The organism is Pedococcus sp. P3_C7 (assembly GCF_056402615.1).
In genome coordinates this window covers 1-57284 of record NZ_JBFUHC010000004.1, presented here as the reverse complement: position 1 = coordinate 57284, position 57284 = coordinate 1, and the positions used below count along the sequence as shown (strand labels likewise).

Below are 57284 nucleotides of genomic sequence, written 5' to 3'. Positions count from 1 at the left end.
GCGATACCCCACAGGGCCAGGCCGGCCACGAGTCCCCCGACGACCTGCGAGCCGACGTAGGCCGGAACGTCCCGCCACGGGAAGCGCCTGGCGACGGCGATGCCGACCGTCACAGCGGGGTTGAAGTGCGCCCCCGACACGTGCCCCACGGCATACGCCATCGTGAGGACGGTGAGACCGAAGGCGAGGGCAACGCCCAGGAACCCGATGCCGACCTGGACGCCCTGACCGGACACGACGTTGGGGGCGAGGTACTTCGCCGAGAAGATGGCGCTGCCACAGCCGCCGAAGACGAGCCAGAAGGTGCCCAGTGCCTCTGCGCCGAGGCGCGAGGTCAGTGCCGGTGTGCGCATGTAGCTCCCCTTGGTGCGGCGGATGGTGCGACCGGTGGGCCCCCGTGGCCCCTTGCCGGGACCACTCTGCCGCACCGTCGCGTTTTGCACACGCGCGACACCCGGATCCGCCGACACCGCGGGCCCGCCTCCGGTCGTCCGTCCCGCCGAGGAGATCCGCCCATCAGCCAAAAGGACTAGATGACGATCAGTGGATACGTCGAATGAATGAGGTCATATCCGGACAAACAATGTCATTGAAGATTCATTTCTTTACCAAATGCTGGTGAAACTCAACCCTGTCCTTTACGTTCAGCGCATCATCAAAACGAGTCTGCGGGGCTCGGGAGCGGGGTTTCGATGGATCAGCAGGGGAACGTCAGGGACAGCGGCACGCCGCTGGTGAGTCGGCGCACGGTCGCGCTCGGGGCAGCATGGTCGGTGCCGGTGATCGTCCTGGCGACAGCCGCGCCCGCTGCGGCTGCGTCGGGGGGCGCGCCCGTGGTGGCTGCCACGGTCCTGGCGGACAAGGTGGCGGCCCACAAGTTCGACACGAAGACGGTCAACTTCACGATGACGCTGACCAACACCGGAACGGCTGCCGGGTCCGTCGAGGTCCTCTCGGTGACGTCCGACGCCACGACCGGAACCACGGTGGGTGTGCCGACGACGACCATCGTGCCGGTCGGGAGCAGCGTGCCGGTGAGCTTCTCGTACACGTACGAGGGCAACGCGGGGACCGCCACCTACACGATCAGCTACCGGACTGGTGGCGGTTCGGTCCAGATCATCACAGTCACCGCCTGAGCTCAGTCGGTCGTCATGGTGCGGTCAGGCGGCACGCGCGACACCAGTCCTCGTGACTCCAGCTCGGCCAGGAACGCGACCACGTCTGGTTCGACTTCGGCAGCAGGGATGCCGAAGTCATCCGCGACGCGGGCGACGACCTGGGCGGTCGTCGGCTGGTCGTCCAGGGCCTGCCAGATGGCGTGTGCCGAACCCTCCATGACGAAGGGCCGGGCGGTCTGGGGAGTGGTCAGGTCGAGCACGACGACCCGGCCCGGTGACTGGACCACGGCAACGTCGGGTTGGCGGCGCCACACGGCGTCAGTCAAGTTCCACCAACCCCTTGGCGGCCAGTGTCCGCAGTGCCACCTCGGTGGACTCGACGGCATCGACACCCTCGGGCGCCGGGCCGAAGGTGGCCAGCAGCACGTCGACGAGGTCCGAGGCCGGGGTCCAGTCGGGGCACGAGTCGAGCAGCGTGGTGGCCAGGGCCGACAGGCGCACCACCTCCCGTCCGACCAGCACGACGGCCTCCCCGTCCCGTTCCACCCGGTCCGCCGCCGGCAGGTACCGCGCTCTCACGCCGTCCCACCCACTGGCCCGTCCACCCCTGGTTCGTCCGCAGGCAGCCCGTCCACCAGCAGCCCGTCCACCAGCAGCCCGTCCACCAGCGGCCCGTCCACCAGCGGCCCGTCCGCCAGCAGCCCGTCCACCACCCCGGCCAAGTCGGCCGACTCCCGATAGGTGATCCGATGCACACCACCGAGCGACTCACACAGCGCCGCCAGGCGCTGCAGTGGTCGTGCCATCTCGGGCAGGTGCGACGTCTGGGGCACCAGGGCGACCAGCGCGTCGAGGGTGGGCAGCGTCTCGACGATGGGCTCGCCCTCGTGGGAAGGGTCACGCTCGAGCAGGCAGAGCGCGGCAAGCCGCACGCGCCGGGCGGGTGCCACGAGGCCGACCTCACTGGGCGGGGTCTCGTTCTTGAAGAGGCTGTCCGGGGTGCGGCGGATCGACAGCGGTTTGGGATAGGGCACGACCGTCCGGTCGTCGAGCACCACGGTCGTCTCGTCGGTGACGTACCAGCGACCCGGACCCAGGATGCTGACCAGGGTCGTCTTGCCGGTGCCGCCCGCCGCCACGAAGGCTGCGGCAGCGCCCGTCAGCGGGTCGGCGATGCAGGCGGCGTGCAGCATGAGGCACTCACCGGCGCGGGCGTCGATGGCAGACAGGGTGATCCGCTGGGTGAGCGCCTGCAACAGGTCATCGAGCTCGCGGCGGGAGACCGCGCCTCCGGCATCCGCAGCGGCCCAGGCGTCCGGGTCGCTGTCGAAGACGACGTCTGCGGTGACCTCGCCGGTCGCGCCGGGCGGAGCGGCACAGAACTCCCAGAGCCGGGGCAGCCGGTCCACGACCTCAGCGGCCCGGTCGCCGCGCACCCGCACCTCGACGTGGACACCGAAGGCGTCCACGACATGGCGGCTGGAGGTCTCCAGTTCGACTGCGGTCACAGGCCGCACAGTAGAGCAGTCCGCACCACTGCACGGGGCAACCGCACCCCTGCAGCCACGCGCGTCGACAACGCACGTCAGGAGCAGCAGTGGAACTGACCGACTACCTCAGGGTGCTCCGGGCGTACTGGCGCGGCGTTGCCGCCTTCGTGCTGCTCGGTGTCGCGGTCGCGGCCGGGGTCAGCCTGGTCCAGCCCAAGGTCTACCAGGCCGACGCGAGCGGCTTCGTCAGCGCCGGCACCACCAACTCCGCCGGTGAGGCGTCCGTCGGGGACAGCCTGGCCAAGTCGCGAGCAGCGTCCTACGTCGACCTGGCGAGGTCCCGGGCCACCGCACAGACGGTGATCAGCGACCTCGGCCTCGACGCCGCCCCCGCCAGCCTCATCGGCGCCGTGTCGGTGTCACAGCCCCTCGACACGGTGCTCATCAAGATCAGCGCCCGCGCCTCGACCCCTCGCTCGGCGCAGCAGCTGGCGGACGCGTGGGTCCAAGCGCTCAAGCAGCAGGTGGACCAGGTCGAGAACCCCTCCGGCTCCTCGACCCAGGCCCTGCGCATCGTCCCGATCGAGTCGGCTGCCCTGCCCTCCTCGCCCGTGTCGCCGAACACGACCCGCAACGTGGGCCTCGGTTTCGTCGGTGGTCTCCTCCTCGGCTTCGGGTATGCCGTGGCCCGCAGCCAGCTCGACCGCAAGCTCCGCCGGGCCGAGGACATCGAGCGCGAGTTCGGCGTCACCGTGGCGGCCGCGATCCCGGCGAGCCCCGCCATGGTCCGCAAGCGCGGCGCGCTCATCCCGCTGGTGGTCGGTCGCCCGAAGCTGAAGGACCCGGTGCACACCGCGGAGGCGTTCCTCAAGCTGCGTACGAACCTGCAGTTCATGGACATCGACAACCCGCCCCGCGTCATCGTCGTCACCAGCCCGCTGCCCGGGGACGGCAAGTCGACGATCGCGGCCAACCTCGCTGCCGCGCTGTCGATGTCGGACCGGCGGGTCGTGCTCATCGACGGTGACCTGCGCCGCCCGGTCGTCGCCGAGTCCTTCGGCCTCGTCGAGGGTGCCGGGCTCACCGACGTCCTCATCGGTCGGGTCGACTTCGCGGACGTGGCTCAGCGCGTGGCGGCCCTGCCCAACCTGACCGTCCTCGCAGCCGGCGGGATCCCGCCGAACCCGAGCGAGCTGCTCGGCTCCAAGGCGATGCGCCGGCTGCTGGACTGGCTGGCCGACAGCGGACACATGGTCATCATCGACGCACCACCGCTCCTGCCCGTCACCGACGGCGCCGTGCTCACGGCGGCGGCGGACGGTGCCCTCGTCGTCGTGACTGCCGGGAAGACCCTCGACACGCAGCTGGGGGCGGCGCTCGCCAGCCTGCACGCCGTGCAGGGCCACACCTTGGGTGTGGTGCTCAACCGGATCGAGCCCAAGGCTGCGGGCAGCGGCTACTACGGCGGCTACTACGGGACCGAGAAGTCCCACAAGGGCCTGCGCAAGGCCTCGCCGGACCGCAGGGAGGAGCTCCAACACGCACGCCAGCCCGAGGGCCGGCCCGTGCGGCTGGTCGAGGCGCTCGACCCGGTGGAGCGCGTCCAGGGAGTGCAGACCGTCCACGCGCTCGAGACCCCCCACGCGGCCGCGCCAGATCCGGCGGTCGAGGCGGCGCGGGCAGCGGCCGAGGCGGTCAAGGCAGCCCAGGCGGCGCGACCCAGCAAGCCCCCACGTGGCACGCCGCACGGCAAGCCGAGCGAGGCGGCCCCGCAGCAGCGCGCCCGGACCGCCGCAGGGGCAGGCCGCTGACGGCCGTGACCCCGGACGGACGTGGCGCCCGACGGACGGGCTGCTGATGGTCTGGCTGTGGACCGGTTGCTCAGCCGACGTCTGTCCCGCTGGACCGGACCACGAACGCGGCGAGGTCCCGGGACTGCTGGAGCCGGCTGGGTTCGTGGACGTACATCATGTGGCCGGCCTCGTAGTGACAGTGCTCGATGTTGCCGCGCAGTGACTCCGGGATCTCCAGGTGCGCCACGACGTCCTGTGCGCCGTAGTAGGGCGTGGCGCCGTCGTGGTAGCCGTAGGCGATGTGCACCTTGAGGTGGGGGTTGCCCCGCATGGCCCTCGCGAGCTGCGAGCTGACGTCGATCGGCTTGCCCTCGAACTCCTTGAACGACCACTCCGTCGACGCGAGCTCCGAGATCTGCGCGTAGGGCAAGTCGTTCTCGTAGCCGAGCTCGTCACGCACGTAGTGGTTCCACGCGGCGGCATAGGGACCGCTGATCGCGTCGTGGGACGGGTCGGCGTCCCACTTCTCGGCGTTGCCGTGCACGAGCTGCCCCGTGAACCGCGAGTCCAGCCGGCCCACCGCCAGCCCCTGGTCGCGCAGCAGCTCGGTGAAGAACCGGACGTGCTCGACCCTCAGGTTGGCGCGGTCGACGTACTCCTCGGACAGGCCGATCAACGCGGCGAGGCGACTCACGTGCTCGGCGCGCTCGGCTGCGGTGAGGCGTGACCCCCGCGACAACGCCCACGGGTAGTCGCGCGCGGCATACTCCTCCGCCTCGGCGAGGACGGTCTTGAGGGACTTCCGCCCGTGCTTGCCGTGGTGGTGGGCGGTGGCGGCGTAGGTCGGGAGGTAGTCGACGTGGGCACGGTCGTTGCGGAACTCGAAGTCGACCGTCGCGAGGTCGAGGACCGAGCTGATCAGCATGATGCCGTTGACGTAGAGGCCGTGGCGGGTCTGCAGGTGCTCGGCGAGGGCAGCGGCCCGGATGGTGCCGTAGGACTCGCCCGCGATGAACTTCGGTGACAGCCAGCGGTTGTGGCGGGTCGTCCACAGCCGGATCAGCTCGCCGACGCTCTCGATGTCGGCCTTGAAGCCGTGGTAGTCCTTGGGCTTGCCACCCTCGACGGCCCGCGAGTACCCGGTCGACACGGGGTCGATGAAGACGAGGTCCGACACCGCGAGCAGCGTCTCGGTGTTGTCCAGCAGGCCGTACGGCGGCGGCGTCGGGTTGCCCACGTCGCCGGAGTCGACCCGGCGCGGGCCGAGCAGGCCGAGGTGCAGCCACACCGAGCTGGAGCCCGGTCCGCCGTTGAACGCGAAGGTGACGGGGCGCTTGGTGCCCCGCGGCGCGTCGAGGACGTAGGAGGTGACGCTCAGCTCGGCCTTGGCCTTGTGCCCCTTGAAGACTCCGTCCTCGAAGACCTCCTCGCGCAGCACGATGCGCCCGGCTGTCGCCGTGTAGCGCAGCGTCCTGCGCCCGATCTTGAGGGTATGCCGCGTCGTCACGAGGTCGTCCGTCGGCGGCACCGGCGGTGCCTCGGCGTTGGGCTTGTCGGTCGGTGACTCGCCCCGGGCCAGGGGGGAGGACTCCGCGGATGTCGTGGGCGCGGGTGAGGTCTGGGTGGACTCGTCGGGCATGCGTCGCACCCTAGTGCGGGCCGCTGGCAGAGGTGAGGGAGAGGCTGGGTCAGCGGTCGCGGCGGGCTGCCTCGGAAGCCATCACCGTGAAGCAGTCAGGGGCGCGGAAACCCTTGGCAGCGAAGGCGTCCTCCACGGCGGACTGAACGGCGGCGGCGCGGTCGGCGGACACCAGCGTGATGGCTGAACCCCCGAACCCGCCGCCGGTCATCCGGGCGCCGAGGGCACCGGCGCCGACGGCCGACTCCACTGCCGTGTCGAGCTCCGCCACCGAGATCTCGAAGTCGTCGCGCATCGAGGCGTGCGAGGCCAGGAAGAGCTTGCCCACCGCTCGGAAGTCGTTGCTCCGCAAGGCAGCCGCGGCCTCCTCGACGCGCGCGATCTCGGTGACGACGTGACGTGCGCGTCGGCGCAGCAGGTCGGAGGACAGGGCGGACAGGCGGTCCTCGAGGTCCTCGGCCGACACCTCGCGCAGGCTTGCGACGCCGAGCTCGTGGGCGGCCGCCTCGCAGGAGGTGCGCCGCTCGGCGTACTGGCCGTCGACCAGGGCGTGCTCCGCACGGGTGTCGACCACGAGCAGGGCGAGTCCGTGGGCAGACAGGTCGAACGGCACCTGCTCCGTGTGCCCGTCCCTGCAGTCGAGCAACAGGGCGTGACCGGCCCGGGCGAGCAGCGCGGCGGACTGGTCCATGCCGCCGGTCGGTGCCAGTGCGATGGTGTTCTCGGCCTCGACGCAGGCCGCTGCCAGCGCAGTCCGGCCGCCGTCCCCGGAGAGCAGACCCAGCTCGAACAGGTCGGAGGCCGCAGCCCCCACCGCGCACTCCAGGGCCGCCGAGCTGGACAGCCCCGCCCCCAACGGCACGCGGCCGTCCACGGCCACGTCGAGGCCGGACACGGCATACCCCGCCTTGCGCAGGGCCCACGGCACCCCGGCGACGTATGCCGCCCACCCGCCCGGCACGCCGGGTGCCACGTCGGCCAGGGTCACCTCCACCAGGTCGTCGGCCTGCGCCGACACGATGCGCACCAGGTCGTCGTCGCGTCGGCGGACAGCCGCGAACGTGCGGTGCGGCAGTGCGATCGGCAGGCAGAGCCCGCCGTTGTAGTCGGTGTGCTCGCCGATCAGGTTGACCCGGCCGGGGGCGGACCACACGCCCGACGGGGGGGAGCCGAAGGTGGAGCGGAACAGCTCTGCTGCGGTATCGGCCCTCACAGGCCGACCTCGCGTGGCGCCACGTCGCGGAGCCGCGCCGCGATCTGCTCGGGAGGCACGTCGTTCACCCAGCCGCCGACGCCTGACTCCGAGCCGGCGAGGTACTTGAGCTTCTTGGGGGAGCGAAGCACCGACATCACCTGGAGGTGAAGGCGGGAGACGTCGCGCCCCTTACGGGTGGGGGCCTGGTGCCAACCAGCGATGTAGGGCAACCGGATCGGGCTGCCGTCCTTGGCGACGTAGTAGCGGTCCAGGCGCTGCAGGAGGTCGAGGTAGACCTGGGCGAGGTCGTCGCGTTCGACATCGGTGAGGGAGGGCAGGTCGGGCACGTCCCGGCGGGGGGCGAGGTGCACCTCCACCGGCCACCGCGCGGCGAAGGGCACGTAGGCCGTCCAGTGCTCGGTGTCGATCACCACTCGCTCCTTGGCGTCCAGCTCGGCCGCCAGGATGTCGGCTCCGAGGAGGCGGCCAGTGCGTGCGTGGTGCGCGGTCGCCTGTGTCAGGATGGCGGCCGATCTTTGTGGCACATAGGGATACGCGTAGATCTGGCCGTGGGGGTGGTTCAGCGTGACGCCGATCTGCTGGCCGCGGTTCTCGAAGCAGAAGACCTGCTCGATCTCGGCGACCGCACCCAGCTCCGCCGTGCGGTCCGCCCACGCGTCGATGACCGTGCGGGCGCGCTCAGGGGTGAGGTCGGCGAACGTCGACTCGTGGTCGCTGGTGAAGCAGACCACCTCGCAGCGGCCGAGCGCGGGCCGGCTCCGGAGGAGCTCGCCATCGCCATCGCCATCGCCGTGGCCAGCTGGCCCCCGCCCGTCACCGGACAGCACCGAGATGGGTGAGTACGAGGGAAACCGGTTCTCGAAGACCACCACGTCGTAGGCCGACTCGGGCACCTCGGAGGGGACGCTGCCCGCCCCGCTGGGGCACAGGGGGCACTCGTCCTTGGGCGGCAGGAAGGTGCGGTTGCTGCGGTGCCCGGCCACGGCGACCCAGTCGCCGACGAGGGCGTCGTGACGGATCTCGCCCGACGCGGCCCGCTCCCCGAGCGGCCGGCTGTCCTCGGCGGTGCGCTCGGGAGCCTCGGGGGAGTCGTCGAAGTAGATGATCTCGCGTCCGTCGGCGAGCTGACGGCTGGTGCGCCGCGCTCTCATGCGTGCCTCCTCTGCGAACGCGGCGTCCTCGTCGTGGCAGGGGTGGCCAGGACCATCTCCACCCCGGCGTCGCCGACGGCCTTGCGGGCCCGCGGGGTGAGTCCCGGGTCGGTGACCAACAGGTCCACCGCGGAGAGCGGGATGATGGTGCTGAGACCGACGGTGCCCCACTTCGTGTGGTCGGCGAGGACGCAGATCCGGCGAGCCGCGTCGACGAGAGCCTGGTTGGTCTCGGCCTCTACGAGGTTGGGGGTGGTGAGGCCCGCAGAGGCGTCCATGCCGTGCACGCCGAGGAACAGCCGGTCGACGTGCAGCATGCGCAGCGCGGCGACCGCGACGGGGCCGACGAGCGCGTCCGACGGCGTGCGCACCCCGCCGGTGAGCACCACCGTCTGGCCGGGCGCGCCCGACTCGTGCAGGAGCTGCGCCACGGGGATGGAGTTCGTCACGACCGTGAGGTCGGGGATGTTGCGGACGGCGCGCGCGAATTCATAGGTCGTCGTCCCGGCGGAGATGCCGATCGCGGCGCCGGGTTCGACGAGCTGGGCCGCGGTCTGGGCGATGGCGTGCTTCTGCGCCTGCATGAGCGCGGACTTCGCGGTGAACCCGGGCTCCTCGCTGCTGCGCCGGCCCATGGCCAGGGCCCCACCGTGGACACGTTCGACCAGGCCTTCGGCCGCCAGCTGCTCGATGTCGCGGCGCACGGTCATGTCCGAGACGCCGAGCTGGTCGACGAGCTCGGACACCCGCACGGCGCCGCTGTCCTCGACGAGGCCCAGGATCGTGGCGCGGCGCTGGCTGGCGAGCACTAGTCCTCCCTGATGACGGCGACCGCACCAGCGGCCAGAGCGGTGTCCGGTCCGAACGGACGGTCGGCGACCAGGTCGTGACCGGTCACGGCGACGCGCTGTGCCCTGTCGGTGTCGTTGACGAGGAACAGCCACGAGCCATCATCGCTGGTGCGTCGGACCGCCTCGACACCGACCGGCACGTCAGCAGCAGGGACTACGCCGGCCGCGCCGACCACCGAGTCCAGCAGTGACCCGAGCCCGGAGTCGTCGAGCAGGGTGCTGAGGTACCACGCCGCTCCCGACCCGACGGCTCGGCGCGTGACCGCGGGACGACCCTCGAGCGGTCCGTCCGTGTATCTGTCGAGCACCTCGGCGTCGACGGCAGCCACGTCCTCGCTCCACCGGCGGCCGGTGCCCCCGCCGACGGACACCTCGTCGCCGTCCATGAGGGGGAAGAACTCCTCGACACGCACCCCGAGCAGGTCGCGGAACGCACCGGGGTAGCCACCGAGCCGCACGTGGTCGTTGTCGTCGCTGATGCCGGAGAAGAAGGTCACCAGCACCTGGGCGCCCGCAGCCGCCGCGGCCGCGACGGCGGCCGCGTGCTCGTCACTGACGAGGTAGAGCGTGGGGACGACGACGACCTGGTAGGCCGTGAGGTCGGCGCTGGGGTGCACGACGTCGGTGGTGACGCCGCGCTCCCGCAGCAGCCGGTGGATCGCGTGCGCGGTCGTCCCGTAGCCGAGCTCGCTCGACGGCATCGCTGGACCCGAGGCGGCCCACTGGGCCTGGTAGTCCCAGAGGATGGCGACGTCGGACTCGACCCGGGACCCGAGCACCTCGCCGAGCCGCTGGGCGACCTGGCCGAGCTCGACGACCTCGCGGAACCGGGCGCTGTCACGACCTGCGTGCGGCACGAGTGCCGAGTGGAACTTCTCGGAACCCGAGCGCGACTGACGCCACTGGAAGAAGCCGAGGGTGTCGGCACCACGGGCCACGTGGGCCAGGCTGTCGCGCAGGGTCTGCCCGGGCGCCTTCGCGGGGTTGACCGGCTGCCAGTTGACCGCGCTGGTCGAGTGCTCCATGAGCATCCACGGCGCTCCGCCTGCGAGGCCGCGGGTGAGGTCGCCGCTGAAGGCCAGCTCCGCGCGGGGGTGCTCCAGCGTGTTCACGATGTAGTGGTCCGTGCTGACGACGTCCTGCTCAGCTGCCCACTGGTGGTAGTCGAGGTGGTCGAAGTGGGCGAGCGTCATGAAGTTGGTCGTGACGGGGACGCCCGGGGACAGGTCCGCGAGGATCGCCTTCTCACTGCGGTGGAAGTCGAGCAGGGTGTCGGACTGGAACCGCTTGTAGTCCAGCACGTGCGTGGGGTTGCCGAACGTCGTGGTCAGACGAGGCGGCAGGACCTGCTGCCAGTCCGTGTAGCGCTGGCTCCAGAACGCCGTTCCCCAGGCGTCGTTCAGCTTCTCGAGGGTCTCGTGGCGGCGCTGCAGCCACAGCCGGAAGCCGGCCGCGCAGGTGTCGCAGTAGCAGGGGATGTTGTGGCAGGCGTACTCGTTCGAGACGTGCCACATCGCCAGGGCTGGGTGGTCGTGGTAGCGCTGAGCCAGCTGCGTGGTCAGGGCCAGGGCGTACTCGCGGTACACGCGCGAGCTCGGGCACCACGCCTGGCGGCTGCCCGGCCACAGCGTGTGGCCCTCGTGGTCGACGGGGAGGATCTCCGGGTGCGCGGCCGACAGCCACGGCGGAGGGGTGGCCGTCGCGGTGGCCAGGTCGACGGCGATGTCGTTGGAGTGGAGCAGGCCCATGATGTCGTCGAGCCAGGCGAAGTCGTACTCGCCCTTGGCAGGCTCGAGCCACGACCAGGAGAAGACTCCAAGGGTGACGAAGGAGACCCCCGACTCGCGCATGAGCTCCATGTCCTCGGACCAGACCTCACGCGGCCACTGCTCGGGGTTGTAGTCGCCACCCAGGGCGATCCGACGGCTCGGCCATGAACGCATGGGCGCCAGTCTGGCGCTGCGCACGAAGCCATGTCAACAAAAATCAACATGTTGGTCCCATGGGTGTCGTGGCTTCCAGTTTCCCGCTCCAAGGGAGCGTATGCCGCGTGGTTGAGCCGATCTCGCGCCGTGTCCGTCAGATGAACCGAGTGGGCCGAAAGTCTTGACACGGGTGGACGTGGCCACCATCCTCGGGTGTTGTTGGTGGTTTTTGATCGAAACTGTGAGTTGACCGATTCGGTCACCCGCCGATGCAACCCGTGTCAAGCCCGTGTCAAAGGAGACCCGAAATGACCCGCCCGACATCAGAGGCCGAGTACCTCGCCAGCCTCGTTCCCGCCTCTGTCCGCGGCGTCAGCCGTCGGACTCTCCTGCGCGGCGCGCTCGGCGCCGGCACCCTCCTGGCGGCACCGTCGCTGCTCGCGGCCTGCGGTGGCGACGGAGGCGCCAAGAGTGGCGGCGCCGCGACCGGCACCGTGACCGTGGGCTCCAACCAGTCCGACGCCGTGCCGAAGGCAGCGATCCAGGCCGTGATGGACGCCTTCCAGAAGGCGAACGCAGGCCTGACCGCCAAGGTCAACACGATCGACCACAACTCCTTCCAGGAGAACATCAACAACTACCTCCAGGGCTCGCCCGACGACGTCTGGATGTGGTTCGCGGGCTACCGCATGCGGTTCTTCGCCTCGAAGGGGCTGGCCGGTGACGTCACCGACGTCTGGAAGGACCTGTCCGGGGCCGGGATGTCCGACGCGCTCAAGAAGTCCTCGACGGGTGACGACGGCAAGCAGTACTTCGTCCCCTCGACGTACTACCCGTGGGCGATGTTCTACCGCAAGAGCGTGTTCCAGCAGCACGGCTACCAGGAGCCCAAGACGCTCGACGAGTTCAAGGCCCTCGGTGCACAGATGAAGAAGGACGGCCTCGTCCCGATCGCCTTCGGCGACAAGGACGGCTGGCCGGCCATGGGCACCTTCGACCAGCTGAACCTGCGGGTAAACGGCTACCAGTTCCACGTCGACCTGATGGCCGGCAAGGAGGCCTGGAACAGCCCCAAGGTCAAGGCCGTCTTCGACACCTGGGCAGGCCTGCTCGACCTGCACCAGCCCGACTCGCTCGGCCGCACCTGGCAGGAGGCCGCCCAGGCCCTCCAGCAGAAGAAGGCCGGCACCTACCTGCTCGGCTCCTTCGTCGCGCAACAGTTCGGCAAGGGGGCGGAGCAGGAGGACCTCACCTTCTTCAACTTCCCCGAGATCGACTCCACCATCGGCGCGGACGCCATCGAGGCGCCCATCGACGGCTACATGATGGCCAAGCGTCCGAAGAACGAGGCCGGCGCCAAGAAGCTCCTCGGCTACGTGGGCTCCGCCGCGGCGCAGAACATCGTCGTCAAGGCCGACCCGAGCGTGATCGCGACGAACGACCAGGCGGACAAGACGGCATACACCTCGCTGCAGAAGAAGTCGGTCGAGTTCGTCTCGCAGGCCAAGTCGATCGCCCAGTTCATGGACCGCGACACCCGCCCCGACTTCGCCTCCACGGTGATGATCCCCGCCATCCAGTCCTTCCTCAAGAACCCCAAGGACATCGACGGCCTGGTCAACAACATCGAGAAGCAGAAGCAGAGCATCTTCGCGAGCTGACGCGAAGACGCCGACGCAACCGAGGAGCACCCGTGGCCAGACGTTCGAAATACAAGGGAATCGACCACCTCAGCCCGGTCGACCGGGTCGTCGTGTCCCTGATGATCGGGGTGCCGACGCTGTTGGTGCTCTGGCTCGTCGTGGTGCCGGCGATCGGGTCGGTCCTGCTCTCCTTCACCAACTGGGACGGGATCGGCCCGATCACCTCGGCCAAGTCCGTGGGGCTGAGGAACTACAAGGACGTGCTCACCATCTACCCGCCGTTCGTCCCGGCGTTGCAGCACAACCTGATCTGGCTCGCCGTGATGTTCCTCATCGCCACGCCCATCGGGATGTTCCTTGCGGTGCTGCTGGATCGTGAGGTGCGGGGGTCGCGGGTCTACCAGACCGCGATCTACCTGCCGGTGGTGCTGTCCCTCGCGCTGGTCGGCTTCATCTGGCAGCTGATCTACAGCCGGGACCAGGGCTTCATCAACCAGATCACCGGTGGCAGCATCGACTGGTACGGCGACCAGCGGTACAACCTCTGGGCGGCCCTGATCGCCTCCAGCTGGCGACATGTCGGCTACATCATGCTGCTCTACCTGGCGGGACTGAAGGGCGTCGACCCGACGCTGCGCGAGGCGGCCAAGGTGGACGGCGCGACCGAGCGCACCACGTTCTTCAAGGTGGTCTTCCCGGTGATGTTCCCGATCAACATCATCGTGCTCGTCGTCACCGTGATCGAGTCCCTGCGCGCGTTCGACCTCGTGTGGGTCATCAACAAGGGGCGCAACGGCCTCGAGCTGATCTCGACGCTCGTCACGTCCAACATCGTCGGTGAGGCCAGCCGCATCGGCTTCGGCTCGGCGCTGGCCACCTTCATGCTCATCATCTCCTCGATCTTCATCGTCCTGTACCTACGCATCGTCATGAGGGAGCAGCGATGAGCGACGTCGTCGATGTCACCGTGCCGAGAAGCGCCAACCCGCTCTCCAGCAAGCGTCCGCAGGGTGTCGGCACGAAGAAGGGCAACCGGGTCATCCAGGTGTTCCTGGCCGTCGTGGCGCTGGTCTGGATCTTCCCCGTCGGCTACGCGGTGCTGAACAGCTTCCGGGACTACGCCTACACCGCGAAGCACGGCTACCTGTCCTTCGGCGGATTCACGCTCGCCAACTACAAGAACGCCTGGGAGCAGGCGAACTTCTCCCACACGATGCTCAACTCCGCCTACATCACCGTGCCGGCCGTGCTGCTGACCTTGTTCCTCTCCTGCTGTGTGGCCTTCGTCGTCGCGAGGTTCTCGTTCAAGTTCAACCTCGCACTGCTCGGACTGTTCACGGCGGCGAACCTGCTGCCGCCGCAGGCCCTGCTCATCCCCGTCTACCGGATGTTCCGCGCCATCGAGGTGCCGTTCTGGTTCAGCGAGTCGGGCACCCTGCTCAACTCCTACTGGGGGCTGATCCTCGTCAACGTGGCCTTCCAGACCGGCTTCTGCACGTTCGTCCTGTCCAACTACATGAAGACCCTTCCCCGCGAGCTCTACGAGTCCGCGGTGGTCGACGGTGCCGGCGTGCTGCGCCAGTTCTTCCAGCTCACGCTGCCGCTGTGCCGGCCCCCTCTCGCCGCCCTCGCGACCCTCGAGGTCACCTGGATCTACAACGAGTTCTTCTGGGCGACCGTGCTCCTGCAGTCCGGTGACAAGTTCCCGGTGACGAGCTCGATCAACAACCTCCGCGGTCAGTTCTTCACCGACAACAACCTCGTCGCCGCCGGCTCGGTCGTCATAGCCTTGCCGACCCTGATCATCTTCTTCCTGCTCCAGAAGCAGTTCGTCGCAGGCCTGACGCTCGGAGCCACCAAGGGATGACCTCGCAGACCGCAGTCCTCCGGTCCGCCGGCACGTGCCTGGTCTACGAGATCCCCGACGAGGGTCTGCCCAGCGTGATCCACTGGGGCGCCGACCTGCCCGACGGTGTCGCCGCCGAGCTCGCCGGGATCGTGCGCGGGCCCGTGCCACACAACGCCCTCGACGAGCCGTGGCCACTGACCGTCCTACCCACCTCGGGCGACGGCTGGCTCGGCACCCCCGGGTATGCCGCGCACCGCGCCGGCGGGGCTGCCGCCCCCCGCTGGGCGGTGACCACGGAGCAGGACGACGACCGTTCCCTCGCCATGACGGCTCGCGACGGCGCCACCGAGGTGCGGCTGCGGCACACCCTCGACGCCCACGGCGTCCTGCGCGTCTCGCCCCCCCCCCCCCCCCCCCCCCCCCCCCCCCCCCCCCCCCCCCCCCCCCCCCCCCCCCCCCCCCCCCCCCCCCCCCCCCCCGACCCTGCTGCTGACCGTCGGGACGGCGGGCTTCGGCTTCCGGACCGGTGAGGTCTGGTCTGTCCACGTCGCCTGGAGCGGCAACCACGAGCACCTCACCGAGCGCCTGCCCGAGGGCGCGGGAGTGCACGCCTCCGTCCTCGGCGGAGGCGAGCTGCTCGAGCCCGGTGAGGTGCGGCTGGCGCCGGGGGAGACGTACACGGCTCCGGAGGTCGTGTTCGTCCACGCCCTCGACGGTCTCGACGGCTTGTCGCGGCGGTTGCACCGCAGCCAGCGGGAGACGGCGACCCACAGCAACGAGCCACGCCCCCTCGTCCTGAACACCTGGGAGGCCGTCTACTTCGACCACGACCTCGAGCGCCTCACGGGACTGGCGGACACCGCGGCGCAGATCGGGGTGGAGCGGTTCGTCCTGGACGACGGGTGGTTCGGCAGCAGGCGGGACGACCACAGCGGGCTGGGGGACTGGGTGGTCTCCGAGCAGATGTGGCCACAGGGGCTGCAGCCCCTCGTCGAGCACGTCAAGCGACTCGGCATGGAGTTCGGGCTGTGGTTCGAGCCCGAGATGGTCAACCTCGACTCCGACCTGGTGCGCGGCCACCCCGACTGGGTGCTCGGCCCCCGGGCGGGCCATCCACGGCCGTCACGCGACCAGTACGTGCTCGACCTCGCGAACCCGCAGGCTGCCGCCCACGTCGAGGGCCAGATCAGCGCGTTGGTGACCGAGCTCGGCATCGACTTCATCAAGTGGGACCACAACCGCGACCTGCACGAGGCCGTGCGGAGCGACGCCAGCGGCGTCGACCGCCCCGCCGTCCACGCGCAGACGCGGGCGTTCTACGACCTGCTCGACCGGCTGCGTGCCGCCCACCCGGACCTCGAGATCGAGTCCTGCTCCAGCGGTGGTGCCCGCGTCGACCTGGGGGTCCTGGCCCGCACCGACCGGGTGTGGACCAGTGACTGCAACGACGCGCTGGAGCGCACGGCGATCCAGCGATGGACGTCGCTGCTCGTCCCCGCCGAGCTCATGGGGACGCACGTGGGGCCGGCGACCGCACACACGACCCACCGCACGCTGGACCTGTCCTTCCGGATGCTGGTCGCACTCCAGGGCCACGCCGGACTCGAGTGGGACATCACCGCGTGCACTCCCGAGGAGCTCGACGCCCTGTCCGCCTGGTCCGGGCTCTACCGCGAGCTGCGACCCCTGTTGCACACGGGGGACCTCGTTCGCGCCGACCTGCCCGAGGAGTCGGGACTGCTCGTGACCGGCACCGTCGCCGCAGGAGGTGAGGCGGCGGCATACATGGTCCTGCGGACCCATAGCGGGCCGTCGGTGGCGCCCGGGCTGGTCACCCTGCCCGGGCTCGACCCGACCCGCACCTACACCGTGCGGGTGCGGCAGGAGGCGGGCCTGCCCGCCGTGACCCAGGCCGGGGGCCCCCAGTGGTGGGAGGCAGGGCTTTCCGACGGCGTCCGCGTCAGCGGCGCGGCGCTGGGCGACGTCGGCCTCGCCCTGCCGGTGCTGTCCCCCGCCCAAGGTTTCCTCCTGCACCTGACCTGACAGAATGGCGCGCATGCCTGAAACGTCCGCGCCCGCCGTGCTGCCCCGGATCCTGTCCGGGATGCAGCCGACCAGCGACTCCCTGCACCTCGGCAACTACCTCGGGGCACTGGTCAACTGGGTCACGCTGCAGGACGACTTCGACGCCTTCTACTTCGTGGCCGACCTGCACGCGCTGACCGTGCCCACCGACCCCGAGGTGCTGCGCCAGCGCACGCGGGCGACGGCTGCGCAGTTCATCGCCGGTGGCGTCGACCCCAAGCGGTCGGCCGTGTTCTGCCAGAGCCACATCACCGAGCACGCCGAGCTCGGCTGGGTGATGAACTGCCTCACCGCGGACGGCGAGGCGCGCCGGATGACCCAGTTCAAGGACAAGGTCGCCAAGGGCCAGAACGCCAACGTCGGGCTGCTCACGTACCCGATGCTGATGGCCGCCGACATCCTCATGTACGACGCGGCCTACGTGCCGGTCGGGGAGGACCAGCGCCAGCACCTCGAGATCACCCGCGACCTCGCGGAGCGCTTCAACACCCGCTTCGGCGAGACCCTCGTGGTGCCTGACCCCTACATCGTCAAGGGCGCCGCCAAGATCATGGACCTGCAGGAGCCCACGGCCAAGATGAGCAAGACGGGGTCCTCGCCCAAGGGCCTCATCGACCTCATGCAGGACCCGGGCAAGATCGCCAAGAACATCCGTTCGGCCGTCACCGACACCGATGGCGAGGTGCGCTACGACCCGGACGCCAAACCCGGTGTGTCCAACCTGCTCGTCATCCACTCAGTGCTCTCGGGCACCTCGATCGAGGACCTCACGGCCTCGTTCGCGGGGCGCGGCTACGGCGACCTCAAGAAGGAGGTCGCCGACGTGGTGGTCGACCGCCTGACGCCCTTCCAGACGCGGATGGCCGAGCTGCTGGCCGACCCGGCCGAGCTGGACCGCATCCTGGCCGACGGAGCCGATCGGGCCCGCGAGGTGGCCCAGGCCACGATGGCTCGGGTGCGCGCGGCCGTGGGGCTGCTGCCCAGTGCTCGCTGAGAGCGTTCGGTAGGGTCGCCGTCGTGCCCACCATCGGTGTGTCCATCGCCATCCCCTCCCCGCATGCGGAGATGCTCCAGGGCAAGCGGGCCTCCTTCGGGGACCCCCTCGCCGAGTCCATCCCCACGCACGTGACGCTCCTGCCACCCACCGAGGTGGAGGGCGAGGACCTGTCGACGGTGGTGGAGCACCTGGAAGCCGTTGCCACCCAGGGGCGTTCGTTCCACATGGTGTTGCGTGGCACCGGCACCTTCCGGCCGATCTCACCGGTCGTCTTCGTCCAGGTCTCCGGAGGGCTCGCCGACTGCGAGCTGCTGGAGAAGGAAGTGCGGCGCGGCCCGCTCAAGCGCAAGCTCGACTTCTACTACCACCCCCACGTGACGGTCGCCCACCACGTCTCCGAGGACAACCTCGACCGGGCGTTCGCCGAGCTGGCGGACTTCGAGTGCACCTTCGACGTCGACGAGTTCCACCTCTACGAGCACGGCGCCGACGGCGTCTGGCGACCGGTGCGGTCGTTCGCCCTGAACGGACGCTGACGTGCGGACGCTCAAGGCCTGGTGGGCCAGGTTCCAGACAACCCACGTCTGGCGTGCCTGGAAGCGGTACGGCGACCACCGCGGCAACCTGCTCGCGGGTGGCGTGGGGTACTTCGCCTTCTTCTCGATCTTCCCCGCGGTGCTGCTGGCCTTCACCGTCTTCGGCATCGTGCTGCGGAGCCAGCCGCAGCTGCTCGACGACACCAAGAACGCCATCAACGACCTGCTCCCCGGCTTCGTCAAGACCGACGCGCAGCCCGACGGCATCATCGACGTCAACGTGCCCACCGGCGCGACCCTGTCCATCCAGGGCATCGTCTCGGTGGTCGGCCTCGTCCTGGCAGGGACCGGATGGCTCAGCGCGCTGCGCGACGGGATCCGGGCGATCTTCGGGGTGGAGGGAGGCTCAGGCAACCCCGTCCTCGCCAAGCTGCGCGACATCGGGGTCCTGGTCCTGCTCGGCGTCGGCATCCTGCTCTCCGCTGGCGTCGGGGCGATCGCCGGTGCTGCCGCGACCTGGGTTGCGGACCTCATCGGGCTGGGGGGTCAGGGCTGGGTGCTCACCGTGGTCGCGTTCGTCGTGGGGATCGCGCTCGACGGGGGCCTCGTGGCGATCATGCTGCGCCTCCTGTCGGGCATCCGACTCCCGTGGCGGGCCCTGCGCGACGGCGCCGCCTTCGGCGGGATCGGCCTGACCGTGCTCAAGAAGTTCGGGACCGTGCTGCTCGCGAGCACGACCAGCAACAAGCTCTATCTCGGGTTCGCCCTCGTGGCGGGCCTGCTCGTGTGGCTGAACCTCATGTCGCGGGTCATCCTCATCTCCGCGGCCTGGGCAGCCAACGACCTCGACACCGTCGGGGGCGACGGCCTCAGCCGGGGTCAGGCGGCCAAGCTCGCCGAAGGGCCCGCTCCGGAGCCGGTGGACAGCATCCGCGAGCGCACCGACGCCGGGCTGCCGACCTTCGGCCAGCGTGCCGCGGACCGGACCAGTGTGGCGGCGGGTGCCGTGCTGGGTGCGGTCGGTGCGGTGGCGCTGGGGACTCTGGGGCGCGGCATACGGAGCCTGGTTCGCCGGAGGTGAACCCTCAGCGGTAACGCCCTCGGCGTGCCCTCACCGAGCGCCGCCGGGCGCGCAGGCGGAGCAGCACGACGAGCATCGCCAGGAGCAGGAGCGTCGCCGCGGACGGTCCCACCCATCGGCCCGGGAACGCGGAGGCCCGCTCCGTGCCGGGCAGCGCAGCCGCCGGTGTCACAGCCTGCGTGTGCGGGCCCGCCGGGCCGGGGCCGGTCAGGGCGGGCGAGGTCGTGCTCGGCATCAGGGTGGGCGACGCCGTGACCGTGCCGGGCGCGACGAGCTCGCCCACCGCCTTGGCCTTGTCGCCGTAGGCGAACGCCCAGTCGTACATCGCCGCCTGGGGACGCCACGACGAGTCGAGCCCGTACATCTCGGTGAGCAGGTAGGTCTTGCCACCTCGGGTGACAGCCGAGATGAAGGTGCGGTTGGCCGCCTCGGTGTAGCCGTTCTTCACGCCGATGGTGCCGTCGTAGTTGTAGAGCAGCTTGTTGTGGTTGTTGACCTTGTAGGTGGCGCGCTTCTTCGTCTTGGGGTCCACGCCACCGGGGAAGTCGACCTGCTTGGTCGTGACGTAGGTGCGGAAGTCCTTGAGCTGCAACGCCGCCCGGCCGATCAGCGCCAGGTCGTAGGCGCTCGACGTCTGCCCGGGTCGGTCCAGGCCGGACGGGTCCTTGGCGATCGTGTCATGCGCCCCGAGGTATGCCGCGTCCTCGTTCATCGCGGCCAGCGTCGCCTCCCGGCCACCGCCGGCTTCGCTGAGGGAGTATGCCGCGTCGTTGCCCGACGCCATGAGCAGCGCCTGGAACAGCTGCCCCGCCGTGTAGGGCAGGCCGGGCACCAGCCCGACCCGGGTGCCGTCCGCACTGGCATCCGCCTGGGTCACGACGATCTTGCGTCCGGCAGGCACCCGCGGGATGAGGGTCAGCGCGGTGAGGGCCTTGAGCGTGCTCGCCGGGAGCAACCGCGCGTGCGCAGCCTTCGCCGCGACCACCTTCCCCGAGTCCAGGTCGGCCAGCACCCACGACACGTCCCGCAGCGTCGGAGGCGCCGGAACCCCCGCCGGCAGGTCCGTGACGACCCCCATCGAAGCCAACCGCGGCCCCCCGACCGACACCAGCGGATCGACGGTGCTCGCAGGAGTGGGCAGCGCCTTCGTCGTCGCCGACGGCGTCGGCTTCACCAGCGAGTGGGCGGCAGGCGAGAGCGCGACCGCCGAGCCCGGGACTGCGACCCCCACCGAGATCGCGACTCCCGAGACGATGACTCCGAGGAGCGCGCGCCGCACCTTCGCGGAGTGGGTGCCGAGGTGGGCGCGCAGCACCGTAAAACGAGCTTGCGAGAGGTGCAAGCGCCCAGCTCGGTGACCGCGACGCCCCACGGCGCGGCTACGCGACGACGCTGTCACGTGGGCCAAGGTTCAGAAGCGCGAAGTCAGGAGCGCGCGCTTCACTTCCTGGATCGCCTGCGTCACCTGGATGCCACGCGGGCACGCGTCGGTGCAGTTGAAGGTCGTGCGGCAGCGCCACACGCCCTCCTTGTCGTTCAGGATCTCGAGGCGTTGCGCGCCACCGTCGTCGCGGGTGTCGAAGATGAACCGGTGGGCGTTGACGATGGCGGCCGGGCCGAAGTACTGGCCGTCGTTCCAGAACACCGGGCAGCTCGTCGTGCAGGCGGCGCACAGGATGCACTTGGTCGTGTCGTCGAACCGGTCGCGGTCGGCCTGGCTCTGGATGCGCTCGCGCGTGGGCTCGTTGCCCTCGGTGATCAGGAACGGCATCACCTCGCGGTAGGCGTCGAAGAACGGCTCCATGTCGACGATGAGGTCCTTCTCGACGGGAAGGCCCTTGATCGGCTCGACGGTGATCGGCTTGTCGGGGTTGACGTCCTTGATGAGCGTCTTGCAGGCGAGCCGGTTCTTGCCGTTGATCCGCATGGCGTCGGAGCCGCAGACACCGTGGGCGCAGGACCTGCGGAACGACAACGAGCCGTCCTGGTCCCACTTGATCTGGTGCAGCGCGTCGAGGACGCGGTCGGTGGCGTGCGAGGTGACCTGGTAGGTCTCCCAGTGCGGCTCGCTGTCGGTCTCGGGGTTGTAGCGCGAGATCTTCAGGGTGACCGTGAAGGACGGGACGGCGCCGGACTTGGGGGCGTCCTTGCCGGTCGTGCCTGCGGAGGTCGTCTCGGTCGTGGTGGCGGTCATCAGTACTTGCGCTCCATCGGCTGGTAGCGGGTGACGGTCACGGGCTTGTAGTCGAGGCGGACCTCGTCCGCGAACTTCGGGCCCTGCTCGTCGTCGGTGACGGGCGCGCGGTAGGCCATGGTGTGCCGCATGAAGTTCACGTCGTCGCGGGCTTCGTAGTCCTCGCGGAAGTGACCGCCGCGGGACTCCTTGCGGGCCAGCGCCCCGAGGGTGATGACCTCGGCCAGCTCGATGAGGAAGCCGAGCTCGACGGCCTCGAGGAGGTCGGTGTTGTAGCGCTTGCCCTTGTCCTGGACGACGACGTGGGCGTAGCGCTCCTTGAGCTCGTCGATGACGCCGAGAGCCTCCTTCATGGATGCCTCGGTGCGGAACACCTGGACGTTGCGGTCCATGGTCTCCTGCAGGGCCCGGCGCAGGTCGGCCACGCGCTGTCCGCTGTCGCGGGTGCGGATGCCCTCGACCATCGCCTCGACGAAGGTCGAGGGGTTGGCCGGCAGGTCGACGTACGGCGCGTTCGCGGCATACTCCGCGGCGGCGATGCCGGCCCGGCGCCCGAAGACGTTGATGTCGAGCAGGCTGTTGGTGCCGAGGCGGTTGGAGCCGTGCACGGAGACGCAGGCGACCTCGCCGGCGGCGAAGAGGCCGGGGACGACGTCGGTGTTGTTGCGCAGCACCTCGGTCTCGACGTTGGTCGGGACGCCGCCCATGGCGTAGTGCGCGGTCGGGTAGACCGGGACCGGCTCGGTGTAGGGCTCGACGCCGAGGTAGGTGCGGGCGAACTCGGTGATGTCGGGGAGCTTGGCGTCGATGTGGGCCGGCTCGAGGTGGGTCAGGTCGAGCAGGACGTAGTCCTTGTTGGGACCTGCACCGCGCCCTTCGCGGACCTCGTTGGCCATGGAACGGGCGACGATGTCGCGGGGCGCGAGGTCCTTGATGGTGGGGGCGTAGCGCTCCATGAACCGCTCGCCGTCGGCGTTGCGGAGGATGCCGCCCTCACCACGCGCCGCCTCCGACAGCAGGATGCCCAGTCCGGCCAGGCCTGTCGGGTGGAACTGGAAGAACTCCATGTCCTCCAACGGGATGCCGCGCCGGAAGGCGACACCCATGCCGTCGCCGGTGAGGGTGTGGGCGTTGGAGGTGGTCTTGAAGACCTTGCCGGTGCCGCCGGTGGCGAAGACGACCGACTTGGCCTGGAACACGTGCAGCTCGCCGGTGGCCAGCTCGTAGGCCACGACGCCCGCGGTGTGCTGCACGCCGTCCGCTCCGGTGTTCATGAGCAGGTCCAGGACGTAGAACTCGTTGTAGAACTCGACGCCCTGCTTGACGCAGTTCTGGTAGAGCGTCTGGAGGATCATGTGGCCCGTGCGGTCCGCCGCGAAGCAGGACCGGCGGACGGCGGCCTCACCGTGGTTGCGCGTGTGCCCACCGAACCGGCGCTGGTCGATCTTGCCCTCGGGCGTGCGGTTGAACGGCAGCCCCATCTTCTCGAGGTCGATGACCGCGTCGATGGCCTCGCGGCACATGATCTCGGCCGCGTCCTGGTCGACGAGGTAGTCACCGCCCTTGACGGTGTCGAAGGTGTGCCACTCCCAGTTGTCCTCCTCGACGTTGGCGAGGGCGGCGCACATGCCACCCTGCGCTGCGCCGGTGTGGGACCGGGTCGGGTAGAGCTTGGTCAGCACCGCGGTGCGGGTGCGGGTGCTCGACTCGAGCGCGGCACGCATGCCCGCGCCGCCGGCCCCGACGATGACGACGTCGTACTTGTGCGTCTGCATCAGTGCTGTTTCCTTCGCGTTCCTGGGTCGACCGTGGTCATCGTGCGCACACGGAGAGGGTGGAGGAGGGGTCGAGGCACGGGTCGAAGGTGAAGATGACCAGCGTGCCGAGCACCATGACGAGCAGTGCGCTCGCCACCAGCAGACCCTTGAGGATCCACCTGGTGCGGTCCTTCTCGGTGTAGTCGTTGATGATCGTCCGGACCCCGTTGAACCCGTGCAGCTCCGCAAGCCACAACATCAACAGGTCCCACGTCTGCCAGAACGGGCTGCTCCACTTGCCGGCGACGAACGCGAAGTCGATGCCGTGGATGCCCTCGCCCAGCATGAGGTTGACGAACAGGTGACCGAACACGAGGACGAGCAGCAGGATCCCGCTGCCCCGCATGAAGACCCACGACCAGAGCTCGAAGTTGCCGCGGCCCTTGGAGACCCGGCGGTAGCGGGACTTCTTGGCAGAGACGGCGTCGGGGCCGGCGTGGTAGTTGGTCTCGGTGGTGGCGCTCATGAGTTCCGCCCGCCTCTCAGTGCGTGAACACGACGGTCAGGTGCCGGATCGCGAAGGGCGCGAACAACACGACGAAACCAATGGCAACGGCCCAGAAGAGCTGTCGCTGGTACTTCGGGCCCTTGGCCCAGAAGTCGACGGCGATGATGCGCAGGCCGTTGAGCGCGTGGAAGATCACGGCGGCGACCAGCCCGGCCTCCGCCAGCCCGACGACGGGGTTCTTGTAAGCACCCATCACCTCGTTGTAGGCCTCGGGGGAGACTCTCACCAGCGCCGTGTCGAGCACGTGCGCGAACAGGAAGAGGAAGATCAGTACGCCGCTGATGCGGTGGGCCACCCACGACCACATGCCTTCACGGCCGCGGTAGAGGGTCCCGTTGGCTGCCTGCGCCACTGCGCGTCCCTTTCGAAGCAGATGTCACGGCAGTCGTCGGCGAGCGTCGAGGGCCGTAGTTCGCCCGTCAGGTTATCGGCCCGGCCGCCGGGACCGTGAACGGCCTGCCTGTGAGAAACCAGACAGGCCCGGTTACCCGCTGGTATGCCGCGTGGTCGCGGCGCGACTCAGCCGGCGAGGGACCGGGCGCGCTGGGCCGAGGTGTAGTGGGTGAGCAGCTGGTCGGTCAGCGACGCCCAGCTCCGGGGGGTCACCCGCAGCCGACCGGCCTCACCCATCGCCACCCGCTTGGCCCGGTCGCCGGCCAGGTGCGCGACCGCGTCGCGCAGTGCGTCGGGGTGGTCCGGGTCGAAGAGGAGCCCGGTCCGCGAGTGGTCCACGAGGTCGAGGGGGCCGCCCCGAGCCGGGGCGATGACGGGCAGCCCCGTCGCCGCGGCCTCCTGCAGGGTCTGCCCGAAGGTCTCCCGGGTGCCGGTGTGCACGAAGAGGTCGAACGCGGCATACGCCCTCGCGAGGTCGTCGCCCTCGCGTCGGCCGAGGAAGACCGCGTCGACGCCGGCAGCGGTGAGGGCCGCGGCGTCGTCGTGGCGGGTGGGCCCCTCGCCCACGATCACCACGCGCAGCCCCGGGAGGCCCGCGAGGGCCGCCAGTCGGGTGAGCTCCTTCTCGGGGGCCAGCCGTCCGACGTAGCCCACGAGCACCTGCCCCTCCGGGGCGAGGGAGCGGCGCAGTGCGCGGGTGCCCGCGTCCGCGCGCCACCCGGGATGGAACAGGGCGGCGTCCACTCCCCGGGCCCACAGAGCCGTGCGGGGTATGCCGTGCGCCTGCAGCTCGGCGAGGGTCGCCGACGAGGGGGCCAGAGTCAGGTCGGCCATCTCGTGCATCCTGCGGATCCAGCGCCAGGCCGCCCGGGCGGCGCCGCGTCCCACCGCCCCCGGGCCGTGCTGGCGGATGTAGCTGGGCATGTCGGTCTGGTAGACCGCCACGGTCGGCAGCCCGAGCCGTGCCGCGGCCGACAGCGCACTCGCGCCCAGCACGAACGGCGAGGCCACGTGGACGACGTCCGGCGCGAAGTCGGCCAGCGCCGCCTCGACCTCGCCGCCCATCGGCAGCCCGACAGGGAACTGACGAACGGGCACGGACGCGAGGCCGTGGACGGCATACCCGGCGTAGTGGGTCGGGGCCGGACGGGGGGCGAGGATGAGCGCCTCGTGGCCACGGTCGCGCAGGCACTCGGCAACGCGGCAGATGCTGGTCGTGACCCCGTTGAGGTAGGGCAGGAACGACTCGGTGACGATGGCTACGCGCACACGACCAGCGTCGGCAACCCCGGTGAGGTGACGGCCACGGCTGGGGGTGTGTCGGGTGAGCGGCAGGTGACGGGCTGGTGCGTGGGCTAGCGTTCCGGCCATGTCATCGGCGGCGACGAGTCAGGCTGCACCAGTGAACGACCGCTTCTGGGCGGTGATCCCCGCCGGGGGGGCCGGGACGAGGCTGTGGCCCCTGTCGCGCGCCGGGTCGCCCAAGTTCCTGCACGACCTCACCGGCTCGGGACGCTCCCTGCTGCAGGCGACCTGGGACCGGCTCACCCCGCTGACAGGCTCGCGGGTGCTGGTCGTCACCGGTGCCTCGCACCGGGCGGCCGTGGCGGAGCAGCTGCCCGACCTGCCCCCGGACCAGCTGTTGGCCGAACCAGCGCCGCGGGACTCCATGGCCGCGATCGGGTGGGCGGCGGCAGTGCTCGAGGCGCGTGACCCCGAGGCGGTGCTGGGTTCGTTCGCGGCGGACCACGTGATCGCGGACGAGGAGGACTTCCGGGCCTGTGTCGCCGAAGCCGTTCGCGTGGCGGAGCAGGGTTTCGTCGTCACGATCGGCATCGAACCCACCCATCCCGCAACGGGATTCGGCTACATCGAGATGGGCTCCCTGCTCGGCGAGGGACCGGCCACGGCGGTCAGCCAGTTCGTCGAGAAGCCCGACCGGGCGCGGGCCGAGGAGTACCTCGCTACGGGTCGGTTCCGGTGGAACGCCGGGATGTTCGTCGTGAAGGCGACCGTGCTGCTGGACCTGCTGGCGCAGTGGCACCCCGAGCTCGCGGCGGGAGCCCGGGCGCTCGCGGCCGACCCGGGTCGGCTGGACGAGCTGTGGCCGGGGCTCGAGAAGATCGCGATCGACCACGCCGTCGCCGAACCCGCTGCTGCCGAGGGCAGGGTCGCGATGGTGCCGGGCGGGTTCGGCTGGGACGACGTGGGCGACTTCAGCTCCCTGGGCTCCTTGCTGACCGACGCCGCCGGTATGCCGGGGACGCGCGTCCTCGGCGATGCGTCCGACGTGCGCGTGGTCGACTCGACCGGCATCGTCGTGCCCGGAACCGGCCGGGTCGTGGCGCTGGTGGGCCTCGAGGACGTCGTGGTGGTCGACACCCCGGACGCGCTGCTCGTGATGTCCCGTGAACGCGCCCAGGACGTCAAGGCGGTCGTCGACGCCCTGCGGTCCGAGGGGCGCACCGACCTCCTCTGACCCTGGGTTCAGGTTGCGAGGTCGCGGCGGCGGAACTGCGTGAAGCCGATGGTTGCGACCACGAGCGCCACCACGACCAGGGCGACCAGACCAGCGGCGTTGACGTCGCCGCCCGGCAGGCTGCCGAGGTGGTCGAACGGCGAGATCGCCAGCATCCAGCTCGGCAGGCGCAGCAGCGCCCCGAGCTCGCCGAGCAGCACGAACACCGCGAGCACTCCCCAGGCGAAGGTCGACCACCGGGGCAGCAGTCCGAACAGCAGGACAGTCAGGGCCACGCAGACCAGCACCGCGGGTGCCGTCGCGAGGGCAGCCGGCAGCAGCTGCCCCACTCCGGTGCTGCTGACGGCACCGGCAGTGAGCCCAGCGGCCGTTCCGACCACGGCGAGCAGCCACACCGAGCCCAACGCGGCGATGAGGGTGTGGCTGCCGACCCACTGCCACCTGCTCAGCGGGGTGGCGAGCAGGACCTCGGCGCGCCCCGCGCTCTCCTCGGACCGCAGGCGCAAGGCCGTCGCGATGCCGTAGCCGGCTACCCCGATCGCGAGGAACCGCAGCTCGGTCCCGAAGAACACGTCGACCAGGGAGCCCTGCCCTCCGCTCATCTTCCGCAGCATCTCCTCGATGCCCGGGCTGCTCGCGATCTGGTCCACGGACCTGGCGATGTTGCCCACGGCCAGGCCCACGACGGCATACCCGATGCTCCATCCGAGCAGTGCGCCACGCTGGAGCCGCCACGCGAGGCCGAGCGGGGTGCTCAGCGCCGCGGAGGCACGAGTCGGCCCCGGTCGCGCGGCCCACAGGCCCGAGCCGAGGTCGCGGCGGTGCAGGAGGACGTCGGCGACGACGAGGAGGGCGGCCGTCGCGACGACGGCCGGCAGGAGCAGCCACCAGCGGTTCGCGCCGAACGGGCTGACCTTCTCGGCCCAGCCCAGGAACGACAGCCAGACGAGGTGCTGGCCCCCGCCCTGGGTGGTGTCCGCCAGCGCACGGACGAGGAAGGCCAGGCCCAGCGCCCCGACCGCGATGCCACCGGCGCCGCGCGTGGTCGAGGTGAGCTGGACTGCGATGGCGGTGATGCCGGTCATCACGAGTCCGGCGACGACCTCGACGACGCCGAGCGCCAGCGCGCCGGTCAGGTCGACACCGGTCGCGACCAGGCTCAGTGCGGAGAGCAGCCCGGTCGCGAGCACGGTCATCGTCGCGAGGCCGACGGCGGCGGCGAGCGGGGCCCGGCGGCCCACGACGCCGGCAGCGACGAGCTCGAAACGGCCGTCCTCCTCCTCGCTGCGGGTGTGCCGTCGCACGATCGCGAACCCGAGGAACGCCGTGAAGAGGCTGCCCATCATCACCGTCTTGAGCACGCCGATCCCGGCTGCGGTCGCGGACGGCAGCGGCCCGTAGAGCGCGGTCAGCGACGGGTTGTCCACCATCACCGCAGCGCCCGAGGCGGCCTCGGCGTCGGTGGGGTAGAGGTCGAGGGTGGCCGCCATCGACCCGTACGCCGTCGCCACCAGGGCGAGGACGCTGGCCACCACGATCCAGCGGTCGCGACGCCACGCCAGCCGCAGGAGTGGTCCGGTGCCGACGAGGGACGTCATGCCGACACCTCCTCCTCCCGAGCGGCCTGGGCGGCGCGGCCGTTCGGGACATCGTGGTCGTGCGGACCGTCGCCGACCGTGTCGCGGTACTGCGAGAGGAAGAGCTCCTCGAGGGTCGGCGGCTGGCAGGTCAGCGCCTGGATGCCGTGGGGTGCCAGTCGCTGGAGCACGTCGCCGACGGCGCTCGTCTCGACGGACAACAGCAGGCGGTCACGGTCCTGTCGGGCGGCGTCGACACCGGGCCAGCGCGAGGCCTCGGTCTGGGCGACGGGCCTGGCGAGGGTCGCCGTCATGCTCGTGCGCGTGAGGTGTCGCAGGTCGGCGAGGGTGCCGGAGTCGACGATCCGCCCGGCCCGGACGATGCTGACCCGGTCGGCTGCCGTCTCGACCTCGGACAGGATGTGGCTGGAGAGCAGGACCGTGCGGCCCTCCGCTCGCACCTGGGTGAGGTGGTCCTGGAAGACCTTCTCCATCAACGGGTCGAGCCCCGAGGTGGGTTCGTCGAGGACCAGCAGGGGGACGTCGGAGGCCAGCGCGGCCACGAGCGCGACCTTCTGCCTGTTGCCCTTGGAGTAGGAGCGACCCTTCTTGGTGGGGTCGAGCTCGAACGCCTCGAGCAGCTTGTCGCGTTTGCCCTCGTCGATCCCGCCGCGCAGCCGACCGAGCAGGTCGATGACCTCGCCGCCGGTCAGGTTGGGCCACAGGACGACGTCGCCGGGCACGTAGGCCAGCTGTCGGTGCAGCTCGGTGGCGTGCTTCCACGGGTCTTGTCCCAGCAGGGTCACGGTGCCGCCGTCGGACCGGAGCAGGCCGAGCAGGACCCGGATGGTGGTGGACTTCCCGGCTCCGTTGGGGCCGAGGAAGCCGTGGACCTCGCCCTCGTGGACCGTCAGGTCGAGGCCGTCGAGGGCGGTCGTGGCGCCGAACTTCTTGATGAGGCCGGTTGCCTCGATGACATGTGCCATGGCTCCGACGATACACGGTTTTCAGAAAACTCTGAATGATCTAAACTCTCTTCATGGCTTCCACTCCCGCCGCCGACCCGTCGCGCTTCGTCGAGCGCTTCGGCTCTGCCCTGACCGCGGCGGGGATGCAGCGACTGCCGTCACGGGTCTTCGCCGCCCTGCTGGCCGACGACGACGGCCGGATGACGGCCGCCGAGCTCGGGGAGGTGCTCGCGGTCAGCCCCGCGTCGGTGTCGGGTGCGGTGCGCTCGCTCCAGCAGATGCGGATGATCCACCGGGAGCGCGAGCAGGGCAGTCGTCGTGACGTCTACGTCGTCGCCGACGACGCCTGGCACGACGTGATGATGAACTCGGCCAACATCTACGCCCCGCTGACCCAGTCCCTCCGCGAGGGCGTCGACCAGGTGGGTGGGCGGGGGACGACCGCGGGGGACCGCCTGGCGCTCAGCGTGGCTTTCCTCGAGTTCGTGACCGAGGAGATGCACCAGCTCTCCGAGAGATGGGACAAGCGCCGCGCCGAGCTCGGCTACTGACCCAGTCCCAGCTTTATCGGGTCTAGGGACTTAGGGCGGCTTCGCCCGGGAACCGTTTCGGGGTGAAGCCGACGTTTCTCCCTAGACCCGATAAAGGGGAGACAGGGTGACCGAGCCCACGGTGAGGTGGGCCACGAGTGGTGACCACACGGCATACCGGCTCACTATCGTGGGCGGCATGGCCGCCGATGTCCCCGAGGACCGCTTGCAGACCCGCTCCGAGTCCGACCTGCCGATCAAGGCCGTGTATGCCGCGGACGACCTCGAGGGCTTCGACCCGGAGACCCAGCTCGGTGAGCCGGGGCAGTTCCCCTACACCCGCGGCGTCTACCCGAACATGTACACGGGGCGGCCGTGGACGATGCGGCAGTACGCCGGGTTCGGGACCGCCAAGGAGTCCAACGAGCGCTACCACGAGCTGGTGGCCAACGGCACGGGCGGGCTGTCCGTCGCGTTCGACCTGCCGACGCAGATGGGTTACGACTCCGACGAGGCGATCGCGCACGGCGAGGTCGGCAAGGTCGGTGTCGCGATCGACTCGATCGACGACATGCGGACGCTGTTCGGTGGGCTGCCGCTGGGTGACCTGTCGACGTCGATGACGATCAACGCCCCGGCCGCCACGCTCCTGCTCATGTACCAGCTGGTCGCCGAGGAGAACGGCGCCGACGCGGCCCGGCTGGCCGGGACGATCCAGAACGACGTGCTCAAGGAGTACATCGCGCGCGGCACGTACATCTACCCGCCGAAGGAGTCGCTGCGACTGATCAGCGACATCTTCGCCTACTGCCACAAGGAACTTCCGCGCTGGAACACCATCTCCATCAGCGGTTACCACATGGCCGAGGCGGGGGCGACGCCAGCGCAGGAGATCGCCTTCACCCTGGCCAACGCCAAGGAGTACGTCCGCGCCGCGCAGGCTGCCGGGCTCGACGTCGACGACTTCGCTCCACGGCTGTCGTTCTTCTTCGTGGCGCGGACCACCCTGCTCGAGGAGGTCGCCAAGTTCCGGGCGGCCCGCCGGATCTGGGCGCGGATCATGCGTGACGAGTTCGGCGCCCAGAACCCGAAGAGCCAGATGCTGCGGTTCCACACCCAGACCGCCGGGGTGCAGCTGACCGCGCAGCAGCCCGAGGTCAACCTGGTCCGCGTCGCCCTCCAGGGCCTCGGCGCGGTGTTCGGTGGCACCCAGTCGCTGCACACCAACTCGTTCGACGAGGCGATCGCCCTCCCGACCCAGAAGGCCGCCCGCCTCGCCCTGCGCACCCAGCAGGTCATCGCGTACGAGACCGACGTGACCAAGACCGTCGACCCGTTCGCCGGCTCCTACGTGGTCGAGTCGATGACCGACGACGTCGAGGCTGCCGCCCTCGACCTCATCCAGGCCGTCGAGGACAAGGGGGGAGCCGTCGCCGCGATCGAGCAGGGCTTCCAGAAGTCCGAGATCGAGCGGTCGGCCTACCGCATCGCGCTCGAGATCGACAGCAAGGAACGCACCGTCGTCGGCCTCAACCGGTTCGCCCTCGACGAGGAGGAGCCGTACGAGCCGCTCCGCGTCGACCCGCAGATCGAGCACGACCAGCGCGAGCGCCTCGCCGCCCTGCGGGCCGAGCGGGACAACGACGCCGTCGAGGCCGCCCTCGAGGCAGTCCGCGAGGCGGCTCGCGGCACCGACAACCTGCTCTACCCGATGCGCGAGGCCCTGCGGCTGCGCGCGACCGGCGGCGAGGTCAGCCACGCCCTGCGCGACGTGTGGGGCCTCTACGTCCCTCGCGAGACCTTCTGAGGGCCTGGGACGCCTCGTTCACCGATCGTGGAACGCGGCCGGGGTAGGGCCGGTCCGCGGGTAGAGTCACCGCTGACATGAGCGACAACCAGCTGCTGGCCGACCTGTGCACCACCATCGACGCCCTCGCCCCCGAGCTCCTCGCCCTGCAGCACGACCTGCACGCGCACCCGGAGCTGTCCCGCGGCGAGACGCGCACGACCGCCAAGGTCGCCGAACGCCTCGAGGCCGCAGGGGTCGCAGTGCGCCGCCTGCCCGTCAGCGGGCTGATCGCCGATCTCGGAGCCGAGCAGCCGGCATACCGGGTGGCGCTGCGCGCCGACCTCGACGCCCTGCCTGTGGGGGAGCGCACGGGCCTGCCGTGGGCCTCGACCACCGAGGGCATCTGCCACGCCTGCGGTCACGACGTCCACGTCGCCGGGATGCTCGGTGCCGGGCTGGCGCTCAAGGCCCACGAGGAAGCCCTGCGCGAGCGGGGCATAGGGGTCCGCCTGCTCTTCCAGCCCGCCGAGGAGGTCATCCCCGGCGGTGCCGTCGACCTGCTGGCCGAGGGTGCCCTCGACGACGTCGACGCGATCTTCGCCGTCCACTGTGACCCCAGCCTGGACGTCGGCACGGTCGGCCTGCGTGACGGTGCGATCACCGCGGCAGCTGACCGCGTGACCGTGCACCTCGCGGGTCGGGGTGGCCACACGTCGCGGCCCCACCTCACCGAGGACCTCACGTTCGCGCTCGCCAAGGTGGTTACCGAGCTGCCGGCCGTCCTGTCCCGCCGGCTCGACCCGCGGACGGCGTTCGCGCTGGTGTGGGGCGAGGTGCATGCCGGCCAGGCCGCCAACGTGATCCCGTCCAGCGGCACGATCGCCGGCACCCTGCGGATGCTCGACGCCGACGCGTGGACCACCATCGGCCCCCTCCTCGCCGAGGCGGTGGAGCACATCGTCGCCCCGTATGCCGTGACGGCAGTACTCGAGCACGTCCAGGGAGTGCCTCCGGTGGTCAACGACGCGGAGGCCATCGAGGTCTTCCGGGCCGCGGCCGAGGGTGCGGGCCTGACGGCCCTGGGAACGCAGCAGTCGCTCGGTGGCGAGGACTTCGCGTGGTACCTGCGGAAGGTTCCAGGTGCCATGGCGCGGTTGGGAACGCGCACGCCGGGCGGGCACACCTACGACCTCCACCAGGGCGACCTCGTGGTCGACGACGACTCGGTCGTCCAGGGCGCCCGGGTGCTCGCCGGCGTGGTGGTGGCCGGCGTTGTCAAGACGCCGGTCGGAGCGCCGCAGCCCGGTTGAGGGACAGTCGCGGATCGGTAACGGTTTGTGTCCCAAGTGCCTCAAGGCCGAGTTACCCAGCAGTTCGTCGGGCTATCCTCACGCCCTAGTGGCGCAGCACAGCGCCTCGTGCAATCAAAGAACAGGAGACAGCCTTGCGTCACACGATGAAGGTTGCCGCGGTGATGTCGGTGGCAGCACTGACCCTCGCCGCATGTGGTGACTCGGGCGACAACGCCGGGGGCAGCGGTTCCAGCTCCAGCTCGAGCTCGAGCAAGAAGAGCGACGTCAAGGTCGGCATGGCCTACGACGTCGGCGGTCGCGGTGACCAGTCGTTCAACGACGCCGCTGCGGCAGGCCTGGACAAGGCCAAGACCGAGCTCGGGGTGGACACCAAGGAAGCCGCCGCGGTCAACGGTGAGAACGAAGCCGCCCGTGAGGAGCGCCTCCAGCAGCTGGCTGACGCCGGCTACACCCACATCGTCGCGGTGGGCTTCGCCTACGCCAAGTCGGTCGGCAAGGCTGCCAAGGCCAACCCGGACGTGCACTTCGCGATCGTCGACGACGCGTCGGACGACTCGAAGGGCCCGAACGTCGACCAGATCACGTTCGCCGAGAACGAGGGCTCGTTCCTCGTCGGTGCGGCGGCCGCTCTGAAGTCCAAGACGGGCCACATCGGCTTCGTCGGTGGCGTCAACGTCGGGCTGATCAAGAAGTTCGAGGCTGGCTACATCGCCGGGGCGAAGGCCGTCAACCCGGCCATCAAGATCGACTCCCAGTACCTCACCCAGCCGCCGGACTTCGGCGGCTTCAATGACCCGGCCAAGGGCAAGACTGCTGCTGACGGCATGTTCCAGAAGGGCGCCGACGTGGTCTACCACGCCGCTGGCGGCTCCGGTGGTGGCGTCTTCACGGCCGCCAAGGCTGCCGGCAAGCTGGCCATCGGTGTCGACTCCGACCAGGCCCTGACCGCTCCGGCGGACGTGCGCTCGGTCATCATGACGTCGATGATCAAGAAGGTCGACGTCGCGGTCTACGACTTCATCAAGTCGGCGGCCGACGGCAAGGAGAAGACCGGCAACAACATCTACGACCTCAAGGCTGGCGGTGTGGACTACTCCACGACCGGCGGTCAGGTCGACGACATCAAGACCAAGCTGGACGACTACAAGCAGCAGATCATCGACAAGAAGATCACGGTTCCCGAAAAGCCCTGATCGACACCTCTTTTGTCGAGCATGTGGGCAACACACGGCCCGGGCGGCGCGGTAGCGTCTGACCCGGGCCGTGTGCTTGCCTGAACGACCCAGCACGCGGCGCCTCGACCCTTGCCGCAGGTGCCGAATCGCGCCACCCGCCCGCGACGCCGCGGGCCCGGACCACGGAGTGTGAACCATCACTGCCTCCCCACCGCTGACGCAGACCACGACAGAGGGTGGTGTCCCAGCCGTCGAGCTCGAGGGGATCACCAAGCGCTTCCCGGGTGTGGTCGCCAACAAGGACATCGCCTTCTCGGTGCGACGCGGGACGGTCCATGCGATCGTCGGGGAGAACGGCGCCGGCAAGTCCACCTTGATGAAGATCCTGTATGGCGTGCAGCGCCCCGACGAGGGCACCATCAAGATCGACGGGCAACTGGTCAACCTCCACTCCCCGTCCGACGCCATCGCGGCCGGCATCGGCATGGTCTTCCAGCACTTCATGCTCGCCGACAACCTGACTGTCCTCGAGAACGTCGTCCTGGGTGCGGAGAAGCTGCACGGGATCGGCGACGGCGCGCGACGCGAGATCACGCGGATCTCGGGCGCCTACAAGCTGGACGTCGACCCCGATGCGCTGGTCGCCGACCTAGGAGTGGGCGCACGCCAGCGGATCGAGATCCTCAAGGTGCTGTTCCGCGGCGCCAAGACCCTGATCCTCGACGAGCCCACCGCCGTCCTCGTGCCGCAGGAGGTCGACGAGCTGTTCGACCAGCTCGCCGAGCTCAAGGACGAGGGACTCACGGTGCTGTTCATCTCGCACAAGCTCGACGAGGTGCTCAAGGTCGCCGACTCGATCACCGTCATCCGGCGCGGCACCACCATCGACACGGTCGACCCCAAGTCCGTGAACGCACGCCAGCTCGCCGAGCTGATGGTCGGCTCGGAGCTGCCCTCCCCGACGACCGAGGAGTCCACGGTCACCGACCGCGTGCTGCTCAAGGTCGACGACCTCGTCCTGGGCGACGGCACCGGCCGACCGCTCCTCGACGGCATCTCGCTGACCATCCACGCCGGCGAGGTGCTCGGCATCGCCGGGGTGGAGGGCAACGGCCAGGCCGAGCTCGTTGAGGTCATCATGGGTATGCGTGAGCCCACCTCGGGCCAGGTCTTCCTCGGCGACGTCGACATCTCCGACTGGCACACCCGTGAGATCAGGGAGGCCGGTGTCGGCTACATCCCGGAGGACCGGCACCGCCACGGCCTCCTGCTCGAGGCGCCGTTGTGGGAGAACCGCATCCTCGGGCACCAGACCGAGGCCCCCAACGTGAAGGGTCAGCTCATCGATGCTGCCGCGGCCAAGGCCGACACGGAGCGCATCGTCAAGGCCTACGACGTGCGCACTCCTTCGATCTTCGTCACCGCGGGCTCGCTCTCCGGCGGCAACCAGCAGAAGCTCATCATCGGCCGCGAGATGAGCCACAAGCCCAAGGTGCTCATCGCCGCCCACCCGACCCGTGGCGTCGACGTCGGTGCACAGTCGAGCATCTGGGACCACATCCGGGACGCGCGGCGCGAGGGCCTCGCGGTGCTCCTCATCTCGGCCGACCTCGAGGAGCTGATCGGCTTGTCCGACACCATCCGCGTCATCCTGCGGGGCAAGCTGTCCGGCGACTTCGACCCGGACCACGTGACGGCCGAGGACCTCGGTGCGGCGATGACCGGTGCCGGCGAGAAGGAGGAGTCGCGGTGAAGTCCCTCAACGTGCGCCGGATCCTGATGAGCCTGGCGGCGCCGGTCCTCGCGCTCGTCGTCGCGTTCGTCGTCACCTCGCTGGTGCTGGTGGCGGTCGGGGACCCGGTGTGGGAGGTCTGGAAGACCATCCTCGCCGTGCCGAAGCCGCGCCAGAGCGTCAACATCATCAACGCGGCGTCCGTGTTCTACCTCTCGGCCATCGCGGTCGCGGTCGGCTTCCGCATGAACCTGTTCAACATCGGCGTCGACGGCCAGTACCGCGTCGCGGTCTTCGCGGCCGCCGTCTTCGCAGGCCAGGATTGGCTTCCCGGGTGGCTCAACATCATCGTGTCCATCGCCGTCGCGATGGTGGCCGGTGGGCTGTGGGCCAGCATCGCGGCATACCTCAAGGTGAAGCGCGGCGTCTCCGAGGTGATCTCCACGATCATGCTCAACGCCATCGCCACCGGTGTGGTGAGCTGGCTCCTGGTGAAGATCGCCAACCCCCGGCCGGGCTCGAACAGCATCGAGACCAAGACCATCCCGGAGTCGGCGCAGCTCGAGGGCTTCAAGCTCATCCCCGGCGCCACGAACCGCGTCTACACGCTGCTGATCCTGGCCCTGCTGGTCGGGTTCCTCTACTGGTTCGTGCTGAGCAGGACGCGGTTCGGCTTCGACCTGCGGGCGACCGGTCGCTCCGAGAGCGCGGCGGTCGCCAGCGGCGTGAAGGTGCCGCGGATGGTGGCGACCGCGATGATCGCCTCGGGTGCCCTGGCCGGACTCGTCGGCATGCCATTGCTGTTCGGGCAGGACCACAACTACGGCACGACGTTCCAGTCCGGACTCGGCTTCGCCGGAATTTTCGTCGCGCTGCTGGGACGCAACAACGCGGTCGGCATCGGCTTCGCCTCGCTCCTCTGGGCGTTCCTGGACGTGCAGTCCAACGCCCTGCAGATCCAGGCCGATGTCGCCCAGGAGCTGGTCAACATCATCCAGGGCGTGATCCTCTTCGCCGTCGTGATCGCGTACGAGCTGATTCGCCGGGCCGACAAGCGGATCGAGCAGTCCCGCGTCGCCCGTGAGCTTGCCGCCCAGCGACAAGCCGCCCCCGCCCCGGAAGGAGCCCCGGCATGAGCGCCCTCGGACTCGAGGTCGGCACCAAGGCCGTGCCGGACCGTCCCAAGCGGCGACGGTTCGGCATCCGCGAGTGGTCCATCGTGGCGATCGGTGCGATCGCCGTGATCTCGGTCCTGCGAGTGGTCACCGGTGCCGACGACATCGCGTCTTCCGGTGCCCTGGCCGCGGCCATCGGCCTGGCCGTCCCGATCGGCCTGGCCGGCCTCGGTGGCCTCTGGTCGGAGCGCGCGGGCGTGGTCAACATCGGCCTCGAGGGCATGATGATCCTCGGCACGTGGGGGGCCGGGTTCTTCGGCTACCACATGGGTCCGTGGGCCGGCGTCCTCGGCGCGATCGCCATGGGCATGCTCGGTGGCCTGATCCACGCGACCGCCACCGTGACGTTCGGGGTCGACCACATCGTCTCCGGTGTCGCCATCAACATCATCGGCCTCGGCGTCGCGAAGTACCTTGCCGCCCGTTTCTTCAACGGACTGCCCGGCGGTGGCCCCACCCAGTCGCCGCAGGTCGGGCACCTGCCGGACTTCACCCTTCCCGGTGTGTCCAGCGGGCTCGGCACAGTGGAGAAGAAGGACTGGTTCTTCGTCAGTGACGTCGCCGCAGTGCTGCGCGCACTGTGCACCAACGTGTCGATCCTGACCATCCTCGCGGTGCTGCTGTTCGTCGGGACCTGGTGGGTCCTGTGGCGGTCGGCGTTCGGCCTGCGGCTGCGATCAGTGGGTGAGTCGCCTGTCGCGGCGGAGTCGCTCGGCGTCAACGTGATGCGCTACAAGTTCCTCGCCGTCGTCATCTCCGGCGGGCTCGCCGGCCTGGGCGGTGGCTTCCTGGCGCTGGTTGCCGCGAGCATCTACCGCGACGGACAGACCGGTGGTCGTGGCTACATCGGCCTCGCCGCGATGATCTTCGGCAACTGGCGACCTGGTGGCCTGCTCGCCGGTGCGGCGCTGTTCGGCTACACCGACGCCTTGCAGCTGCGCGGTGGGGCGGCAGTTCACGCGTTCCTGCTCCTGTTCGCGGTGCTCCTCGTGGCCGTCGGGGTGTGGCAGATCGTGCGCAACCAGCGCATCGTCCAGGGCGCCCTGGCCATCGTCGTCGGCGTCCTCGTCGGCTGGTGGTACTTCGCCGCGGACGCCGTCCCGGCCGAGCTCACCGGCACCACCCCCTACGTCACCACGCTGCTCGTGCTGGCCTTCGCGTCGCAACGGTTGCGGATGCCCGCCGCCGACGGGCAGATCTATCGCAAGGGCGAGGGCCACTAGGTGTGCCCTGACGCCGGGACGCAACCGCAGGGGTATGCCGCGGAGCCGGCTGCGCGGCATACGGCACCTCCTGCTCCGGAGGACGTGGACTGGGAAGCCTTGCGCGCCAAGGCGATCGAGATCATGGGCAGGGCCTACGCGCCGTACTCGAACTTCCCGGTCGGCGTCGCGGGGATCGTCGACGACGGTCGGCTGGTGGCCGGGTGCAACGTCGAGAACGCGGCCTACGGCGTGGGGCTGTGCGCCGAGTGCGGCATGGTCTCGGAGCTGCACGCGACCGGTGGCGGGCGGCTCGTGGCGGTGTCCTGTGTCGGTGGCAATGGCGAACCGCTCATGCCGTGTGGGCGCTGTCGCCAGCTCCTCTGGGAGAACGGCGGGCCTGACTGCCTGCTGTTGACCCCCGAAGGGGTGCTGCCGATGCGCGAGGTGCTGCCCCAAGCCTTCGGCCCCGACACGCTGAACGCAGCCCGCCACCCCGCCTGACCCCTGCCCGTGCAGCTCGGCCACCCGCGCCCCCAGGTCGATCTGTGGACCCGAGGGCGCAGATCCACCCGCCTGGGCCGGATCGAGGTCGATCTGTGGCCTCCGCGGCGCAGATCCGCACCTGTGGATGAGCGGCTGGACGAGTCGCGGGATGCGCCACCGTGGTCTCGTGACTTCTCTCGACCGGCAGAGCCCTTTCACCCGCGCTGACGCCGTGGCCGCGGGCATCAGCGACCGGCGCCTGGGTGGTCCGGGTTTCCGGAGGCTGTTCACCAGCGTGTATGTCGCGTCCGACGTGCCGGTCGACACACGCCTTCGCGCCCGCGCTGCGCTACGGCTCGCGCCGGCGGGTGCGTTGGTCGCCGGCCCGACGGCCGCCGAGCTCCTGGGCGGGGTGGTGCCCTCGGACTCCCGTATCCACCTCCGCCTGCCGACCGGGCGTATGCGGGTGCCCGGAATCGAGTCCCGCCGGCTGACCTCGGCGGCGAGGGCGAAGATCTCCGGCCTGCCGGTGACGACGGCGGAGGACACCTTCAGCGACCTGGCCGCCCACCTCGACCTCGTCGACATCGTGGTGCTGGGCGACTCCCTCGTCCGCCGGCGACGCGCTACCCCGACGTCCCTGGTCGAGGCGGCGGGGGCCGTGCGTGGTCGTGGCCGAGCGCTGAGTGGTCGCGCCGCAGCACTGGTGCGGAGCGGGGTCGACTCGCCCATGGAGACCCGGCTGCGCCTGCTCCTCGTCCTGGCCGGGTTGCCGGAGCCTGTCGTCAACCACATCGAGTTCGACGCGACGGGGCGCTGGGTCCGGCGGTACGACCTCTCGTATCCCGAGTACCGGCTCGCGATCGAGTACGACGGACGCCAGCACGCCGAGTCCCAGCGGCAGTGGGAGCGCGACGTGGAGCGGCGCGAGGACCTCGACCGGGACGGTTGGCGGATCGTGGTCGTCCTGTCCAAGGGGATCTACCGCGAACCCGAGCGCACCCTGAAGCGCGTCGTCGACGCCATGGTGAGCTGCGGCATACCAGCAGCGGTGACCTCGGACGAGTGGCGGCTGCACTTTCGAGGGTGAGCTGCCGCGGCAACCGGCGACCCGGAAGCCACGGATCGACGTGAAATGCCGCATCCGGGGTGCAACGGTGCCACCCCGGGCACGGATGGTCGGGGCTACGACAGGTCTGACACGATGGCCCCATGAGTGAAGCCTTCGATGCCGTCGACGTCATCATCAGCAAGCGGGGCAAGGGCGAGCTGTCCGACGGGCAGATCGACTGGGTGATCGACGCCTACACGCGCGGGGCCGTCGCGGACGAGCAGATGTCCAGCCTGGCCATGGCGATCCTGCTCAACGGGATGAACCGTCGCGAGATCTCCCGCTGGACCGGCGCGATGATCAACAGTGGCGAGCGGATGGACTTCTCCGGTCTGTCGCGTCCGACGGCCGACAAGCACTCGACCGGTGGGGTGGGCGACAAGATCACCCTGCCGCTGGCACCTCTCGTCGCGGCGTGCGGCGTGGCCGTGCCCCAGCTGTCCGGCCGCGGGCTCGGGCACACCGGGGGCACCCTCGACAAGCTCGAGTCGATCCCCGGCTGGCGGGCGGCCATGAGCAACGAGCAGATGATGCAGCAGCTCGAGGACGTCGGTGCGGTCATCTGCGCCGCCGGCGACGGGCTGGCCCCCGCCGACAAGAAGCTCTATGCCCTGCGCGACGTCACCGGCACCGTCGAGGCCATCCCGCTCATCGCCTCCTCGATCATGAGCAAGAAGATCGCCGAGGGTACGGGCGCGCTGGTGCTCGACGTGAAGGTGGGCAGCGGTGCGTTCATGAAGAACGTCGAGGACGCCCGCGAGCTCGCGCGCACCATGGTCGACCTCGGCACCGATGCCGGGGTCAAGACCGTCGCGATGCTGACCAACATGCAGGTCCCGCTCGGCCTCACGGCCGGCAACGCCATCGAGGTGCGCGAGTCGGTGGAGGTGCTGGCGGGTGGCGGCCCCGAGGACGTCGTCGAGCTGACCCTCGCCCTGGCCCGCGAGATGCTCGCGGCTGCCGGGCGCGAGGACGTCGATCCCGCCGACGCGCTCAAGGACGGCCGCGCGATGGATGCCTGGAAGGCGATGATCAGGGCCCAGGGTGGCGACCCCGACGCGACCCTGCCCGTGGCGAAGGAGAGCCACGACGTGCTGGTCCCGGCGGACGGCGTGCTCACCGAGCTCGACGCCCTCAAGATCGGGGTGGCGGCCTGGCGACTCGGTGCCGGTCGGGCGCGCAAGGAGGACCCGGTGCAGGCCGGCGCCGGCGTGGTGATGCACTACAAGCCGGGCGCCACCGTCCGGGGAGGCGACCGCCTGCTCACGCTGCACACCGACACCCCCGAGCGGTTCGAGCGGGCACTCGAGTCGCTCGAGGGCGCGTTCACCATCGCTCCCGAAGGATCGCGACCGGACCTGCTGCCGCTGGTCATCGAGAAGATCTCCTGACCCGCGCGGCGGCCTCCGCCGCGAAGGACGTCACCCGCTCGACGACGTCGGGGTTCCACAGCACCCGGCGGTGACCGAGTCCCTCGGTGACGACGAGGCGGGCGTCGTGCCACGCCTTGGTGACGGCCACGCCACCTGCGAGGGGTGCTTCCTGGTCGCCACGATCGTGCACGACCAGCAGGTGCGGCAGCGACGGGTGTGCCGCCGCCATCCTGAGGAGGTCGAGCTCGGCCACCGGCGTTCCGACCCGGCGCTCGGCGCGGCGCACCATCACCTGCTGGGACCGGGAACCGACCCCGAGGGCCGACGCGAAGACCGGCAGCATCGACTCGACGCCATCCGGCGGGGCGATGAGCACGAGTGAGTCGGGCTGCACCCCCAGTCCGAGGGCGTGGACTGCCGCGAGCCCGCCGGCGGAGTGGGCCACCACGACCGTGGGCCGGCCGAACTCGTCCACCACCGCCGCCAGCGCCTCTGCCATCTCCACGAACGTCGTCGACCGACTCCCGTGGACACCGGGCCCGGAGTCGCCGTGGCTCGGGGCGTCGAACGCCACCACACACAGGCCGCGGGCCACCAGCGGCTCGACGTGGGCGCCGAGCTGCTGCCACCAGCCGCCCCAGCCGTGCACGAGGTATGCCGTGGGGTTGCCCCAGTCGCCGTAGACCCGGCCGCGAATGGTGCCGCGGGCCCACTGCACCTCGAAGGCCTCCCCGCCGCTGGGGGTCCGAGTGGCGCGTACCGCTGCCGCCGGGCTGGCCGGCAGCCGGAACCACAGCCGCTCGGCGAGCAGTCCGCCGAGGGCGGGGGACCGGCTTTCCAGCAACGCGAACAGCCGTCTCAGCGCGGGCGAGACCGGGAGACCTGTCGCCGCGGTGGCAGCGCCCTCTGCCGGAGCAGCGACGCCCTGTGCCGGAGCGGCGATGTCCGCGGGCGGAGCGGCGATGCCCGCGGGCGGAGCGCCTGCTGCCACGGTGGTCCGGGAGGCCGGGACGGCACCCACACGGGCGGGACGCGGACGAACGACAATACGATCGATCGTGCTTTTTTCGAGCGACATGAGTGGTACCTCCTGGGTGGGATGGGGATCAGGCGCGGATGTGGTCGATAAGCCGGTCGAAGGCGTCCTGGGCCCGCGTGGCGGCCGCCGGGTCGTGGAGCAGGCGTGCCGAGAAGTTGTAGCCGAGGACGATGGCGAGCAGGTCGTGCGCGAAGGCGGCCGGGTCGGTCGACTCGCGGAACTGGCCCTCGGTCATGCCGCCGCGGACGATGGTCTCGATCGTGTCGAGCAGGTCCCTCTCGGTCTGGACGACCTTGCTGCGGACCGGGCCGTCGGGTGCGTCGTCGAACTCGCTCGCCACCGAGATGAAGATGCATCCGCCTGGCAGTGCGTAGTCCGCATACCCGCCCCACCCGAGCCAGCGGTCGAAGAGGGTGCGCAGGCGCGGCTCACCGCGAGACTCCTTGAGGGCCGGGCGGATGACGAGCTGGGTGAACGCCTCGGCCGCGTAGTCCATCACGGCGGACTGCAGCCCCTCCTTGGACCCGAAGTGCGCGAACAGCCCGCTCTTGGACATGTCCATCGCGTCGGCGAGACCGCCGATCGTGATGCCCCGCAGCCCGACCTGGCTCGACTGGGCCAGCGCCACACGAAGCACCGAGTCGCGTGTCTCGTCTCCCTTGCTCACGCGATCAATAAAAGCACGACCGTTCGCACTTCGCAAGGCCCTACGGGCAATCCCGTCCGGGCGCCAGGCCGCCCGGCCGGGTCGGACGCTCAGGGCTAGGGTGGCCCTGTGCCTGAGCTCATCGCGACCCCCACGACCATTCCCGTGCCCGGCGGCAAGATCATCGACGAACACGTCGGCCGGGTGAACACCGGCAGCGAGGCAGTTTCGGTGGCCCACATGAAGGCGCCGGCCGACTGGACGGAGCCCTTCCAGGCCCCGGCCTTCGACGAGATCACCCTCGTCATCGCCGGTGCCGTGCTCGTGGACCACGACGGTGGCCAGCTGCGCGTGGAGGCAGGCCAGAGCGTCGTCACCCGCGCCGGCGAGCGGATCCGCTACTCGACCGGGTCCGAGGGTGCCGAGTACGTCGCCGTCTGCCTGCCGGCGTTCAGTCCCGAGACGGTCAACCGGGACGAGGAGGAAGGCGCGTGATCTTCGGTCGCAAGGGGTCCTCCGGAGGCACCGACACCGTCGCGGACCCCGCTGACGACCAGGTCAGCCGGGCGCCCAAGGCGCTGCTGCACGACCACCTCGACGGCGGCCTGCGTCCGCAGACCATCGTCGAGATCGCCGACCAGATCGGGTATGCCGGGTTGCCGGCCACCGACGCCGACAGCCTCGGCGCGTGGTTCCGGGAGAGCGCGGACTCGGGGTCCCTGGTGCGCTACCTCGAGACCTTCGACCACACGCTAGCCGTCATGCAGACCGCCGAGGGGCTGCGTCGAGTGGCTCGCGAGAGCGTCCTCGACCTGGCCGCCGACGGCGTCGTCTACGCCGAGAGCCGCTACGCGCCGGAGCAGCACCTCTCCGAGGGACTCGCGCTCGAGGACGTCGTCGAGGCCGTCAACGCCGGGTTCCGCGAAGGCGAGGGGCAGGCTGCGAAGGCCGGCACGCCCATCCGGGTCACCGCTCTCCTGACCGCGATGCGCCACGCGGCCAAGAGCACCGAGATCGCCGAGCTCGCGGTCCGCTACCGCGACCAGGGTGTCGCCGGGTTCGACATCGCAGGCGCCGAGGCGGGCTTCCCTCCCACCAGGCACCTCGACGCCTTCGAGTACCTCCGTCGCGAGAACGCCCACTTCACGATCCACGCGGGCGAGGCGTTCGGCCTGCCGAGCATCTGGGAGGCGATCCAGTGGTGCGGGGCCGACCGGCTCGGGCACGGCGTCCGGATCGTCGACGACATCACCGTCGGCGACAAGGCCTTCGGCGACGACGTCGCGGCGGCGGTCGCCGCTGACACGGACGACGTGCACCTCGGCCGCCTCGCGGCATACGTCAGGGACACCCGCATCCCGCTGGAGATGTGCCCCAGCAGCAACGTCCAGACCGGTGCCGCGGAATCCGTTGCGCTGCACCCGATCTCACTGCTCAAGCGGCTGCGGTTCCGGGTGACGGTCAACACCGACAACCGCCTGATGAGTGGCACCTCGATGTCGCGTGAGATGGGACTGCTCGTGCAGGACGCAGGCTGGACGATGGACGACCTGCGATGGGTCACCATCAACGCGATGAAGTCCGCGTTCATCCCCTTCGAGGAGCGGCTGGCCATCATCGAGGGAGTCGTCAAGCCCGGCTACGCCGCACTCGAGGAGCAGGTCCGGGCCACGTCGGCTCGCTAGTGGTCGAGCGGGTCCGCGGGCAGCAGCTGCTCGCGGCGGTGGTCCTCACGGGCCAGGCGTTCGGCGTCACGGCGACGACGGTCGGCGATCACGGCGGCGAGGACGTACTCGGCGTGGATGCCCGGTGGGGGCGGTGGCGACACGTGCGGCAGCACCGAGCGCAACAGGCTCTGGCCCAGCTCCTCCCGTGAGGCCGGAGTGAGCCCGGCGGCCCGCCCGAGGAACTGACGGACGGCGATGGCCAGTCCCGGGGGCAGCGCAGCCAGGTCGGCCTGGGATGCCCACTGCGCCAGCGGGGGCGGCATGACCGGAGGGGGCAACAACCGCATCGTGGCGCGCTGCGACACCACGTAGGTGCCTGCCGCCATGTCGCCGAGGCGCTTCGCGCGCGGGCTCACCAGGGAGGCCACCATCGCGCCCGCACCCGCGAGCAGGTAGATCTCGGGCCACCCGACGAGGGCCCGGGTGAGCGCGTGCCGGGCCGTGATGGGACCACCGTCGTCGCGCACCACCCGCAGCCCCAGCGCCAGCTTGCCCAGGGTCCGGCCCCGGGTGACCGTCTCCACCACGGTCGGGATGCCGACGGTGACCCCCACGACCAACAGGATCACGACCGTCCGGCCCACCGCGTCGGACGTGCCGGAGAACACCGCGCCCGCCGCGATCGAGCCCGCCACGAGCAGGACCGCAGCGACCAACAGGTCGATGATGCCGGAGGCGGCTCGGGAGGGAACGCCGGCGATGGGCAGCTCGACGGCCACCCCTTCGCCGGTGACCATGTCGTCGCTCGCGTAGCTGCGGTAACCGGCCCCCGTGCTCATGGCCGAAGCATAGAGTGACGCCGTGGACCTGGATGCGTATGTCGCCGCACGCAGCCGGTACTGGGGGCGACTCGAGGAGCTGGCCGGACGACGCCGTCTGTCCGGTGCCGAGGGTGACGAGCTGCTCGACCTGTACCAGCGCGTCTCCACCGACCTGTCCGTCGTCCGGTCGGCCTCGCCCGACCCGTCGGTCGTGGCCTACCTGTCCATGCTGCTCACCCGCGCGCGGGTGGCGATGGTCGGCACCCGGACGAACACGTGGGTCGACCTCCTGCGCTTCTTCACCCGGACCTTTCCCGCCGCGCTGTACCGCACCCGGTGGTGGTGGGCGACGACCGCGCTGGGCAGCCTCCTGGTCATCGCCCTCGTCGCCGCGTGGACGCTGCGGCACCCCGAGGTCTACGCCAGCCAGCTCACCCCGGCCGAGATCCAGGCCTACGTCGGCACCGATTTCGAGCACTACTACAGCGAGTTCCCGCACCACGAGTTCGCCACCCTCGTCTGGGTGAACAACGCCTGGGTCGCGGCCCAGTGCATCGCCTTCGGGGTCCTGGGACTGCCCGTCGTCTATGTGCTCGTCACCAACGTGCAGGGCGTGGGTGTCGTGGCTGCCCTGATGATGGCCCACGACCGCACCGGTCTGTTCTTCGGCCTGATCCTGCCGCACGGCCTGCTCGAGCTCACTGCCGTCTTCGTCGCCGCGGCGGTCGGCCTGCGGCTCTTCTGGTCCTGGGTGGAGCCGGGTCCGCGCACGCGACTTCAGGCATTGGCGGCCGAGGCGCGCACGTCGGTCGCGATCGCCACGGGGCTGGTCTTCGTGCTCCTCGTGAGTGGAGCGATCGAAGGCTTCGTGACGCCGTCCGGACTGCCGACGTGGGCGCGGATCGGCATCGGCGTACTGGCGGAGTCGGCCTTCCTCGCCTACGTCTTCGTGGTCGGACGCAGCGCCCACCGCAACGGAGTGACCGGAGACATCGACGCGCGTGACATCGGCGACCAGCCGCTGGTGGCCGCCTGATCGTCGGAGGAAGCCGGACTCGGGTGTTCCCAGGTCAGAGCAGACCCTGTCGCTTGAGCATGAGGTAGTGGTCGGCCAGCCGAACAGGCAGCTGCTCCGGCGGCTCGTCCAGCACGTCCACTCCGAGCCTGACGAGCGCAGCCGCAGTGCGTCGCCGCAGCGACGTCGTGCGCTCTGCGGCGGCCGCCTCATAGACCTCGGCCACGGTGTCGCGGGTCGTGCGCATCCGCGCGACCGCGGGATCGGCCACCGAGGCGACCACCACCCGGTGGTGGGCGCTGAGGGCCGGCAACACGGGCAGCAGCCCCTGTTCGACGGCGGCGGACTCGAGCGGCGTGAGCAGGACCACCAGGGCGCGTTGCGTCCCGAGCCGGCTGATCTCGGTGGCGAGCAGCCCCCAGTCGGCCTCGACCAGCCGGGACTCGATGGGCGCGAGCGCGCTGATCGTGTCGTGCAGCAGCGTGGCGCGGTCGGCGCCGGAGGCCCTGGCCAGCACGACGCGGTCACCGGCGATCACCTGCACGCGGTCACGTGCGTGCCCGGCCAGGGCGGTGAGCAGGAGAGCGGCGTCCATGGCTGCGTCCAGGCGGGGAGCGTTGTCCACCCGGCCCGCGGAGGTTCGCGACGTGTCGACCACGATGACGATGCGGCGATGCTGCTCGGGCTGCCAGGTGCGCACCACCAGGTGCTGGCGGCGTGCGGTGGCGCGCCAGTCGATGCTCCGCACGTCGTCGCCGTCGACGTACTCGCGCAGGCTGTCGAACTCGGTGCCCTGCCCACGGATGCGTACGGCGGCGCGGCCGTCCAGCTGCCGCAGGACCGCCAAGCGGCTGGGCAGGTGCTTGCGGGCCGGGAACGGATGGAGGGTCCGCAGCCGCCCCGGGACCACGAACGACCGTTGCCGCGCCGCGAGGCGCAGCGGTCCGGTGGAGCGCACTGTCACCCGGTGCGCGATGCGGTCTCCGCGGCGGGTGGGGGTCAGGGTCGTCGTCACCCGGGTGCGTTCCCCGGCAGCGATGGCCACGGTATGCCGCGTGGTTGCCGCCCCCGCGGAAGGCGGCCAGGCGTCGCGGACGGCGCCGCGCAGTGGGCGCCTCCCCGCGTTGGTCACCAGGACCGACGTCGAGGTCTGCTCGCCGAGACGCACCTGGGCCGGCCCCTCCCGGACGAAGGTCAGCGAGCGAGGAGAGCTGGCCAGCAGGAGATCGACCCCGATGAGGACCAGCATCGCGACCCACCACCACCGCACCGTGTCGCCCCGCGGCCACAGGGCAACCGGCACCAGCCCGAGCAGGGCCAGCGCGACGGCGCGGTAGGTCAGGCTCATCAGCGGGGGACCGGCACTGCTCCGAGCGCGCTGTCGAGGACGGCCGTGACGCTGACGCCCTCGAGCTCGGCCTCCGGGCGCAGGGACAACCGGTGAGCCAGGGTCGCGTGGGCGAGGGCCTTGACGTCGTCGGGGGTGACGAAGCCGCGCCCGTTGATCCAGGCCCACGCCCGCGACGTCGCCATCAGCGCCGTGGCGCCGCGCGGGCTGACACCCAGCGCCAGCGACGGCGAGTTCCGGGTCGCCCGGGCGATGTCCACGATGTAGGCCGTGACCTCGTCCGAGATCTCGACACTGCGAACCGCCTCGGCACCTGCCGCGAGGTCCGCCGCCGACGCGACCGGCCGCAGCCCGGCCGCCTGAAGGTCGCGAGGGTCGAACCCAGAGGCGTGACGGCGCAGGACCGCGATCTCGTCGTCCCGTGGTGGGACGGGGAGGGTCACCTTGAGCAGGAACCTGTCGAGCTGTGCCTCCGGCAGGGGGTAGGTGCCTTCGTACTCGACGGGGTTCTGGGTCGCGGCGACCATGAACGGCTGGGGCAGCGGGTGGGCCCGGCCGTCCACGCTGACCTGGCGTTCCTCCATGGCTTCGAGCAGGGCCGACTGGGTCTTGGGTGGTGTGCGGTTGATCTCGTCCGCGAGCAGGAGGTTGGTGAAGACCGGCCCCTGGCGGAAGGTGAAGTCGCTGGACGACGCGTCGTAGACCAGTGATCCGGTGAGGTCGCCGGGCATCAGGTCGGGGGTGAACTGCACGCGCTTGGTCTCGACGTCGAGGGCGGCGGCGAGGCTGCGCACGAGCAGGGTCTTGGCGACGCCCGGGACTCCTTCGAGCAGGATGTGCCCGCGGGAGAGCAGGGCCACGAGCAGCCCGGCGACGGCGGCGTCCTGCCCGACGACGGCCTTGGCGACCTCTGAGCGGACGGCCAGGAGGGCTGCCCGGGCATCGGGTGCGGCGATCGCCGGGCGGTCCGGTGCGACGGGCCGGACCGGGTCCGGTGCCGGCTGGGCCTGACCCGGCCCGACGGGCTGGGCCTGGTCGGCCAGGGCTTGGGTGGGGCGGGGCTGGTCGTTCATGAGCGGCGGACCCTCTCCTCGAGATCGGTCAGTGCGTTGGCCAGGTGGTGCAGGTCGACGTCGGTGGTGGGGGGCGGGCCGGCGAGCAGCGTCGCGACCTGGGCGGGCGGCATACCTGTCGCTGCTGCGGCGGCCGCCTGGACCGGCTGCGCCGCATGGGGCGGCAGGGCGAGCCGTCGGGCGAGCCTTTCGATGGTGCCCTGCCGCAGGATGGCGGCGGCCCTGGACCGGTCGCGGGCGCGGCGATAGATCCGGCCGCGACTCTCCGTGGTCTCGACGGCGCGCACCACCACGGGGAGGGGTTCGGTGACGAGCGCACCCATCCGACGCCCGCGGACTAACGCGAGGAGGACCACTGCGGTGGCGAGCACGGCGGAGGCGGGCGCCAGCCACACCGGCCAGCCGCCATCCGTCGGCTCACCGGTGAAGCTCGCGAGGTCGCCGAGGCCCGGTTGGTACCAGACGAGGCGCGGGGAGTGGCCGAGCGCACGGATGGCAAGGCCGGCGTGCGACTCGTCGTCGACCCAGCGGTTGGTGAACGCGGCCGAGATGCCCAGTGCGACGACCTCGGGGTGGTCGGCGGCGGCGGGCACGGTTGCCATCGCCGCCCCGAAACCGAACCCCGCAGCCGTTGCCGCGTCGTCCGTTGCCGCGTCGTCCCTTGCCCGGTCGTCCTTTGCCCGGTCGTCCTCGGCCTGGTCGCCCTTTGTCTGGTCGCCCGTTGCCCGATCGCCGCCGCGGGGATCGGGCAGGGCGAAGCACAGCGTGGCCGGCCTGCCGCTCCCGCGCTTCACCGGGATGAACCGCGTGTCGACCAGCAAGGCCGTGTCGTCGGCGCGCGCCACCGCGGAGGTGCACCCTGCCGTCAACGACAGCTGGGCCTCGAGGGCCCCCGAGGTCAGTGGCAGGTCGAGGGCGGCGAGCTGGGCCGCCGTCGGGTCGAGCAGCACCAGCCGGTCGGCCCCTGCGGACACGTGACCCATGGTGGTCGCGCTGTCGTGGCCGACATACGCGGAGTTGGCCATCACGACGGTGCTGCCCGAGCCCGGCTGGGCGTCGGCGAGCGCGCCGATCGACCGGACGACCTCCACGTCGACGCCGTGCTTGCGCAGCACTTCCACGATGGCCTTGCCGCCGGCAGGCCCGGTGTCGTCGGGGTCGAGCAGCTGGTCCGGGGCCGTCGTGGCCAGTGCCATGACCACGAGGGCTCCCACGCCGAGCGTCACGGCCAGCGCCCCCACGGCCCTTCGGCGGATCCGCGTCGCACGACCGCCGCGGGTTTGCAGGCCGGTGCCCGAAGCGCCGGTGCCCGAACCAGCGGTGCCGGATCCAGCGGTGCCCGAACCAGCGGTGCCCGAACCGCCGGTGCCCGATCCAGCAGTCACGGGGCGACCAGTCGTCCGAGCTGGGGCCTGGTCCGCAGCAACACGGCGTCGAGCTCGGTCGTGGTGACGGCCTGGGTCCGTGTGGTCCGTCGGTGGCCGTAGCGGACGTCGTCGAAGGACGACGCGGCGCTTGCGAGGGCCTCCGCCTGGTCGGGGAAGACCGGCGCCAGCGCGAGCGCCACCTCGTGCGCCGTGCGGTCCGGGAGCTCGGTCAGCAGGGTGCGTTCCACGGCCGAGGCGGCCAGCGCCCGGTAGCCGTCCAGCAGGACGGAGTCCCAGTCTCCGCGGTCCGCCGCCTCTCGAGCCCGAACGCGGTAGTCCGCCGCGCTGAGCCCCTCGTCGTCCACGGGGGCAGCCGTGGCGCCACGTCGTCTGGTCACTGCTTCGGGACGAATCAGCCGCAGGACCACCAGGACCAGGACGGCCAGGATGACCACGACCACGAGGACCACGCCCCAGGAGGGGAGCAGGCCCGGCCCGGACCGGCCGGCGAACAGGGTGCTCAGCCACTCCATGAACCGCTGCCAGAGGGAGGGTTCGGTGACGTACTGGCCGTTGGCGAGCTCGTCACGCAGCCACTGCTGGGCCTCCGGCGAGCTGGGGTCGAGGGGTGGGCCGTCGAAGGGGGCGGTCAGGCTCGTCATCTCCCGGCGGCTGCTCCCGGCCACTGCCGCGTCACGTCGTCCTGGGCCGCGGCGATCAGCTGGACGTCGAAGCCCTCGCGGCGGATGCGTTGGTCGACGTAGAGGAGCGCGTCCACGCCGGCGGTGAAGGGCGTGGTCAGGGCTCCCGTGATGAGTCCGGAGACGCCCGAGATGACCGCCTGCCAGACGTAGAGGTTCGCGGGATCTCCCGTGGCGACGATGCCGAGACCGCCGACCATCGCGAGTGGGAACGCGAGGATCTGGGCTGCGATCCCGACGATGATGCCAGTGAGGATCCTGATGCCGAGGACGCGCCAGAACTGGCTGCCGGACGTCAGTCTCCAGGACCTCGCGATGCCCTCACCGACGCTGGCCTTCTCGAGGACGACAGCCACGCCCACGAAGGCCAGTCGGGTCGAGAGGAACAGCACGAGGACGATGGCGACCAGGCCGGCGAGGATGGCAAGGAGTACGGCGCCGACCACTCCCGAGTCGTTGGCGGAGGAGACGGCGCCGACGACGGCGATGACGGGCAGCACGAGAACGGCGGCAAGGGCCAGCACGATGACCAGACCGGTCACGATGGTGGCGCCGACCAGGGGCAGGAGTCGGCCGCGCGTGCCCTCCCACGTCTGGCCGGCAGTCACGCGGCGGCCCATGACGGCCTGGCTGATCACGAACGCCACGAACCCCGTCAGCAGGATCGTCGACCCCGAGGTCCCCAGCGACGGGATCAGCGAACCCAGCGTGCCTGCCGCCGGGAAGATGTCCTGGTTCGACCCGATGTCCAGCGACTCCTGCGAGGCCACCCACGCGCCGAGCGCAGTGGTCGGCACGAGGAAGACGAGCGTGGTGACGAAGGCCAGGCCCATGGTCGCGGCGACGTTTCCACGGATCGCCTTGATCACCGCGCCGTACAGGTCGCCGAGGGCGAGCGGCCGCAGCGGGATGACCCCTGGCCGGAACTCCATCGCCGGGTGCGCGGGCCACGGAGCACCCGCCGGGAAGCCGTACCCGGCGGGCTGTCCGGCTTGCCCAGGATGCCCGGGCTGCATTCCGGCTGGCTGCCCCGCCGGCGCACCTGGAGGCACTGGCGGGTATGCCGCGTGCCCACCCGTGGTGGCCACCGGTTCTGCTGGCCCACTGGTCCCAGGAGCCACCCACTGCGGGTCGGTCATGTGCGCACATCCCCCTCGCTGACGTGGTGGAACCCTAACCGAACGGGGTGTCATGCGGGCAGCGAGCCGCGAGATTCGCCCGCTCGTTCAGCGGGCGAGGGCCGACAGCAGCGGCTCGAGGTCCTTGGCGCGGGCGGAGGTCGCGCCGAGGGACTCCTGGCGCGCGACGACCCGGGGTTCGTCGCGCATGAGGGCCAGGCCACGGCGGACCAGCGTCCACGGCGGCTTGCGGTGCTCCGTCAGGTCGCGCAGCAGCCGCCACACGAAGGTCACCACGCGGTGGTGGTGCACGCAGTAGGCGCCGGCGAGCAGGCCCCGGTCGCGCAGGTTGTCGATGATCTCGGCTGCGAAGATGCCCTCCGCGAGGATCAGGTCGTGCGGTGCGGCCCGGACGGTCGTCGTGTCCACGGCCCGGCTGCGCGCGATGTCGTAGACGGGGGTCCTGACCTCACCGGTTGTCACGAGCGTGGCGAGGGCGTCGACGGCGGCGGCACCGTCCCACGAGTCGGGGTGGTCCCAGTCGACGATGCCCAGTTCCTCGCTGCGGGGCATCGCCGGGTCGTCCTCGTCGCGGTAGAAGTCGTCGAGCCGGACGATCGGCCAGCCGTGGGCACCCTGGAGTCGCGCGGCCAGCCGTGACTTCCCGGCGCCGCTGGGACCGGCAAGGACCACCACCCGGGCGGTGGTGTCCACGTCCGGTGCGGGTGGGGTCAAGGGTCAGCGGCCCTTGGGGTGCCAGACGGTCTTGGTCTCCAGGAATGCCGTGATGCGCGACAGGTCGGGCGTGCGCGACCAGTCGGGCTCGACCGCGTCGGAGCCCTCGCCGGCAGGTCGCACCACGCGCTTCAGGTTCTCGGCGGCAGCCAGCTCGAGGTCGCCCCAGCTGACTCCCTCGGCGTCGGCCGCACCGCTCAGGTCGATGGCGTTGACGTCGCGGTGCGAGGCGAGCCAGGGCGCGACCTCGGCCGTGCGTCCGGTGATGAGGTTGATGACCCCGCCGGGGACGTCGGACGTGGCCAGCGCCTCGGAGAGGGTGATCGCGGGCAACGGGCGGAGCTCACTGGTCAGCACGACCGCGGTGTTGCCGGAGCAGATCACCGGGGCGAGGACGGAGACCAGACCCAGCAGCGAGCTGCGCTGCGGCGCGAGGACGGCCACGACACCGGTCGGCTCGGGTGCCGAGATGTCGAAGTACGGCCCTGCCACGGGGTTGAGGCCGCCGAGGATCTGGGCGAGCTTGTCGGTCCACCCGGCATACCAGACCCAGCGGTCGATGGCCTGGGAGACGACGGTCTCCGCACGACGCTCGGCGAGGCCCTCGCTGGCGCGCACCTCGGCCACGAACTGGTCGCGGCGCCCCTCCATCACCTCGGCGACTCGATAGAGCACCTGACCACGGTTGTATGCCGTGGCGCCGGCCCAGCCGCCGAAGGCGCCACGAGCGGCGACGACCGCGTCCCGGGCGTCCTTGCGGGAGCCCTGGGCGGCGTTCGCGAGGAACTTGCCGCGGCCGTCGACGACCTCGTAGGAGCGGCCAGACTCAGAGCGCGGGAACTTGCCGCCGATGTAGAGCTTGTAGGTCTTCCTCACGTCGACGCGTGCGTCGGCGCCTGTCGACCGCGTGGCGGTGGGGCTCACTTGCTGTCTCCCGTCGTGACGTAGGCAGCGAGGCCGTGGCGGCCACCCTCCCGGCCGTAGCCCGACTCCTTGTAGCCACCGAACGGGCTGGTCGGGTCGAACTTGTTGAACGTGTTGGCCCAGACGACGCCGGCGCGGAGCTGGTCGGCCATCCAGAGGATGCGCGAGCCCTTCTCGGTCCAGATGCCCGCGGACAGGCCGTAGGGGGTGTTGTTGGCCTTGGCGACGGCTTCCTGCGGTGTGCGGAAGGTCAGGACCGACAGGACGGGTCCGAAGATCTCCTCCTGGGCGATGCGGTGGCCCTGGCTGACGCCGGTGAAGACCGTCGGCCGGAACCAGAAGCCCTTGCTGGGCAGCTCGCACCCGTTGTCCCAGCGCTCGGCGCCCTCGGCCTCGCCGGCTGCGGTCAGCTCGACGATCCGCTGCAGCTGCGCCTTGGAGTTGATCGCGCCGACGTCGGTGTTCTTGTCGAGCGGGTCACCCACGCGCAGGGTCTCGAGGCGGCGCTTGAGCCGCTTCTCGACGTCATCCGCGATGCTCTCCTGCACGAGCAGGCGTGACCCGGCGCAGCAGACGTGACCCTGGTTGAAGAAGATGCCGTTGACGATGCCCTCGACGGCCTGGTCGAGCGGAGCGTCGTCGAAGACGATGTTGGCAGCCTTGCCGCCGAGCTCGAGGGTGGCCTTCTTGCGGGTGCCGGCGATCGACCGGGCGATCATCTTGCCGACCCCTGTCGAACCGGTGAACGCCAGCTTGTCGATGTCGGGGTGGTCGACGATGGCCTGACCGGTCGCGCCGGCGCCGGTGATGATGTTGACCACGCCCGGCGGCAGGTCGGCCTGCTGGACCACCTCGGCGAACAGCAGCGCCGTCAGCGGGGTGGTCTCGGCCGGCTTGATGACCACGGTGTTGCCGGTGGCCAGCGCCGGCGCGATCTTCCACGCGAGCATGAGGATCGGGAAGTTCCACGGGATGACCTGGCCCACGACGCCATGGGGGCGGGGGTTGGTGCCCAGGCCCGCGTAGTCGAGCTTGTCGGCCCAGCCTGCGTGGTAGAAGAAGTGCGCCGCGGCCAGGGGCACGTCGACGTCGCGGCTCTCCTTGATCGGCTTGCCGTTGTCGATGCTCTCGAGCACGGCGAACTCGCGCGCACGCTCCTGCAGGATGCGGGCGATGCGGAAGAGGTACTTGCCGCGGTCGGCCCCGGACATCCGGCCCCAGGCGCCGTTGTAGGCACGACGGGCCGCGGCGACTGCGCGGTCGACGTCGGCGTCGCTCGCCGACGTGATCTCCGCCAGGACCTCCTCCGTGGAGGGGTTGATGGACTTGAACGCCGAGCCGCCCTGGGAGTCGGTGAACTCGCCGTTGATGAACAGCCCGTAGGAGGGCTTGATGTCGACGACCGCGCGGGACTCCGGCGCCGGTGCGTACTCGAACTTGGCCATGGCTTGAGGTTCCTCAGGATCTGTGGGGTGCAGGGGGCTGCTGGGTGGCTCGCAGGTCAGTACAGGCTTGGCGAGTCGTCGGTGACGTAGTCGGCGCCGGAGTAGGCGCCGATCGCCATCCGCTGGCGTTGCAGGATGAGGTCGTTGAGCAGGCTCGAGGCCCCGAACCGGAACCAGTGCGGGTCGAGCCAGTCCTCGCCGGCGATCTCGCTCACGGTCACGAGGAACTTGAGGGCGTCCTTGCTCGTGCGGATGCCGCCGGCCGGCTTGACGCCGACCATCTCGCCGGTGAGGTCGCGCCAGTCGCGGACTGCCTCGAGCATGATCAGCGTGACCGGCAGGGTCGCGGCGGGGGAGACCTTGCCGGTGGAGGTCTTGATGAAGTCGCCGCCGGCCAGCATCGACAGCCACGACGCCCGCCGGACGTTGTCGTAGGTGACCAGCTCACCGGTTTCCATGATGACCTTGAGCCGGGCGCGGGACCCGTCCTTGCGGATACAGGCCTCGGACACCTCGGCGATCTCGCGGAACACCGTGAGGTAGTCGCCCGAAAGGAACGCCCCGCGGTCGATCACCATGTCGATCTCGTCGGCACCGGCATTCACGGCGTCGCGGGTGTCGGCCAGCTTGATGGGCATCAGGGCCCGACCGCTCGGGAAGGCCGTGGCAACCGCAGCCACCTTGACGCCGCTCAGGCCGAGGGCGTCCTTGGCGGTGCTGACCATGTCGCCGTAGACGCAGACAGCCGCGGGGCGGGGCGTGTCGGGGTAGCCGGGGTCGGGGTTGATCGCCTTGGCGCACAGGCCACGGACCTTGCCCGGCGTGTCAGCGCCCTCGAGGGTCGTCAGGTCGATCATGGAGATGGCCAGGTCGATGCCCCAGGCCTTGGAGGTGGTCTTGATGGACCGGGTGCCGAGGCCCGCCGCCCTGGCCTCGCAGCCCACCTGGTCGACCCCGGGCAGGCCGTGCAGCCAGCTCGTGAGGGCTGCGTTCGTGAGCCGGGAGACGCCGAGGAGATCGCGCGCCCTGGTCGTGGCGTCGACAGAGGGGGCCGCAGCTGTGGGGGTGCTCACCGAGCAATCCTAGCCGTGTCTCACCCTTCGGTCAGTTCGCGAGGGTCCTCGGTCGGCGGGACCGGACCCCAGGGTGAGGGTCGCGGTGTGGCTGGTGCCCGAGGCGTGGGTCCAGGTGCCGTGATGACCGCCTTCGTGGCCGACCGTTGACCAAGCCGTCCACGCAGGAGGCTGGAGGCGAGCCGGTCTGGGCTGTGGACAACTGGTGCCGTAACGGCGCCGTATTGGTGTCGTATCTGGTTGCGTTGCAACGGGTTTCGGGATCGTTGGAGTGTCAGACCTAGTTGTTAGGTTGGGTTCATGGGTGGGGGGATGTCGTTCGAGGAGCGGCGCGCGGCGCTCGAGCTGGCGTGCCGTGCCCTGACCGGGGTCGAGGGTGAGCTGTGGGCGGCGGGCGGGGTCGAGCTGGGTGGGTTCGCGTCGCTGCTGGACCGGCTGGCGGTGCGGGCCGACGCCGCCCGGGTGGAGGTGCTGGCCGAGGCAGTCGACCGGGGTGAGGCCGGCTCGGGTCGGGCCGGGGCGCACGCCTGGCTTCTGGAGCGGTCGCCGTCGCTGCGGGCGGGTGGGTCGGCGCGGGTGGTGCGGGTGGCGCAGGCCGCGCACGACGACCGGTATGCCGGGTTGACCGCCGCGGTGCGTGAGGCCCGGGTGCCGCTGGTGACGGCGGTGGTGGTGGTGGAGGAGTTCGAGCGGCTCGCGCCGCGCCTGGCCGTCGGGGCGGACGGGCCGGTGCTGGGCGGGCTGGTCGAGGTGGCGTCGTGGGGGCGTCCCAGGGATGTGCGCGGGCTGCGGGAGCGCCTGGTCGCCAGGTACGGGGCCGAGGGTGAGTTCCAGGGTGAGCAGGACCGGGCTCATGAGCGGCGGTCGTTGTCGCAGCCGTCCGGGCACGGCCCCGGGGTGTTCGAGTACGCGATGGTGGTCGACGCCGAGGCGAAGGCGGTCATCGAGGCCGCCGTGCAGGGACTGTCGGCGCCCCGGCCGGCGCAGGGTGAGCCGGACCGGCGGCCGTCGGGGCAGCGGCGGATGGACGCCCTGTTGGAGGTGCTGCGCCGCGGGGTCGCCTCGGCCGGTGGGGTGGCCACCACCCCGAAGGCGGAGCTGTTCGTGACCGTG

The 57284-nt window shown here is 70.6% G+C and carries 53 protein-coding genes and 1 pseudogene (1 of these 54 running past the window's edge); 25 read left to right on the top strand and 29 right to left on the bottom strand.

All coding sequences use genetic code 11. The annotated features are described in order from the left end of the window. Nucleotides 1–353, bottom strand: partial view of an aquaporin Z gene (gene aqpZ / locus AC1DS4_RS06280; protein WP_477624939.1) — the 5' end (the start) only. Its footprint begins 439 nt before the window's first position; 353 of the gene's 792 nt are visible here — the first part of the coding sequence; it begins with the start codon at nt 351–353; the stop codon falls past the left edge of the window. A gap of 339 nt (nt 354–692) precedes the next feature. Here aqpZ and AC1DS4_RS06275 point away from each other — a divergent pair, with 339 nt between their 5' ends. Further along, nucleotides 693–1139, top strand: a complete 447-nt coding sequence (locus AC1DS4_RS06275; protein ID WP_477633616.1) for a hypothetical protein — start codon at nt 693–695, stop codon at nt 1137–1139. A gap of 2 nt (nt 1140–1141) precedes the next feature. Here AC1DS4_RS06275 and AC1DS4_RS06270 read toward each other — a convergent pair whose 3' ends face one another. The 3 genes from AC1DS4_RS06270 to AC1DS4_RS06260 are packed head-to-tail and all read right to left on the bottom strand — an operon-like array spanning nt 1142 to nt 2629. Further along, nucleotides 1142–1447 (bottom strand): PqqD family protein, encoded by a 306-nt coding sequence (locus tag AC1DS4_RS06270; protein ID WP_477614860.1) that lies wholly within the window; start codon nt 1445–1447, stop codon nt 1142–1144. After that, a complete protein-coding gene (locus tag AC1DS4_RS06265) occupies nt 1440–1700 on the bottom strand; it encodes a hypothetical protein (protein ID WP_477614861.1) in 261 nt (86 codons plus the stop codon). The genes AC1DS4_RS06270 and AC1DS4_RS06265 overlap by 8 nt, the downstream gene beginning before the upstream one ends. Beyond that, on the bottom strand, nt 1697–2629 hold the full coding sequence (locus AC1DS4_RS06260; protein ID WP_477614862.1) for a hypothetical protein: 933 nt from the start codon (nt 2627–2629) through the stop codon (nt 1697–1699). The genes AC1DS4_RS06265 and AC1DS4_RS06260 overlap by 4 nt, the downstream gene beginning before the upstream one ends. Before the next feature lie 89 nt (nt 2630–2718). Here AC1DS4_RS06260 and AC1DS4_RS06255 point away from each other — a divergent pair, with 89 nt between their 5' ends. Continuing rightward, nucleotides 2719–4422: a tyrosine-protein kinase domain-containing protein gene (locus tag AC1DS4_RS06255; RefSeq protein ID WP_477614863.1), complete on the top strand. Its 1704-nt coding sequence runs from the start codon at nt 2719–2721 to the stop codon at nt 4420–4422. Between the two features lie 70 nt (nt 4423–4492). Here AC1DS4_RS06255 and AC1DS4_RS06250 read toward each other — a convergent pair whose 3' ends face one another. The 5 genes from AC1DS4_RS06250 to AC1DS4_RS06230 are packed head-to-tail and all read right to left on the bottom strand — an operon-like array spanning nt 4493 to nt 11204. Continuing rightward, the gene (locus AC1DS4_RS06250) at nt 4493–6043 is read right to left on the bottom strand and encodes a S10 family peptidase (protein ID WP_477633615.1); all 1551 of its coding nucleotides are present in this window, start codon (nt 6041–6043) and stop codon (nt 4493–4495) included. Between the two features lie 49 nt (nt 6044–6092). Then, nucleotides 6093–7256: a galactokinase gene (gene galK, locus AC1DS4_RS06245; RefSeq protein WP_477614865.1), complete on the bottom strand. Its 1164-nt coding sequence runs from the start codon at nt 7254–7256 to the stop codon at nt 6093–6095. After that, the gene (gene galT / locus AC1DS4_RS06240) at nt 7253–8410 is read right to left on the bottom strand and encodes a galactose-1-phosphate uridylyltransferase (RefSeq protein ID WP_477614866.1); all 1158 of its coding nucleotides are present in this window, start codon (nt 8408–8410) and stop codon (nt 7253–7255) included. Before galT ends, galK begins: the two co-directional genes overlap by 4 nt. Next, nucleotides 8407–9219: a DeoR/GlpR family DNA-binding transcription regulator gene (locus AC1DS4_RS06235; protein WP_477614867.1), complete on the bottom strand. Its 813-nt coding sequence runs from the start codon at nt 9217–9219 to the stop codon at nt 8407–8409. The genes galT and AC1DS4_RS06235 overlap by 4 nt, the downstream gene beginning before the upstream one ends. Continuing rightward, nucleotides 9219–11204: a beta-galactosidase gene (locus tag AC1DS4_RS06230; RefSeq protein ID WP_477614868.1), complete on the bottom strand. Its 1986-nt coding sequence runs from the start codon at nt 11202–11204 to the stop codon at nt 9219–9221. The genes AC1DS4_RS06235 and AC1DS4_RS06230 overlap by 1 nt, the downstream gene beginning before the upstream one ends. 290 nt (nt 11205–11494) lie before the next feature. Here AC1DS4_RS06230 and AC1DS4_RS06225 point away from each other — a divergent pair, with 290 nt between their 5' ends. From AC1DS4_RS06225 to AC1DS4_RS06190, 8 genes and pseudogenes are all read left to right on the top strand, one after another. Continuing rightward, nucleotides 11495–12847 (top strand): ABC transporter substrate-binding protein, encoded by a 1353-nt coding sequence (locus AC1DS4_RS06225; RefSeq protein WP_477614869.1) that lies wholly within the window; start codon nt 11495–11497, stop codon nt 12845–12847. 32 nt (nt 12848–12879) lie between these two features. After that, a complete protein-coding gene (locus AC1DS4_RS06220) occupies nt 12880–13776 on the top strand; it encodes a carbohydrate ABC transporter permease (RefSeq protein ID WP_477614870.1) in 897 nt (298 codons plus the stop codon). Then, entirely contained in the window at nt 13773–14696 is a 924-nt protein-coding gene (locus AC1DS4_RS06215; RefSeq protein ID WP_477614871.1) for a carbohydrate ABC transporter permease, read from the top strand. The genes AC1DS4_RS06220 and AC1DS4_RS06215 overlap by 4 nt, the downstream gene beginning before the upstream one ends. Before the next feature lie 465 nt (nt 14697–15161). Then, nucleotides 15162–15281, top strand: a pseudogene (locus AC1DS4_RS06210) (glycoside hydrolase family 36 N-terminal domain-containing protein); the annotation flags it as partial. Next, a complete protein-coding gene (locus AC1DS4_RS06205; protein WP_477646008.1) occupies nt 15282–16721 on the top strand; it encodes an alpha-galactosidase in 1440 nt (479 codons plus the stop codon). A gap of 13 nt (nt 16722–16734) precedes the next feature. Continuing rightward, complete coding sequence (trpS, locus tag AC1DS4_RS06200) at nt 16735–17757, top strand: tryptophan--tRNA ligase (protein ID WP_477614873.1); 1023 nt, start codon at nt 16735–16737, stop codon at nt 17755–17757. 23 nt (nt 17758–17780) lie between these two features. Further along, nucleotides 17781–18296, top strand: a complete 516-nt coding sequence (locus AC1DS4_RS06195) for a 2'-5' RNA ligase family protein (protein ID WP_477614874.1) — start codon at nt 17781–17783, stop codon at nt 18294–18296. Nucleotide 18297: 1 nt separating this feature from the next. Next, the gene (locus AC1DS4_RS06190) at nt 18298–19377 is read left to right on the top strand and encodes a YihY/virulence factor BrkB family protein (RefSeq protein ID WP_477633613.1); all 1080 of its coding nucleotides are present in this window, start codon (nt 18298–18300) and stop codon (nt 19375–19377) included. A gap of 4 nt (nt 19378–19381) precedes the next feature. Here AC1DS4_RS06190 and AC1DS4_RS06185 read toward each other — a convergent pair whose 3' ends face one another. The 6 genes from AC1DS4_RS06185 to AC1DS4_RS06160 all read right to left on the bottom strand — a co-directional run bounded on the left by AC1DS4_RS06185 (nt 19382) and on the right by AC1DS4_RS06160 (nt 25558). Next, nucleotides 19382–20692, bottom strand: a complete 1311-nt coding sequence (locus tag AC1DS4_RS06185) for a D-alanyl-D-alanine carboxypeptidase family protein (protein ID WP_477633612.1) — start codon at nt 20690–20692, stop codon at nt 19382–19384. A gap of 96 nt (nt 20693–20788) precedes the next feature. Next, nucleotides 20789–21571, bottom strand: a complete 783-nt coding sequence (locus AC1DS4_RS06180; RefSeq protein ID WP_477633611.1) for a succinate dehydrogenase iron-sulfur subunit — start codon at nt 21569–21571, stop codon at nt 20789–20791. Further along, on the bottom strand, nt 21571–23346 hold the full coding sequence (sdhA, locus tag AC1DS4_RS06175; protein ID WP_477633610.1) for a succinate dehydrogenase flavoprotein subunit: 1776 nt from the start codon (nt 23344–23346) through the stop codon (nt 21571–21573). The genes AC1DS4_RS06180 and sdhA overlap by 1 nt, the downstream gene beginning before the upstream one ends. 37 nt (nt 23347–23383) lie before the next feature. Further along, the gene (locus AC1DS4_RS06170) at nt 23384–23854 is read right to left on the bottom strand and encodes a succinate dehydrogenase hydrophobic membrane anchor subunit (protein ID WP_477614879.1); all 471 of its coding nucleotides are present in this window, start codon (nt 23852–23854) and stop codon (nt 23384–23386) included. Nucleotides 23855–23870: 16 nt separating this feature from the next. Continuing rightward, complete coding sequence (sdhC, locus tag AC1DS4_RS06165; protein ID WP_477614880.1) at nt 23871–24248, bottom strand: succinate dehydrogenase, cytochrome b556 subunit; 378 nt, start codon at nt 24246–24248, stop codon at nt 23871–23873. Between the two features lie 167 nt (nt 24249–24415). Further along, the gene (locus AC1DS4_RS06160) at nt 24416–25558 is read right to left on the bottom strand and encodes a glycosyltransferase family 4 protein (protein WP_477614881.1); all 1143 of its coding nucleotides are present in this window, start codon (nt 25556–25558) and stop codon (nt 24416–24418) included. Between the two features lie 100 nt (nt 25559–25658). On the opposite strand from AC1DS4_RS06160, the gene AC1DS4_RS06155 reads away from it, so the two are divergent. Then, nucleotides 25659–26768, top strand: a complete 1110-nt coding sequence (locus AC1DS4_RS06155; protein WP_477614882.1) for a mannose-1-phosphate guanylyltransferase — start codon at nt 25659–25661, stop codon at nt 26766–26768. Nucleotides 26769–26776: 8 nt separating this feature from the next. On the opposite strand, the gene AC1DS4_RS06150 is transcribed toward AC1DS4_RS06155, so the two are convergent. Both AC1DS4_RS06150 and AC1DS4_RS06145 read right to left on the bottom strand, forming a co-directional pair. After that, entirely contained in the window at nt 26777–28366 is a 1590-nt protein-coding gene (locus AC1DS4_RS06150) for an ABC transporter permease (RefSeq protein WP_477633609.1), read from the bottom strand. Continuing rightward, complete coding sequence (locus AC1DS4_RS06145) at nt 28363–29331, bottom strand: ABC transporter ATP-binding protein (protein ID WP_477633608.1); 969 nt, start codon at nt 29329–29331, stop codon at nt 28363–28365. Before AC1DS4_RS06145 ends, AC1DS4_RS06150 begins: the two co-directional genes overlap by 4 nt. A 53-nt stretch (nt 29332–29384) precedes the next feature. On the opposite strand from AC1DS4_RS06145, the gene AC1DS4_RS06140 reads away from it, so the two are divergent. The 10 genes from AC1DS4_RS06140 (at nt 29385) to AC1DS4_RS06095 (ending at nt 41217) form a co-directional block, all read left to right on the top strand. Continuing rightward, nucleotides 29385–29864 (top strand): GbsR/MarR family transcriptional regulator, encoded by a 480-nt coding sequence (locus AC1DS4_RS06140; RefSeq protein WP_477633607.1) that lies wholly within the window; start codon nt 29385–29387, stop codon nt 29862–29864. A gap of 106 nt (nt 29865–29970) precedes the next feature. Beyond that, nucleotides 29971–31650 carry an acyl-CoA mutase large subunit family protein gene (locus tag AC1DS4_RS06135; protein WP_477614886.1) on the top strand — a complete coding sequence of 560 codons (1680 nt, stop codon included), beginning with the start codon at nt 29971–29973 and terminating at the stop codon, nt 31648–31650. Nucleotides 31651–31727: 77 nt separating this feature from the next. Further along, nucleotides 31728–32942 carry an amidohydrolase gene (locus AC1DS4_RS06130; RefSeq protein ID WP_477633606.1) on the top strand — a complete coding sequence of 405 codons (1215 nt, stop codon included), beginning with the start codon at nt 31728–31730 and terminating at the stop codon, nt 32940–32942. 146 nt (nt 32943–33088) lie between these two features. Then, nucleotides 33089–34138 (top strand): BMP family lipoprotein, encoded by a 1050-nt coding sequence (locus tag AC1DS4_RS06125; protein WP_477614888.1) that lies wholly within the window; start codon nt 33089–33091, stop codon nt 34136–34138. A 268-nt stretch (nt 34139–34406) separates the two neighbouring features. Then, complete coding sequence (locus AC1DS4_RS06120) at nt 34407–35873, top strand: ABC transporter ATP-binding protein (RefSeq protein WP_477633605.1); 1467 nt, start codon at nt 34407–34409, stop codon at nt 35871–35873. Beyond that, nucleotides 35870–36988: an ABC transporter permease gene (locus AC1DS4_RS06115; RefSeq protein ID WP_477614890.1), complete on the top strand. Its 1119-nt coding sequence runs from the start codon at nt 35870–35872 to the stop codon at nt 36986–36988. Before AC1DS4_RS06120 ends, AC1DS4_RS06115 begins: the two co-directional genes overlap by 4 nt. After that, complete coding sequence (locus AC1DS4_RS06110) at nt 36985–38250, top strand: ABC transporter permease (RefSeq protein ID WP_477614891.1); 1266 nt, start codon at nt 36985–36987, stop codon at nt 38248–38250. Before AC1DS4_RS06115 ends, AC1DS4_RS06110 begins: the two co-directional genes overlap by 4 nt. An 84-nt stretch (nt 38251–38334) precedes the next feature. Next, on the top strand, nt 38335–38733 hold the full coding sequence (locus AC1DS4_RS06105; RefSeq protein WP_477615304.1) for a cytidine deaminase: 399 nt from the start codon (nt 38335–38337) through the stop codon (nt 38731–38733). A gap of 169 nt (nt 38734–38902) precedes the next feature. Beyond that, nucleotides 38903–39805 carry a DUF559 domain-containing protein gene (locus AC1DS4_RS06100; RefSeq protein WP_477614892.1) on the top strand — a complete coding sequence of 301 codons (903 nt, stop codon included), beginning with the start codon at nt 38903–38905 and terminating at the stop codon, nt 39803–39805. Nucleotides 39806–39927: 122 nt separating this feature from the next. Beyond that, the gene (locus AC1DS4_RS06095; RefSeq protein WP_477624955.1) at nt 39928–41217 is read left to right on the top strand and encodes a thymidine phosphorylase; all 1290 of its coding nucleotides are present in this window, start codon (nt 39928–39930) and stop codon (nt 41215–41217) included. Here AC1DS4_RS06095 and AC1DS4_RS06090 read toward each other — a convergent pair. Together AC1DS4_RS06090 and AC1DS4_RS06085 are read right to left on the bottom strand one after the other, a co-directional pair. Beyond that, on the bottom strand, nt 41198–42190 hold the full coding sequence (locus tag AC1DS4_RS06090) for an alpha/beta hydrolase (protein WP_477646007.1): 993 nt from the start codon (nt 42188–42190) through the stop codon (nt 41198–41200). The two genes, AC1DS4_RS06095 and AC1DS4_RS06090, sit on opposite strands and share 20 nt — an antisense overlap. 115 nt (nt 42191–42305) lie before the next feature. After that, nucleotides 42306–42905, bottom strand: coding sequence for a TetR/AcrR family transcriptional regulator (locus AC1DS4_RS06085; RefSeq protein ID WP_477614895.1), 600 nt, complete (start codon nt 42903–42905; stop codon nt 42306–42308). A 108-nt stretch (nt 42906–43013) separates the two neighbouring features. Between AC1DS4_RS06085 and AC1DS4_RS06080 the strand changes: the two genes are divergently transcribed. Both AC1DS4_RS06080 and AC1DS4_RS06075 read left to right on the top strand, forming a co-directional pair. Beyond that, nucleotides 43014–43379, top strand: a complete 366-nt coding sequence (locus tag AC1DS4_RS06080; RefSeq protein WP_477614896.1) for a cupin domain-containing protein — start codon at nt 43014–43016, stop codon at nt 43377–43379. A gap of 83 nt (nt 43380–43462) precedes the next feature. After that, nucleotides 43463–44569, top strand: coding sequence for an adenosine deaminase (locus AC1DS4_RS06075; protein ID WP_477615305.1), 1107 nt, complete (start codon nt 43463–43465; stop codon nt 44567–44569). On the opposite strand, the gene AC1DS4_RS06070 is transcribed toward AC1DS4_RS06075, so the two are convergent. After that, nucleotides 44566–45390 (bottom strand): RDD family protein, encoded by an 825-nt coding sequence (locus tag AC1DS4_RS06070; protein ID WP_477624958.1) that lies wholly within the window; start codon nt 45388–45390, stop codon nt 44566–44568. The genes AC1DS4_RS06075 and AC1DS4_RS06070 overlap by 4 nt on opposite strands. 22 nt (nt 45391–45412) lie before the next feature. Between AC1DS4_RS06070 and AC1DS4_RS06065 the strand changes: the two genes are divergently transcribed. Further along, nucleotides 45413–46408 (top strand): stage II sporulation protein M, encoded by a 996-nt coding sequence (locus AC1DS4_RS06065; protein WP_477614898.1) that lies wholly within the window; start codon nt 45413–45415, stop codon nt 46406–46408. Nucleotides 46409–46442: 34 nt separating this feature from the next. Here AC1DS4_RS06065 and AC1DS4_RS06060 read toward each other — a convergent pair whose 3' ends face one another. The 9 genes from AC1DS4_RS06060 to deoC all read right to left on the bottom strand — a co-directional run bounded on the left by AC1DS4_RS06060 (nt 46443) and on the right by deoC (nt 56171). After that, complete coding sequence (locus AC1DS4_RS06060; protein WP_477633603.1) at nt 46443–47735, bottom strand: DUF58 domain-containing protein; 1293 nt, start codon at nt 47733–47735, stop codon at nt 46443–46445. Next, entirely contained in the window at nt 47735–48808 is a 1074-nt protein-coding gene (locus AC1DS4_RS06055; RefSeq protein WP_477633602.1) for an AAA family ATPase, read from the bottom strand. Before AC1DS4_RS06055 ends, AC1DS4_RS06060 begins: the two co-directional genes overlap by 1 nt. Then, on the bottom strand, nt 48805–50193 hold the full coding sequence (locus tag AC1DS4_RS06050) for a DUF4350 domain-containing protein (RefSeq protein WP_477633601.1): 1389 nt from the start codon (nt 50191–50193) through the stop codon (nt 48805–48807). The genes AC1DS4_RS06055 and AC1DS4_RS06050 overlap by 4 nt, the downstream gene beginning before the upstream one ends. After that, the gene (locus AC1DS4_RS06045; RefSeq protein WP_477633600.1) at nt 50190–50837 is read right to left on the bottom strand and encodes a DUF4129 domain-containing protein; all 648 of its coding nucleotides are present in this window, start codon (nt 50835–50837) and stop codon (nt 50190–50192) included. The genes AC1DS4_RS06050 and AC1DS4_RS06045 overlap by 4 nt, the downstream gene beginning before the upstream one ends. Next, nucleotides 50834–51892: a DUF7847 domain-containing protein gene (locus AC1DS4_RS06040; protein WP_477646006.1), complete on the bottom strand. Its 1059-nt coding sequence runs from the start codon at nt 51890–51892 to the stop codon at nt 50834–50836. Before AC1DS4_RS06040 ends, AC1DS4_RS06045 begins: the two co-directional genes overlap by 4 nt. A gap of 210 nt (nt 51893–52102) precedes the next feature. Next, nucleotides 52103–52708, bottom strand: coding sequence for a uridine kinase family protein (locus AC1DS4_RS06035; protein WP_477614904.1), 606 nt, complete (start codon nt 52706–52708; stop codon nt 52103–52105). A gap of 24 nt (nt 52709–52732) precedes the next feature. Further along, nucleotides 52733–53653 (bottom strand): aldehyde dehydrogenase family protein, encoded by a 921-nt coding sequence (locus AC1DS4_RS06030; protein WP_477633598.1) that lies wholly within the window; start codon nt 53651–53653, stop codon nt 52733–52735. Then, a complete protein-coding gene (locus tag AC1DS4_RS06025; protein ID WP_477614906.1) occupies nt 53650–55098 on the bottom strand; it encodes an aldehyde dehydrogenase family protein in 1449 nt (482 codons plus the stop codon). The genes AC1DS4_RS06030 and AC1DS4_RS06025 overlap by 4 nt, the downstream gene beginning before the upstream one ends. Before the next feature lie 56 nt (nt 55099–55154). Then, complete coding sequence (gene deoC / locus AC1DS4_RS06020; RefSeq protein ID WP_477633597.1) at nt 55155–56171, bottom strand: deoxyribose-phosphate aldolase; 1017 nt, start codon at nt 56169–56171, stop codon at nt 55155–55157. 300 nt (nt 56172–56471) lie between these two features. On the opposite strand from deoC, the gene AC1DS4_RS06015 reads away from it, so the two are divergent. Then, a partial coding sequence (locus tag AC1DS4_RS06015; RefSeq protein WP_477646005.1) for a DUF222 domain-containing protein occupies nt 56472–57284 on the top strand: 813 nt, incomplete at its 3' end.

What these genes read in the sequence shown, in the direction of transcription:
- AC1DS4_RS06275 (WP_477633616.1), top strand. Translation starts at nt 693, where the DNA reads ATGGATCAGCAGGGGAACGTCAGGGACAGCGGCACGCCGCTGGTGAGT.
- AC1DS4_RS06250 (WP_477633615.1), bottom strand. Translation starts at nt 6,043, where the DNA reads ATGCCCGACGAGTCCACCCAGACCTCACCCGCGCCCACGACATCCGCG.
- galT (WP_477614866.1), bottom strand. Translation starts at nt 8,410, where the DNA reads ATGAGAGCGCGGCGCACCAGCCGTCAGCTCGCCGACGGACGCGAGATC.
- AC1DS4_RS06230 (WP_477614868.1), bottom strand. Translation starts at nt 11,204, where the DNA reads ATGCGTTCATGGCCGAGCCGTCGGATCGCCCTGGGTGGCGACTACAAC.
- AC1DS4_RS06225 (WP_477614869.1), top strand. Translation starts at nt 11,495, where the DNA reads ATGACCCGCCCGACATCAGAGGCCGAGTACCTCGCCAGCCTCGTTCCC.
- AC1DS4_RS06215 (WP_477614871.1), top strand. Translation starts at nt 13,773, where the DNA reads ATGAGCGACGTCGTCGATGTCACCGTGCCGAGAAGCGCCAACCCGCTC.
- trpS (WP_477614873.1), top strand. Translation starts at nt 16,735, where the DNA reads ATGCCTGAAACGTCCGCGCCCGCCGTGCTGCCCCGGATCCTGTCCGGG.
- AC1DS4_RS06180 (WP_477633611.1), bottom strand. Translation starts at nt 21,571, where the DNA reads ATGACCGCCACCACGACCGAGACGACCTCCGCAGGCACGACCGGCAAG.
- sdhA (WP_477633610.1), bottom strand. Translation starts at nt 23,346, where the DNA reads ATGCAGACGCACAAGTACGACGTCGTCATCGTCGGGGCCGGCGGCGCG.
- AC1DS4_RS06170 (WP_477614879.1), bottom strand. Translation starts at nt 23,854, where the DNA reads ATGAGCGCCACCACCGAGACCAACTACCACGCCGGCCCCGACGCCGTC.
- AC1DS4_RS06155 (WP_477614882.1), top strand. Translation starts at nt 25,659, where the DNA reads ATGTCATCGGCGGCGACGAGTCAGGCTGCACCAGTGAACGACCGCTTC.
- AC1DS4_RS06150 (WP_477633609.1), bottom strand. Translation starts at nt 28,366, where the DNA reads ATGACGTCCCTCGTCGGCACCGGACCACTCCTGCGGCTGGCGTGGCGT.
- AC1DS4_RS06145 (WP_477633608.1), bottom strand. Translation starts at nt 29,331, where the DNA reads ATGGCACATGTCATCGAGGCAACCGGCCTCATCAAGAAGTTCGGCGCC.
- AC1DS4_RS06140 (WP_477633607.1), top strand. Translation starts at nt 29,385, where the DNA reads ATGGCTTCCACTCCCGCCGCCGACCCGTCGCGCTTCGTCGAGCGCTTC.
- AC1DS4_RS06130 (WP_477633606.1), top strand. Translation starts at nt 31,728, where the DNA reads ATGAGCGACAACCAGCTGCTGGCCGACCTGTGCACCACCATCGACGCC.
- AC1DS4_RS06125 (WP_477614888.1), top strand. Translation starts at nt 33,089, where the DNA reads ATGAAGGTTGCCGCGGTGATGTCGGTGGCAGCACTGACCCTCGCCGCA.
- AC1DS4_RS06110 (WP_477614891.1), top strand. Translation starts at nt 36,985, where the DNA reads ATGAGCGCCCTCGGACTCGAGGTCGGCACCAAGGCCGTGCCGGACCGT.
- AC1DS4_RS06095 (WP_477624955.1), top strand. Translation starts at nt 39,928, where the DNA reads ATGAGTGAAGCCTTCGATGCCGTCGACGTCATCATCAGCAAGCGGGGC.
- AC1DS4_RS06070 (WP_477624958.1), bottom strand. Translation starts at nt 45,390, where the DNA reads ATGAGCACGGGGGCCGGTTACCGCAGCTACGCGAGCGACGACATGGTC.
- AC1DS4_RS06060 (WP_477633603.1), bottom strand. Translation starts at nt 47,735, where the DNA reads ATGAGCCTGACCTACCGCGCCGTCGCGCTGGCCCTGCTCGGGCTGGTG.
- AC1DS4_RS06055 (WP_477633602.1), bottom strand. Translation starts at nt 48,808, where the DNA reads ATGAACGACCAGCCCCGCCCCACCCAAGCCCTGGCCGACCAGGCCCAG.
- AC1DS4_RS06045 (WP_477633600.1), bottom strand. Translation starts at nt 50,837, where the DNA reads ATGACGAGCCTGACCGCCCCCTTCGACGGCCCACCCCTCGACCCCAGC.
- AC1DS4_RS06040 (WP_477646006.1), bottom strand. Translation starts at nt 51,892, where the DNA reads ATGCAGCCCGGGCATCCTGGGCAAGCCGGACAGCCCGCCGGGTACGGC.
- AC1DS4_RS06025 (WP_477614906.1), bottom strand. Translation starts at nt 55,098, where the DNA reads ATGGCCAAGTTCGAGTACGCACCGGCGCCGGAGTCCCGCGCGGTCGTC.